The sequence below is a fragment of the Streptomyces deccanensis genome, from assembly GCF_022385335.1.
Taxonomy (GTDB): domain Bacteria; phylum Actinomycetota; class Actinomycetes; order Streptomycetales; family Streptomycetaceae; genus Streptomyces; species Streptomyces deccanensis.
In genome coordinates this window covers 2,800,262-2,857,932 of sequence record NZ_CP092431.1, presented here as the reverse complement: position 1 = coordinate 2,857,932, position 57,671 = coordinate 2,800,262, and the positions used below count along the sequence as shown (strand labels likewise).

Annotated in this window: 51 protein-coding genes and 1 riboswitch (2 of these 52 running past the window's edge); of the genes, 32 read left to right on the top strand and 19 right to left on the bottom strand. The window is 71.3% G+C overall.

Annotation, left to right across the window (positions count from 1 at the left end; all coding sequences use genetic code 11):
- Positions 1-599: the 3' portion of a hypothetical protein gene (locus L3078_RS12750; RefSeq protein WP_239753556.1), read on the top strand. Its footprint begins 169 nt before the window's first position; only the last 599 of its 768 coding nucleotides appear in the window; the start codon falls outside the window, past its left edge; it ends in the stop codon at positions 597-599.
- Here the strand turns inward: L3078_RS12750 and L3078_RS12745 are convergent.
- Positions 503-1,255 carry a hypothetical protein gene (locus L3078_RS12745; protein WP_239753555.1) on the bottom strand — a complete coding sequence of 251 codons (753 nt, stop codon included), beginning with the start codon at positions 1,253-1,255 and terminating at the stop codon, positions 503-505. The two genes, L3078_RS12750 and L3078_RS12745, sit on opposite strands and share 97 nt — an antisense overlap.
- Before the next feature lie 250 nt (positions 1,256-1,505).
- A complete protein-coding gene (gene cobT / locus L3078_RS12740; protein WP_239753554.1) occupies positions 1,506-2,612 on the bottom strand; it encodes a nicotinate-nucleotide--dimethylbenzimidazole phosphoribosyltransferase in 1,107 nt (368 codons plus the stop codon).
- Between the two features lie 163 nt (positions 2,613-2,775).
- On the opposite strand from cobT, the gene L3078_RS12735 reads away from it, so the two are divergent.
- Positions 2,776-3,648, top strand: coding sequence for a class I SAM-dependent methyltransferase (locus L3078_RS12735; protein ID WP_239753553.1), 873 nt, complete (start codon positions 2,776-2,778; stop codon positions 3,646-3,648).
- Here L3078_RS12735 and L3078_RS12730 read toward each other — a convergent pair.
- Positions 3,637-4,839 carry a bifunctional adenosylcobinamide kinase/adenosylcobinamide-phosphate guanylyltransferase gene (locus tag L3078_RS12730; RefSeq protein WP_239753552.1) on the bottom strand — a complete coding sequence of 401 codons (1,203 nt, stop codon included), beginning with the start codon at positions 4,837-4,839 and terminating at the stop codon, positions 3,637-3,639. The genes L3078_RS12735 and L3078_RS12730 overlap by 12 nt on opposite strands.
- A 124-nt stretch (positions 4,840-4,963) precedes the next feature.
- On the opposite strand from L3078_RS12730, the gene L3078_RS12725 reads away from it, so the two are divergent.
- On the top strand, positions 4,964-5,167 hold the full coding sequence (locus tag L3078_RS12725; protein ID WP_239753551.1) for a hypothetical protein: 204 nt from the start codon (positions 4,964-4,966) through the stop codon (positions 5,165-5,167).
- 289 nt (positions 5,168-5,456) lie between these two features.
- On the opposite strand, the gene L3078_RS12720 is transcribed toward L3078_RS12725, so the two are convergent.
- Both L3078_RS12720 and L3078_RS12715 read right to left on the bottom strand, forming a co-directional pair.
- Positions 5,457-6,092: a class I SAM-dependent methyltransferase gene (locus L3078_RS12720; protein WP_391806706.1), complete on the bottom strand. Its 636-nt coding sequence runs from the start codon at positions 6,090-6,092 to the stop codon at positions 5,457-5,459.
- Between the two features lie 158 nt (positions 6,093-6,250).
- Positions 6,251-6,880: a DUF3043 domain-containing protein gene (locus L3078_RS12715; protein WP_239753550.1), complete on the bottom strand. Its 630-nt coding sequence runs from the start codon at positions 6,878-6,880 to the stop codon at positions 6,251-6,253.
- 364 nt (positions 6,881-7,244) lie between these two features.
- Between L3078_RS12715 and L3078_RS12710 the strand changes: the two genes are divergently transcribed.
- The 6 genes from L3078_RS12710 to L3078_RS12685 all read left to right on the top strand — a co-directional run bounded on the left by L3078_RS12710 (position 7,245) and on the right by L3078_RS12685 (position 16,480).
- Positions 7,245-8,045: a PspA/IM30 family protein gene (locus L3078_RS12710; protein WP_060884980.1), complete on the top strand. Its 801-nt coding sequence runs from the start codon at positions 7,245-7,247 to the stop codon at positions 8,043-8,045.
- 35 nt (positions 8,046-8,080) lie between these two features.
- Positions 8,081-8,359, top strand: a complete 279-nt coding sequence (pspAA, locus tag L3078_RS12705; protein WP_239753549.1) for a PspA-associated protein PspAA — start codon at positions 8,081-8,083, stop codon at positions 8,357-8,359.
- A 289-nt stretch (positions 8,360-8,648) separates the two neighbouring features.
- Positions 8,649-9,881 (top strand): sensor histidine kinase, encoded by a 1,233-nt coding sequence (locus tag L3078_RS12700; RefSeq protein WP_239753548.1) that lies wholly within the window; start codon positions 8,649-8,651, stop codon positions 9,879-9,881.
- Between the two features lie 57 nt (positions 9,882-9,938).
- Positions 9,939-10,628, top strand: coding sequence for a response regulator (locus tag L3078_RS12695; protein ID WP_239753547.1), 690 nt, complete (start codon positions 9,939-9,941; stop codon positions 10,626-10,628).
- A gap of 214 nt (positions 10,629-10,842) precedes the next feature.
- Positions 10,843-13,977 (top strand): efflux RND transporter permease subunit, encoded by a 3,135-nt coding sequence (locus tag L3078_RS12690; protein WP_239753546.1) that lies wholly within the window; start codon positions 10,843-10,845, stop codon positions 13,975-13,977.
- 130 nt (positions 13,978-14,107) lie between these two features.
- Entirely contained in the window at positions 14,108-16,480 is a 2,373-nt protein-coding gene (locus L3078_RS12685) for a protein kinase domain-containing protein (protein WP_239753545.1), read from the top strand.
- A gap of 22 nt (positions 16,481-16,502) precedes the next feature.
- Here L3078_RS12685 and nadA read toward each other — a convergent pair whose 3' ends face one another.
- Positions 16,503-17,687: a quinolinate synthase NadA gene (gene nadA, locus L3078_RS12680; RefSeq protein ID WP_239753544.1), complete on the bottom strand. Its 1,185-nt coding sequence runs from the start codon at positions 17,685-17,687 to the stop codon at positions 16,503-16,505.
- 296 nt (positions 17,688-17,983) lie between these two features.
- Between nadA and L3078_RS12675 the strand changes: the two genes are divergently transcribed.
- Positions 17,984-18,340 (top strand): HesB/IscA family protein, encoded by a 357-nt coding sequence (locus L3078_RS12675; protein WP_059080740.1) that lies wholly within the window; start codon positions 17,984-17,986, stop codon positions 18,338-18,340.
- A gap of 123 nt (positions 18,341-18,463) precedes the next feature.
- On the opposite strand, the gene L3078_RS12670 is transcribed toward L3078_RS12675, so the two are convergent.
- Together L3078_RS12670 and L3078_RS12665 are read right to left on the bottom strand one after the other, a co-directional pair.
- Positions 18,464-20,269: a hypothetical protein gene (locus L3078_RS12670; RefSeq protein ID WP_239753543.1), complete on the bottom strand. Its 1,806-nt coding sequence runs from the start codon at positions 20,267-20,269 to the stop codon at positions 18,464-18,466.
- 84 nt (positions 20,270-20,353) lie between these two features.
- Positions 20,354-20,563, bottom strand: coding sequence for a hypothetical protein (locus L3078_RS12665; protein WP_239753542.1), 210 nt, complete (start codon positions 20,561-20,563; stop codon positions 20,354-20,356).
- Positions 20,564-20,697: 134 nt separating this feature from the next.
- Between L3078_RS12665 and L3078_RS12660 the strand changes: the two genes are divergently transcribed.
- Positions 20,698-21,672, top strand: a complete 975-nt coding sequence (locus L3078_RS12660; protein WP_239753541.1) for a carbohydrate kinase family protein — start codon at positions 20,698-20,700, stop codon at positions 21,670-21,672.
- 116 nt (positions 21,673-21,788) lie between these two features.
- Here the strand turns inward: L3078_RS12660 and L3078_RS12655 are convergent, their stop codons facing one another.
- Entirely contained in the window at positions 21,789-23,171 is a 1,383-nt protein-coding gene (locus tag L3078_RS12655; protein ID WP_239753540.1) for a cysteine desulfurase/sulfurtransferase TusA family protein, read from the bottom strand.
- 303 nt (positions 23,172-23,474) lie between these two features.
- Between L3078_RS12655 and ctaC the strand changes: the two genes are divergently transcribed.
- The 4 genes from ctaC (at position 23,475) to L3078_RS12635 (ending at position 27,956) form a co-directional block, all read left to right on the top strand.
- Positions 23,475-24,434 (top strand): aa3-type cytochrome oxidase subunit II, encoded by a 960-nt coding sequence (gene ctaC / locus L3078_RS12650; protein WP_239753539.1) that lies wholly within the window; start codon positions 23,475-23,477, stop codon positions 24,432-24,434.
- Positions 24,431-26,170 (top strand): aa3-type cytochrome oxidase subunit I, encoded by a 1,740-nt coding sequence (ctaD, locus tag L3078_RS12645; RefSeq protein ID WP_239753538.1) that lies wholly within the window; start codon positions 24,431-24,433, stop codon positions 26,168-26,170. Before ctaC ends, ctaD begins: the two co-directional genes overlap by 4 nt.
- On the top strand, positions 26,167-26,565 hold the full coding sequence (locus tag L3078_RS12640; RefSeq protein WP_033528182.1) for a cytochrome c oxidase subunit 4: 399 nt from the start codon (positions 26,167-26,169) through the stop codon (positions 26,563-26,565). Before ctaD ends, L3078_RS12640 begins: the two co-directional genes overlap by 4 nt.
- A 143-nt stretch (positions 26,566-26,708) precedes the next feature.
- On the top strand, positions 26,709-27,956 hold the full coding sequence (locus L3078_RS12635; protein WP_239753537.1) for a L,D-transpeptidase: 1,248 nt from the start codon (positions 26,709-26,711) through the stop codon (positions 27,954-27,956).
- Between the two features lie 7 nt (positions 27,957-27,963).
- Here L3078_RS12635 and L3078_RS12630 read toward each other — a convergent pair whose 3' ends face one another.
- The gene (locus L3078_RS12630) at positions 27,964-28,365 is read right to left on the bottom strand and encodes a response regulator (RefSeq protein ID WP_239753536.1); all 402 of its coding nucleotides are present in this window, start codon (positions 28,363-28,365) and stop codon (positions 27,964-27,966) included.
- 144 nt (positions 28,366-28,509) lie between these two features.
- On the opposite strand from L3078_RS12630, the gene ctaE reads away from it, so the two are divergent.
- From ctaE to L3078_RS12600, 6 genes are all read left to right on the top strand, one after another.
- Positions 28,510-29,130, top strand: coding sequence for an aa3-type cytochrome oxidase subunit III (ctaE, locus tag L3078_RS12625; protein ID WP_033528179.1), 621 nt, complete (start codon positions 28,510-28,512; stop codon positions 29,128-29,130).
- A gap of 97 nt (positions 29,131-29,227) precedes the next feature.
- A complete protein-coding gene (gene qcrC / locus L3078_RS12620) occupies positions 29,228-30,037 on the top strand; it encodes a cytochrome bc1 complex diheme cytochrome c subunit (RefSeq protein WP_239753535.1) in 810 nt (269 codons plus the stop codon).
- Positions 30,034-31,089 (top strand): cytochrome bc1 complex Rieske iron-sulfur subunit, encoded by a 1,056-nt coding sequence (qcrA, locus tag L3078_RS12615; protein WP_239753534.1) that lies wholly within the window; start codon positions 30,034-30,036, stop codon positions 31,087-31,089. The genes qcrC and qcrA overlap by 4 nt, the downstream gene beginning before the upstream one ends.
- On the top strand, positions 31,086-32,726 hold the full coding sequence (gene qcrB, locus L3078_RS12610; protein WP_239753533.1) for a cytochrome bc1 complex cytochrome b subunit: 1,641 nt from the start codon (positions 31,086-31,088) through the stop codon (positions 32,724-32,726). Before qcrA ends, qcrB begins: the two co-directional genes overlap by 4 nt.
- 127 nt (positions 32,727-32,853) lie before the next feature.
- Complete coding sequence (gene trpD / locus L3078_RS12605; RefSeq protein WP_239753532.1) at positions 32,854-33,918, top strand: anthranilate phosphoribosyltransferase; 1,065 nt, start codon at positions 32,854-32,856, stop codon at positions 33,916-33,918.
- Positions 33,919-34,233: 315 nt separating this feature from the next.
- A riboswitch (SAM riboswitch) is annotated at positions 34,234-34,349 on the top strand.
- 127 nt (positions 34,350-34,476) lie between these two features.
- On the top strand, positions 34,477-35,838 hold the full coding sequence (locus L3078_RS12600; RefSeq protein WP_239753531.1) for an aminotransferase class V-fold PLP-dependent enzyme: 1,362 nt from the start codon (positions 34,477-34,479) through the stop codon (positions 35,836-35,838).
- Here the strand turns inward: L3078_RS12600 and L3078_RS12595 are convergent.
- The 7 genes from L3078_RS12595 to L3078_RS12565 form a co-directional block, all read right to left on the bottom strand.
- Positions 35,799-37,043: a glycerate kinase family protein gene (locus tag L3078_RS12595; protein ID WP_239753530.1), complete on the bottom strand. Its 1,245-nt coding sequence runs from the start codon at positions 37,041-37,043 to the stop codon at positions 35,799-35,801. The two genes, L3078_RS12600 and L3078_RS12595, sit on opposite strands and share 40 nt — an antisense overlap.
- Before the next feature lie 24 nt (positions 37,044-37,067).
- Positions 37,068-38,483 (bottom strand): SLC13 family permease, encoded by a 1,416-nt coding sequence (locus L3078_RS12590; protein WP_239753529.1) that lies wholly within the window; start codon positions 38,481-38,483, stop codon positions 37,068-37,070.
- Positions 38,484-38,620: 137 nt separating this feature from the next.
- Positions 38,621-39,295 carry a response regulator transcription factor gene (locus L3078_RS12585; protein WP_239753528.1) on the bottom strand — a complete coding sequence of 225 codons (675 nt, stop codon included), beginning with the start codon at positions 39,293-39,295 and terminating at the stop codon, positions 38,621-38,623.
- 28 nt (positions 39,296-39,323) lie between these two features.
- A complete protein-coding gene (locus L3078_RS12580) occupies positions 39,324-40,760 on the bottom strand; it encodes a sensor histidine kinase (RefSeq protein ID WP_239753527.1) in 1,437 nt (478 codons plus the stop codon).
- A complete protein-coding gene (locus tag L3078_RS12575) occupies positions 40,747-41,040 on the bottom strand; it encodes a small secreted hydrophilic protein (protein WP_239753526.1) in 294 nt (97 codons plus the stop codon). Before L3078_RS12575 ends, L3078_RS12580 begins: the two co-directional genes overlap by 14 nt.
- 104 nt (positions 41,041-41,144) lie before the next feature.
- Positions 41,145-41,426, bottom strand: coding sequence for an Lrp/AsnC family transcriptional regulator (locus tag L3078_RS12570; RefSeq protein ID WP_033528170.1), 282 nt, complete (start codon positions 41,424-41,426; stop codon positions 41,145-41,147).
- The gene (locus L3078_RS12565) at positions 41,423-42,178 is read right to left on the bottom strand and encodes a rhomboid family intramembrane serine protease (protein WP_239753525.1); all 756 of its coding nucleotides are present in this window, start codon (positions 42,176-42,178) and stop codon (positions 41,423-41,425) included. Before L3078_RS12565 ends, L3078_RS12570 begins: the two co-directional genes overlap by 4 nt.
- Positions 42,179-42,376: 198 nt before the next feature.
- On the opposite strand from L3078_RS12565, the gene L3078_RS12560 reads away from it, so the two are divergent.
- From L3078_RS12560 to L3078_RS12540, 5 genes are all read left to right on the top strand, one after another.
- Positions 42,377-42,616 carry a hypothetical protein gene (locus L3078_RS12560; RefSeq protein ID WP_033528168.1) on the top strand — a complete coding sequence of 80 codons (240 nt, stop codon included), beginning with the start codon at positions 42,377-42,379 and terminating at the stop codon, positions 42,614-42,616.
- A 34-nt stretch (positions 42,617-42,650) separates the two neighbouring features.
- A complete protein-coding gene (locus tag L3078_RS12555; protein ID WP_239753524.1) occupies positions 42,651-43,994 on the top strand; it encodes an NYN domain-containing protein in 1,344 nt (447 codons plus the stop codon).
- Between the two features lie 259 nt (positions 43,995-44,253).
- Positions 44,254-45,288: a C40 family peptidase gene (locus tag L3078_RS12550; protein WP_239753523.1), complete on the top strand. Its 1,035-nt coding sequence runs from the start codon at positions 44,254-44,256 to the stop codon at positions 45,286-45,288.
- 310 nt (positions 45,289-45,598) lie between these two features.
- Positions 45,599-46,633 (top strand): C40 family peptidase, encoded by a 1,035-nt coding sequence (locus tag L3078_RS12545; RefSeq protein WP_239753522.1) that lies wholly within the window; start codon positions 45,599-45,601, stop codon positions 46,631-46,633.
- Positions 46,634-46,688: 55 nt separating this feature from the next.
- Positions 46,689-47,960 (top strand): Cif family virulence factor, encoded by a 1,272-nt coding sequence (locus tag L3078_RS12540; RefSeq protein WP_420864053.1) that lies wholly within the window; start codon positions 46,689-46,691, stop codon positions 47,958-47,960.
- 122 nt (positions 47,961-48,082) lie between these two features.
- Here the strand turns inward: L3078_RS12540 and L3078_RS12535 are convergent, their stop codons facing one another.
- The gene (locus L3078_RS12535; protein ID WP_239760290.1) at positions 48,083-49,303 is read right to left on the bottom strand and encodes a glycosyltransferase 87 family protein; all 1,221 of its coding nucleotides are present in this window, start codon (positions 49,301-49,303) and stop codon (positions 48,083-48,085) included.
- A 155-nt stretch (positions 49,304-49,458) separates the two neighbouring features.
- On the opposite strand from L3078_RS12535, the gene L3078_RS12530 reads away from it, so the two are divergent.
- Entirely contained in the window at positions 49,459-50,601 is a 1,143-nt protein-coding gene (locus L3078_RS12530) for a glycosyltransferase family 4 protein (protein ID WP_239753521.1), read from the top strand.
- Positions 50,602-50,759: 158 nt separating this feature from the next.
- Positions 50,760-52,382 (top strand): GMC oxidoreductase, encoded by a 1,623-nt coding sequence (locus L3078_RS12525; protein ID WP_468161980.1) that lies wholly within the window; start codon positions 50,760-50,762, stop codon positions 52,380-52,382.
- Between the two features lie 31 nt (positions 52,383-52,413).
- Here L3078_RS12525 and L3078_RS12520 read toward each other — a convergent pair whose 3' ends face one another.
- Positions 52,414-54,210 (bottom strand): AMP-dependent synthetase/ligase, encoded by a 1,797-nt coding sequence (locus tag L3078_RS12520; protein WP_239753519.1) that lies wholly within the window; start codon positions 54,208-54,210, stop codon positions 52,414-52,416.
- Between the two features lie 356 nt (positions 54,211-54,566).
- On the opposite strand from L3078_RS12520, the gene L3078_RS12515 reads away from it, so the two are divergent.
- From L3078_RS12515 to L3078_RS12500, 4 genes are all read left to right on the top strand, one after another.
- Positions 54,567-55,322, top strand: coding sequence for a metallophosphoesterase family protein (locus tag L3078_RS12515; RefSeq protein WP_239760289.1), 756 nt, complete (start codon positions 54,567-54,569; stop codon positions 55,320-55,322).
- 107 nt (positions 55,323-55,429) lie between these two features.
- Positions 55,430-55,870: an SRPBCC family protein gene (locus tag L3078_RS12510; RefSeq protein WP_239753518.1), complete on the top strand. Its 441-nt coding sequence runs from the start codon at positions 55,430-55,432 to the stop codon at positions 55,868-55,870.
- 307 nt (positions 55,871-56,177) lie between these two features.
- Positions 56,178-57,356, top strand: coding sequence for an ArsA family ATPase (locus L3078_RS12505; protein ID WP_239753517.1), 1,179 nt, complete (start codon positions 56,178-56,180; stop codon positions 57,354-57,356).
- Positions 57,357-57,413: 57 nt separating this feature from the next.
- On the top strand, positions 57,414-57,671 hold the beginning of the coding sequence (locus tag L3078_RS12500; protein WP_239753516.1) for a DUF5304 domain-containing protein. The gene runs 282 nt beyond the window's last position; only the first 258 of its 540 coding nucleotides appear in the window; it begins with the start codon at positions 57,414-57,416; its stop codon lies beyond the right edge, outside the window.

Below are 57,671 nucleotides of genomic sequence, written 5' to 3'. Positions count from 1 at the left end.
ACCACGTCGTCCCCGGTGTCGTGCTCACCGTCGCGGGGGGCTTCGGCGCGGTGGCCAGTGACGGGCACGGCTTCGGCGCGCTGATCTCCGCCGTGCTCTTCGGCATGGGCGCGGGTCTGGTGCTGGACGAGTTCGCGCTGATCCTGCACCTCGACGACGTGTACTGGAGCGAGGCCGGCCGCAAGAGCGTCGAGATGGTCGTGCTGACGGCCGCCCTGGTGGGGCTGATGCTGGTCGGCTTCCTGCCCTTCGGCGTCAACGACCTCGACGAGGAGGAACTCCAGGACCGGGGAGCCGTCCTGGTCACCATGGGGACGAACTTCCTCATCGCCCTGGTCGCCCTCGCCAAGGGCAAGGCCCGCACCGCGATCTTCGGCGTGATCATCCCGGTCGTCGCCGTCGTCGGCGCCATCAGGCTGGCCCGGCCCACCTCCGCCTGGGCCCGCCGCTTCTACCGCCGCAGACCGCGCGCCCGCGCCCGGGCCTGGAAGCGTTCCTACCGTCACGACCGCCGCTGGGCGGGCCCCAGTCGGCGCCTCCAGGACTGGATCGGCGGCACGCCCGACCCGACCCCGGGCGCGACCCCGGAGCGCCACTGACGTACGGCCGTCGCCGCGCACACCACCAGCACCGCCGCGATGGCCGCCAGATGCTCCTTGCCCGCGAGGTTCTCCTTCACCAGCACCTCGACGACCATCGCCACGACCACCGCGCACGCCGTGACGTACGCCCGGTACCGCCATCCGACGTACACGGCGAGCCCGACCACGGCCGCCGACGGCCCGGTGTCCACGACCCGCGCGTCCGACGCGGGCAGCCCCAGGAGCGGGACGTCCGGGCCGAGCGCGACGCCCACACGCGCGTACAGCGTGCCGGCCAGGGTGGCCAGGTACGCGATCGCCAGGGTCCGCCGCCGGCCCAGGCAGATCTCCGCGGTGCCGAACACGATCAGGATCTGCGCCAGCGCGCCCCACACCGGCAGGTCCAGCGCCGGCACGAAGAGGGAGAGCGGAGTCCGCGCCAACGCCGTCCAGAACGGGTCCTCCGCCCGTACGGCACCGGCGTGCTCGACGAACCGGTAGCCCCAGGACTGGTGGTGCACGACGTGGACGACGGCCGCGAGACAGACGGCGGCGACGGTCATCGGCACGGCCCTCAGCCGACGGCGCACAAGGGGTGGCCGCACGGTGGCGTACAGCAGCCCCCACTCGGCGCGGGCCCATCGGAGTGCCCTGCCCGTCTGCGTCCGGTCCATCCCCACGCCGTGCTCCGTGCGACCTCGATACGTGCGGTGAGCCCACCGCCACGTCCGAAGACCGCCCGAGGGGGAAGGAAGTTGAGCGCCGCCCGAGTGATCCCGATTACTCCGGGTTCGGCGTCGGATGCGGGTGGGTGGGGGCGATGAAAAGCACGGGGCGCAGCCCCTGCTTTTCAGGGGCGCGGGGAACTGCGCGAGAAGCCCCACGCACCCGCACCCGACAACGCGCCCCCCCGGCCCCCGAACCCTAGGTCGCGTCGTAGTCCTCCCCGGCGTGGTTCTCGGCCGACTTCTCCGGCGCGGCCGCGCCTTCCCCCTCGGGGAGCTCCGCCGCCAACGCCGCCGCGGCCCGCACCAGCGGCAATGCCAGCAGCGCGCCCGCCCCTTCGCCCACCTTCACCCCATGGTCGAGCAGCGGTTCGATCGCCATCCGGTCCAGCGCCTTGGCCTGCGCCGGCTCCCCGCTGCCCTGCCCGGCCAGCCACCAGTCCGGCGCCCGGAACGCGACCCGCTGGGCGACCAGCGCAGACGCCGCCGACACCACACCGTCGAGGATCACCGGCGTCTTCCGCACCGCGCTCTGCAGCAGGAACCCGGTCATGGCGGCGAGGTCCGCCCCACCCACGGTCGCCAGCAACTGCAACTGGTCCCCGAGCACCGGCCGGGCCCGCCGCAGGGCGTCCCGTACGGCCGCGCACTTGCGCATCCACGCCAGGTCGTCAATCGCCCGCCCGCCCCGCCCGGTCACCACGGACGCGTCGGTCCCGCAGAGCGCGGCGACCAGGACCGCCGCCGCCGTGGTCCCCCCGACACTCACATCACCGAGGACGACGAGGTCGGTCCCGGAGTCCGCCTCCTCGTCCGCGAGGGCGACGCCCACCCGGAACGCCTCCTCCGCCTCCTCGGCCGTCAACGCGTCCTCGACGTCGATACGGCCGGACCCGCGCCGCACCCGATGCCGTACGACCTCGGCGGGCAACGCCTCCGGGTCGCAGTCGAGCGCGAGGTCCACCACCCGGACGGGGACACCGAGCTGCCGGGCCAGCACCGCCACCGGGCTGCTGCCGTCCAGAACGCCCCGCACCAACTGGTCCGCGGTGCCCGCGGCCCGTGCGGAGACACCGAGTTCGGCGATCCCGTGGTCACCCGCGAACAGCAGCGCCCGGGGCCGTTCGATCGGCCGCACCGGCACGGCCGACTGCGCCGCCGCCAGCCACTCACCCAGTTCGTCGAGGCGGCCCAGCGCCCCGGGCGGCACGATCTGCCTCTCCCGCCGCGCCTCGGCGTCGCGGCGCACCCCGCCGTCGGGGCGCTCGATCAGATCGGTGAAGTCGTCGAGATTAAGCGAGCTCATTCGCCGAACAGTACCGGCAGGGATCGAACACGACGGCGCCACACCATGACCCCGCGACGCACGTACGTCCCACCGCGCCACCGGCACGTCATTGCACCGACGACCAGGCTCACGTACGTACCTTTTTGGGGCGAATGTCCCTACGTCGCCCCCAGGAGCCGCCATGTCCCCCACCTCGCGGCCGGAGCCCGGTCCCCTCGCGCCGGGAGTCGACCCCTTCCACGAACCGCGCCGGGACGACTGTCCGTGGTGCGGCTCGCGGCAATTGCGTACGCGGGTGCGCGCGCCGGAGGGGAGGCGGCGCACGCCGGGCACGTTCGTGGTGGACGAATGCCGGGACTGCGCGCACGCCTTCCAGAACCCGCGGCCCACGGCGGACGGGCTGCTGCTCCGGTACCACCGGCACGCCGTCGAGGACGACCCCGGCGCGGACCCCGTCGGGAGACGGCGCCGCCGGCATCTGCGGGGCGCCGCCCGAGTGCTGCTGCCGTACCCCGAACCGGAGAGCTGGCTCGACGTCGGCACCGGACACGGCCACTTCCCGGAGGCCGCGCGCGAGATTCACCCGTACACCTCCTTCGACGGCCTCGACCCGACCCCGCGCGTCGACCGGGCCTGGGAGGCCGGGCGCGTGGAGGAGGCGTACCGGGGCCTGCTCACCGACCCCGAGATCACCGCGCGGCTGCGTGCCCGCTACGACGTGGTGAGCATGTTCCACCACCTCGAACACACCGCGGACCCCCGCGAGGAGTTGCGTGCCGCCCGCGCCGTCCTGCGTCCCGGGGGCCATCTGCTCCTCGAAGTCCCGGACCCGGCACGCCCGTTCGGCGCGCTGCCCGGCAGGAACCGACGCCTGTGGAAGCCGCACGACCGTCCCCGCCCGCTGCACCTCGTGCCGCTGCGCAACCTGCTCGCCGAACTGCGCTCGCTGGGCTTCGAGATCCTCACGGCCCGCCCGTGCACCCCTCTCCCGCCCCGCGCACACCGCATCCTCGCGCGCCGCACCGCACCACCGACCGCCCCCTCAACCCCGTAGTGCCAGAGCCTGCCCCGCCACCACCAACAGCACGTGCTCGCACTCGTTCGCGAAGGCCGCGTTCAGACGGCCGAGTTCATCGCGGTAGCGGCGCCCGGAGGCGGTGGCGGGGACGATGCCGGAGCCGACCTCGTTGGAGACGGCGACCAGCGTGCGGCGCGTGTGCCGTACGGCGTCGGTGAGTTCGGTGACACGCGCCCGGAGCGCGCGCTCCCCGCCCCCGGCCCACTCCGCGTCGTCCCACGCCCCCACCGCGTCCATGGCGTCCGTCAACCACAGCGAGAGACAGTCGATGAGGAGCGGCGCCCCGTCGTCGTCCTTCAGCAGCGGGACGAGGTCGCAGGTCTCGACGGTGCGCCACGACCCCGGCCGCCGCTCACGGTGGGCGGCGACCCGCTCGGCCCACTCCCCGTCGCCGCCCCGCAGCCCCCCGGTCGCCACGTACAGGACGTCCGGGAACGCCTCCAGCCGCCGCTCGGCCTCCACCGACTTGCCCGACCGCGCCCCGCCGAGCACCAGCGTGCGGCGCGGTACGTCGGGGACGTCCTCGTAGGCGCCGACCGCCAGCGTCGTCCCGTCCGGCACGGTGCGCGCGCCCGCCGCCGCGAGCCGCCGCGGCAACTCGCCGTCCGGCGGCACGTCGTGGTCGATGTGCACGGCCACGACATCGGTCGTCGGGCCGACGGCCCCCGCCGCGCGCAGCCGGGCCAGCGCGTCGGGCCGCCCCAGCACATCGAGGAGGACCATGTCGTACGGCTCCGACCGCTCCTCCACACCGGCGGGGGCGCCCCCCGGCGGCAGATACAGCAGCCGCTGGCCGCCCGGACCGGTCACCGCGTACCCGGTGCCGGGCGCGTCCAGGGCCTGCGCCCGCACCCGGTGCCCGGTCAGCAGCGTCAGCTCCCGACCGTCCGGCACCCGCACCGGCTGCGGCAACCCCGCCGGCACCTCCACGGCGGGTCCGTCGTGCGGGTGCGACAGCAGTACCTGCCGCACCCCGGTGAGCGTGCGCCCGGCGCGCGCGGCGGCGAGGGCGGCGCCCGGCGTGAGGTCGAGCAGGAGTGCGCCGTCCACAAGGAGCGCGGTCGCCCCGCGCGCGGCGGGGCCGAGCGCGGTCGCGCACGCCGCGCACGGACAGTCGGGGCGGGGAAGCCCCGCGGGGGCGCCGGTGCCGAGCAAAGTCAGTTCCACAGCATCGATTTTCCCGCGTCGCGATGAACACCCGCAGGTCTTGCGCGTCCGACTAGGCTCAGGGGGGAACCGGATCTTGCTCGGCGCCGTGTGCGGTGCCGGGCCGGTACTTACGGAGGCTCACATGGCGGCATGGACGTGGCGTTTCGAGAAGGCCGACGGGACGGAGGTCCAGCCCGCGGTCCAGCCCGAGGAGTTCACGACCCAGGGGGATGCCGAGTCGTGGATCGGCGAACACTGGAAAGCGCTTCTGGAGGGCGGGGCCGACCAGGTTCGCCTCTTCGAGGACGCGACGGAGATCTACGGCCCGATGAGCCTGCACGCGTAGCGCTCCGCGACGGGGCGGGGCCTCTACTCGGGGCTCCGCCCCGATCTCCGCGGAAGAGCTCGGGGTTCGGGGTTCGTCGGCGGGTGCGGGTGAGTGGGGCTTCTCGCGCAGTTCCCCGCGCCCCTAAAAGCTCCAGGCCCTGCGGGCCTGGAAAAGCTGGGGCGCAGCCCCGCTTTTCCAGGGGCGCGGGGAACTGCGCGACCAGCCCCCACCGAAGGGACGCTTGGGGGTCAAAGGGGCGCAGCCCCTTGAGGATGGGACGGGTAGGGGCGGCGGGGGCGAGAAAGACTCAGCCGCGCACACCACACAGGTGCAACAACGCCGCCACCTGCCGATAGGGATCCGTCCGCCCAGCCCGCTCCTCCGCCGCGAGCAACACCTCAAGATCCCCCACCCCCTCCGGCACCCCCGCGTCATCCGCCGCCAGATCCGTGAACACCCGCACCCCGTACCACGCGTGCAACGGCGCCCCGATCCCCGCGAGCGCATCCGTCAGCACGTCCAGCCGATCCGCCCGCACATCCAGCCCGAGCCGATTCCGGTACGCGGTGGTGTCGAACGCGGCCAGCGCCCCGGCCCAGTCCCCGGCGAGCCCCGCCCGCATCGCTAGCGCGTCACCGTTGCGCACGAGCAGCGACAGCAGCCCGCCCGGCGCCAGCATCCGCGCCAGCCCGGCCAGCAGGGCGTCGGGCTCCTCGACGTACATCAGGACCCCGTGACAGAGCACCACGTCGAAACTGCCCGGCAGGAAGTGCACCCCGGTGTCCCGGCCGTCACCCTCGACGATCCGCATCCGCCCGCGAATGCCCTCGGGCTCGGCGGCGACCGCCTCCCGGGCCACGGCGATCAGCTTCGACTCGCGCTCGATCCCGGTCACCGCGTGCCCGGCCCGGGCCAGCCGCAGCGCCTGCGTGCCCTGCCCCATGCCCACGTCGAGCACCCGGAGCCGCTGCCCCACGGGGAAGCGTCCGGCTATCTGCTCGTCGACCTGGCGGGAGACCAGCTCCTGTCGTACGACCTCACGCAGGGTGCCCAGTCGGTCCAGCCATGCCTGCGCGGCACCTTCGGAGAAAGGGGTCGTGCTCAGGGCCGCTCTCCGCGCTTGACCTGCGGCTTCGGCAGCCGGAGGCGACGCATCTGGAGCGTGCGCATCAGGGCGTAGGCCACGGCGCCCTTCTTGTTGGCGTCGGGGAAGCGCTCGCGCAGCTGCTTCTTCAGACGGATGCCCAGGCTGATCGAGTCGACCACGATCAGCACGATCACGAAGAGCCACAGCAGGAGTGCGATGTTCTGCAGCGAGGGCACCTGCATAAAGCTCAGCGCGAGGATGATCACGGCCAGCGGCAGGAAGAACTCCGCGATGTGGAACCGCGAGTCCACGTAGTCACGGGCGAACCTGCGGACCGGACCCTTGTCCCGCGCCGGCAGATACCGCTCGTCACCGGTGGCCAGCGCCTGGCGCTGCTTCTCCATCGCGGCACGGCGCTCGTCGCGGGAACGCTTGGCGGCCTCCTTGCGCGTCGTCGGCGTATTGGCGACGCTTCGGCGCTGCCCCTGGGCCACACTCCGCTTCGGAGTGGGGCGCCCCTTGGGGGCCTGCGGATCACGGGTCTGCTGGGAGGCGGTCACCGGGGCCTTGTCGGCGACCGATTCCTTCTCGCTCTTGGCGCGGCTACGGAACACAAAACCCAAGGGTACGGGGTGTCGGGGCATGGACCCCAGCCCAGTGGGGAACGATCCGGCAACACCCGGCGTCCGTACTGGAGACAGAGCTGGGGCGACAGCGGACGGGGAGACCCGTCAAGCCGGAGAAGGCCGTAGTGGGCCGAAGAAGTCAGGAAGAAGGGGGAGCGCGGTGACGTCTCGTCCGTAGCGGAGCCGAGGTGTTCGGGGGAGCGGCCCGTACGCGACCCCGGGGGACACCTACTCCCTACGCCGGAGCGGAGCCGTACACAGTCGTCCTTGGGGATGACCGCATCCGTCCCCGAACAGTGCGGTAATGGATGCAGGGCCCGTACTGTGGGTTCTGTCGCAGACCTGTGAGCTGGAGTCCGTCAGAAGGGGGCGCGCGAAGCCCATGAGCGGTGTCATGAAGCGTATGGGGATGATCTTCCGCGCGAAGGCGAACAAGGCCCTTGACCGGGCCGAGGACCCGCGCGAAACCCTCGATTACTCGTATCAGAAGCAGCTGGAGCTGCTCCAGAAAGTGCGACGGGGCGTGGCCGACGTGGCCACCTCCCGCAAGCGCCTGGAGCTTCAGCTCAACCAGCTCCAGTCCCAGTCCTCGAAGCTGGAGGACCAGGGCCGCAAGGCGCTCGCGCTCGGCCGCGAGGACCTGGCCCGCGAGGCCCTCTCCCGCCGTGCCGCGCTCCAGCAGCAGGTGACGGACCTGGAGACGCAGCACTCCACCCTCCAGGGCGAGGAGGAGAAGCTCACCCTCGCCGCGCAGCGCCTGCAGGCCAAGGTCGACGCCTTCCGTACGAAGAAGGAGACGATCAAGGCCACGTACACCGCCGCCCAGGCCCAGACCAGGATCGGCGAGGCGTTCTCCGGCATCTCCGAGGAGATGGGCGACGTCGGTCTCGCCATCCAGCGCGCCGAGGACAAGACCGCCCAGCTCCAGGCCCGCGCCGGCGCCATCGACGAACTGCTGGCCTCCGGTGCCCTCGACGACCCGTCCGGGATGCACAAGGACGACATCCAGGCCGAGCTGGACCGCCTCTCCGGCGGTACGGACGTCGAGCTGGAGCTCCAGCGCATGAAGGCGGAGCTGGCGGGCGGCCCGTCCGCGCAGCAGCAGGCCATCGAGGGCGGCACCGGCCAGTCGGCGCCGCAGCAGCAGTCCCAGCGCCAGGACACCCCGCGCTTCGACAAGTAGCCGAGCAGGCGTCTCTCGTCCCCGAGGAGGGCGACATGATCGTACGGATCATGGGGGAGGGGCAGGTGAGGCTGGACGACGTCCACTTCGCCGAACTGAACAAGCTGGACGACGTCCTCCTGGCGGAAATGGAGGTCGGCGACGGCCCTGGCTTCCGCCACACCCTCCACGCCCTCCTGGACAAGGTCCGCGAACTGGGCACCCCCCTGCCCGACGACTCCCTGGAACCCTCCGAACTCATCCTCCCGTCACCGGACGCGACGCTGCAGGAGGTCAAACAGATGCTGAACGACGACGGCCTGATCCCAGGCTGACGGCAGCTGAATCGCCCTGAAAAGGGCCGCAGGCCCCTTTTCAGGGGCGCGGGGAACTGCGCGAGAAGCCCCCACCGGACGGACGCTGGGGGTCAAAGGGGCGCAGCCCCTTGAGGATGGGACGGGTAGGGGCGGCGGGGGCGACAAAGACCCTGCCCACCCCCGAAGGCACCCCCACCCCCGAAGGCACCCCCACCCCCGAAGGCACCCCCACCCCCGAAGGCCCCCACCCCCGAAGGCCCCCACCACCCGTTCCGCCCCCGCCACCCGCCCCGTACCGTAAACAGTCGTGAGCACCCTCCACCGGGCCAGGACCTGGCTGACCGCGCACCCCCTCGCGCTGGACGCCACCCTCGCCCTCGGCGTCCTCGTCGCCATGGTCGCCGGCTCCTTCGTCGACCCCCACGCCGCCCACGGCGACAAATGGGGCGCCCGCACCCCCGACGCCCTCAGCGTCGCGCTGATGGTCCCGGCCGCCGCCGTCCTCGTCGCCCGCCGCCGCGCCCCCATGGCCGTGCTGGCAGCGACCTGCGCCCTCACCGTCGCCGAACTGGTCACCGGCGACCCGCGCGCGCCCGTCGCGATGTCCGCCGTCATCGCCCTCTACACGGTCGCCTCCACCACCGACCGCCCCACCACCTGGCGCGTCGGCCTGCTCACGATGACCGTGCTGACGGGCACGGCCATGCTCGCCGGCCCGCTCCCCTGGTACGCCCAGGAGAACATCGGCATCTTCGCCTGGACCGGCATGGCCGCCACGGCCGGCGACGCGGTCCGCAGTCGCCGTGCCTTCGTGGACGCCATCAGGGAGCGCGCCGAACGGGCGGAGCGGACGCGTGAGGAGGAGGCCCGCCGCCGGGTCGCCGAGGAACGCCTGCGCATCGCCCGTGACCTGCACGACGTCGTCGCCCACCACATCGCCCTCGTCAACGTGCAGGCCGGGGTCGCCGCGCACGTCATGGACAAGCGGCCCGACCAGGCCAAGGAGGCCCTCGCCCACGTCCGCGAGGCCAGCCGCTCCGCGCTGGGCGAACTGCGCGCCACGGTCGGTCTGCTGCGCCAGTCCGGCGACCCCGAGGCGCCCACCGAACCGGCCCCGGGCCTGGTCCGGCTCGACGAACTCGTCGGCACCTTCCACAGCGCGGGCCTCGCGGCCGAGGTGGTCCGCGCCGACGAGGGCGTGAGCCTCCCGGCCGCCGTCGATCTCGTCGCGTACCGCGTCATCCAGGAAGCCCTCACCAATGTGCACAAGCACGCGGGTGAGGCGGCGAAGGCCGAGGTCAGCGTCGTACGCGTCGGCCCGAACGTGGAGATCACCGTCCTCGACAACGGCACCGGACAGCCGGCGACGCGCGACGAGGACGAGGCGGGCGGCGGGCACGGTCTCCTCGGTATGCGCGAACGCGTCGCCGCGCTCGGCGGCACCCTCACCACCGGCCCCCGCTACGGCGGCGGCTTCCGGGTCCATGCGATCCTGCCGCTCAAGACCCGAACCGACGCCGCGGAGACCGTACGACCGTGAGCCGCACGGTCGACGCGGCGGCCGTACGACCACGACCAGTGCCCCGGGGGACCCCGTATGACGATCCGTGTCCTGCTCGCCGACGACCAGGCGCTGCTGCGCAGCGCGTTCCGGGTGCTCGTCGACTCGGAGCCGGACATGGAGGTGGTGGGGGAGGCCTCGGACGGGGCGGAGGCGGTGCGGCTCGCGAAGGAGGAGCGGGCGGACGTCGTGCTGATGGACATCCGGATGCCCGGCACGGACGGACTGGCCGCCACCCGCATGATCAGCGCCGACCCGGCGCTCGCCCAGGTCCGCGTCGTCATCCTCACCACCTTCGAGGTCGACGACTACGTCGTGCAGTCGCTGCGGGCCGGTGCCTCCGGCTTCCTCGGCAAGGGCTCCGAGCCGGACGAACTGCTGAACGCGATCCGGGTCGCCGCGGGCGGGGAGGCGCTGCTGTCGCCCACCGCCACCAAGGGCCTGATCGCCCGCTTCCTCGCCCAGCCGGACGACTCGGCCGACGGCGAGGGCGGAGCCGCCGCCCGCTCCAAGCGGCTCGCCGCCCTGACCGGCCGCGAGCGGGAGGTGCTCGTCCAGGTCGCCGGCGGGCTCTCCAACGACGAGATCGCCGAGCGGCTGGAGGTGAGCCCGCTGACCGTGAAGACCCACGTCAACCGGGCCATGGCGAAGCTCGGCGCCCGTGACCGGGCCCAGCTGGTGGTCTTCGCGTACGAGTCGGGCCTGGTACGACCGAGGGTGGACTGAGAGCCGTCGGGGACTACTCCACTCGGAGTATGCGCGGCATAAGGAAATGGCCCTGGGGAGCGAGGGAACAGGGGCCCCTGATGGCCCAGGGTATGAGGTGAGCGCTCACATCCGCTTCACACGGGCGACATGGGGGATCCACGCCGACAGCGGCGGCCGCATGTGGCATGGGCGTTCGTCACCCGCTCACGCCACAGAAGAGAGACCCTGACCCATGTCCTGGCTGTCCCGGTTCAGCCTCGCACAGCGGGCCCTCGTCGGTCTGATGTCGATCATCGCGCTCGTCTTCGGGGCGATCGCGATACCCCAGCTCAAACAGCAGCTGCTGCCCACCATCGAACTGCCCATGGTGTCCGTGCTCGCGCCCTACCAGGGCGCCTCCCCGGACGTCGTCGAGAAGCAGGTCGTCGAGCCCATCGAGGACAGCCTCGAAGGCGTCGACGGCATCACGGGTGTCACCTCCACCGCCAGCGAGGGCAACGCCCTGATCATGGCGTCCTTCGACTACGGCCCCGGCACCGACCAGCTCGTCGCCGACGTCCAGCAGGCCGTCAACCGGGTCCGGGCGCAGCTGCCGGACGACGTGGACCCGCAGGTGATCGCGGGCTCGACGGACGACATGCCGACCGTCGTCCTCGCCGTCTCCGCGGACCGGGACCAGCAGGCCCTCGCGGACCAGCTCGACCGGACCGTCGTGCCCACGCTGGAGGGCATCGACGGCGTCGGCCAGGTCACCGTCGACGGCGTACGGGACGTCCAGGTCACCGTCACCCCCGACGACGCGAAGCTCGCGAAGGCGGGCCTGACCACGATGGCCCTCTCGCAGGCGCTGCAGGCTGGCGGCGTCACGATCCCGGCGGGCTCCTTCGACGAGGACGGCGCCAACCGCACCGTCCAGGTCGGCGGCGGCTACACCTCGCTGGAGCAGATCGAGAACCTGATGGTGCGCGGCGAGGGCGCCAAGAAGCCCGTACGGCTCGCCGATGTCGCCGCAGTCGAGGAGGAGCAGGCGAGGGCCGACTCCCTCACCCGCACCAACGGTGAGCCGAGCCTCGCGGTCAACGTCACCATGGACCGCAACGGCAGCGCGGTCGCCATCTCCGACGCCGTCGAGGACAAGCTGGCGGACATGCGCCGCGACCTGGGCTCCGGCGCCACCGTCACCGTGGTCAGCGACCAGGGCCCGGCGGTCGCCAAGTCCATCGACGGCCTGACCACCGAGGGCGCCCTCGGCCTGGTCTTCGCCGTCCTGGTCATCCTGGTCTTCCTGGCGTCGATCCGCTCCACCCTCGTCACCGCGGTCTCCATCCCGCTGTCGGTGGTCCTGGCGCTGATCGTGCTGTGGACCCGTGACCTCTCCCTCAACATGCTCACCCTCGGCGCGCTGACCATCGCCATCGGCCGGGTCGTCGACGACTCGATCGTGGTGCTGGAGAACATCAAGCGCCACCTCGGCTACGGCGAGGAGCGCGAGGAGGCCATCCTCAAGGCGGTCCGCGAGGTCGCCGGCGCGGTCACCTCCTCCACCCTGACGACCGTCGCGGTCTTCCTCCCGATCGGCCTCACCGGCGGCATGGTCGGCGAGCTGTTCGGCAGCTTCTCGCTGACCGTGACGGCGGCCCTGCTGGCCTCCCTCGTGGTCTCGCTGACCGTGGTCCCGGTGCTGTCGTACTGGTTCCTGCGCGCCCCGAAGGGCACCCCCGAGGACGCCGACGAGGCGCGCCGCAAGGCCGAGGAGAAGGAGGCGAAGAGCCGTCTCCAGCGCTTCTACGTCCCCGTCCTGCGCTTCGCCACCCGCCGCCGGCTGACCAGCCTGGTCATCGCCGCCGTCGTCCTGATCGGCACGTTCGGCATGGCCCCGCTGCTGAAGACCAACTTCTTCGACCCCGGTGACCAGGAAGTCCTCAGCCTCAAGCAGGAGTTGAAGCCCGGCACCAGCCTCGCGGCGACCGACGAGCAGACGAAGAAGGTCGAGAAGCTGCTCGCCGACACCGAGGGCGTCAAGGACTACCAGGTCACCGTCGGCTCCTCCGGCTTCATGGCCGCGTTCGGCGGGGGCACCGACACCAACCAGGCCTCGTACAGCGTCATGCTGGACGACTCGGCCGACGCCGCCGGTGTCCAGGAGACGATCGAGAAGGGCCTCGCCGGGCTCTCCGGCATCGGTACGACGACCGTCGCGGTCGGCGACGCCTTCGGCAGCCAGGACCTCAGCGTGGTCGTGAAGGCCGCCGACGCCGACGTCCTGCGCAAGGCCGCGGAGCAGGTCCGTGACGCGGTCTCCACGATGGACAACGTCACCGACGTCACCAGCGACCTGTCCCAGAGCGTGCCCCGCATCTCGGTGCGGGCCACCGACAAGGCGGCCGCGGCCGGCTTCGACGAGCAGACCCTCGGCGCGGCCGTCACCCAGGCCGTGCGCGGTACGACCAGCGGCCGGGCGATCCTCGACGACACCGAGCGGGACGTCGTCATCAAGTCGGCGAAGCCCGCCGAGACCATCGAGGAGCTGCGGAAGCTGCCGCTGGGCGCGGTGAAGCTGGGCGACATCGCGGACGTCGAGCTGGTGGACGGCCCGGTCTCCATGACCCGGATCGACGGCCAGCGGGCCGCGACGATCACGGCGAAGCCCAAGGGCGACAACACCGGCGCGGTCAGCGCCGACCTCACCGCCAAGCTGGACGCCCTGAAGCTCCCCGAGGGCGCCACCGCCTCCATCGGCGGTGTCTCCGAGGACCAGGACGAGGCCTTCGCCTCCCTCGGCCTCGCGATGCTCGCGGCGATCGCGATCGTCTTCATGCTGCTGGTCGCGACCTTCCGGTCCCTGGTCCAGCCGCTGATCCTGCTGGTCTCCATCCCGTTCGCGGCCACCGGCGCGATCGGTCTGCTGATCATCACCGGCACGCCCATGGGTGTCCCCGCGATGATCGGCATGCTGATGCTGATCGGCATCGTGGTGACCAACGCGATCGTGCTGATCGACCTGATCAACCAGTACCGCCGCCAGGGCTACGGCACCGTCGAGGCGGTCATCGAGGGCGGCCGGCACCGGCTCCGCCCGATCCTGATGACGGCACTGGCGACGATCTTCGCGCTGCTGCCCATGGCCCTCGGCATCACCGGCGAGGGCGGCTTCATCGCCCAGCCGCTGGCCGTGGTCGTCATCGGCGGTCTGATCACGTCGACGCTGCTGACGCTCCTGCTGGTCCCGACCCTCTACACGATGATCGAGATCCGCAAGGAGCGCCGGGCGAAGAAGAAGGCCCTGAAGCGGGCGGGCACCCCGTCCGGGCCGACGAAGCCGGGGTCCGGCTCGGAGGCGGAGGAGCCGGAGCCCGCCGGGGTCTGACACCCCCGAGGACCGGCGCGGCCGGGTCGTGGAACCGAGAGGTTCCGTGACCCGGCCGCTGTGCGTCGCCTTACGTATCCTGTGCCTCGAACTGCTTGTCGGGCTGTTTGTCGGGGGGAGGGACCAGGGCGTGCCGCTGCGCAGCGACGACCCGAGATCGGTCGGCGGGTACAAGGTGGTCGACCGGCTCGGCACCGGCGGCATGGGCGTCGTCTACCGCGCGAGATCCCGCTCCGGCCGCGAGGTCGCCGTGAAGGTGGTGCACGCCCAGTACGCCCAGGACGCCGTCTTCCGCAGCCGGTTCCGCCAGGAGATCGACGCCGTCCGCAGGGTCAGCGGCGCCTTCACCGCGGCGGTCGTGGACGCCGACCCGGAGGCGGAGCGCCCCTGGATGGCGACCCAGTACGTGCCCGGCCGCTCGCTCGCCCAGCGGATCCGCGACCAGGGTCCGCTCCTGCTCACCGAGCTGCGCCCCCTGGCCCTGGGGCTGGTGGAGGCGCTGCGGGAGATCCACCGGGCCGGTGTGGTGCACCGGGACCTCAAGCCGGCCAACGTCCTGATCGCGGACGACGGCCCCCGCGTCATCGACTTCGGCATCTCCCGCGCGGCGGAGAACCTCGCCCTGACCGAGACCGGCCAGATGATCGGCACCCCGCCGTTCATGTCCCCGGAACAGCTCACCGACGCCCGCACGGCGGGCCCCGCCTCGGACGTGTTCTCGCTGGGCACCCTGCTGGTGTACGCCCTCACCGGGCGGGGCCCCTTCGACGCGGACAGCCCCTATCTGACGGCCTACCGGGTGATCCACGACGAACCCGTGCTGGACGGGGTGGACGCGCCGCTGCGCACGGTACTGGGGCGCTGCCTGGCCAAGGACGCCGCCGACCGCCCCGGACTCGACGAACTGGCGCAGGAGTTGGAGACCGCCCTGCCGGAACCGGAGCCCGGGGCCCTGCCACCGGCACCCCGGCGCGAGGAGGCCGCGACCGCCACCACGGAAGTTCACCTGGACACCGGTCCGGGGGAGGAGATCCTCCTGGGCACCGGGCCGGGCGAGGAGATCCGCGTGGGCACCGGGCCGGACGCGGAGGTCCGCCTGGGGCCCGGGCCGGGCGAGGAGATCCGGCTGGGGGCGGGGTCGGGTACGGATCCGGGTCCGCGGCCCGCCCGCCGACGTCGTCTCCGGCCCCTGCTCGCCGCGACCGGCACCGTCGGCGCGCTGGTCCTCGGGCTGACCGCCTATCTGCTGGGGCCGGGCGACGCGGACACGACCGACACGGCGGCCCCCGCGCCGACCGCGACCTCCCGCTGGAAAGCACCGCCCACCGGCTGGAAGCCCTGGCAGACGACGCTGTTCGCGACGGCGGCGGCGGGCACACGCCGGGCGCTGCCCGCGAAGGACGGCAACAACGGCGGCGACCCCTCCTGTCAGGTGCACGGGAAGGACGTCTACTGCGGGGGCGCGGGGGTCCTCCCGGTCCGCGTCGACGGCCGTACCGGCAGGACGGTCTGGCGTGCGGGCATCGCGCCGACGACCACCGAGCGGGACCAGTACTACGCCGGTGTCCTCGGTGTCCGGGACGGCACCGTCCTCGTGCAGCAGACCGTCTTCAGCGGCGAACCCGTGGTGGACCCCATCGATCTCATCGCCCTCGACGCGGACACCGGTGAGCGGCTGTGGACCCGCCGGGTGGGCAGCACCGACTTCGCCCCGGCCGTGACCGGCGACCTCGTCCTCACCGCCGAGCCCGACGGCGAGACCGTCACGGCCCGTTCACCGCGCACGGGCGCCGAGCGCTGGTCCCTGCCGATGCCCGCCGGCCACCACTGCGTGTTCACCACGGCCGGAGCGGGCACGTACGCGCACTGCCGACCGGTGACCCGGGACGCCAAGGCGGCGAACGAGGAGTCCCGGGTCCTGGTCGTGGACCGCGCCGACGGCTCGGTCAGGACCGTGAAGGTGCCGCTGGAGAGCGCCCTCCTCGGCGTGAAGCAGGGAGATCTGGTCCTCGTCAGGGAGGACACCGAGCACACCGACGCGGCCCCCGGCAGCGACCCGGCGTACGACTCGATCCTGCTCGTGGACCTGGAGACCGGGACCCGGGTGATGACGCCGCCGGGCGAGCACGGGCGGGGCCGGGCGGCCCTGATGGGCGGTGTGCTGGTGTTCACCCGGTCCGACGGCCAGGTGACCGCCGTGTCACCGCACACGGGCGAACTGCTGTGGCGGAGCAGGACCAGCCTGGAACGGCCGGACGCGCCCGGGTACGACGCCGCGACGGACACGTTCTACCTGGCCAGCGCCACCGGCAGGGTCGCGGCGCTCGACCGGCTCAAGGGCACCCTGCTGTGGGAGACGCTGCCCCGGACCACGCCGACCTGGTCCATGCAGGGCGCTTCCTGGGTGGCACCCCACGACGGAGCGCTGGTCGCGGCCGCCCCCGACGGCACCCTCTTCTCCCTCGACCCCGCCCACCCCGACCGGGAACCCGTGTCGGGGTGAGCGGGACGAAGCGGTACGGGGGTTACGGCAGCGCCAGCATCCGCTCCAGCGCCAGCTTCGCGAACGCCTCGGTCTCCTTGTCGACCTCGATGCGGTTGACGAGGGTGCCCTCCGCGAGGGACTCCAGGGTCCACACCAGGTGGGGCAGGTCGATGCGGTTCATCGTCGAGCAGAAGCAGACCGTGCGGTCGAGGAACACGATCTCCTTGCCCTCGGGAGCGAAACGGTTCGCCAGTCGCCGGACGAGGTTCAGCTCGGTGCCGATGGCCCACTTGGAACCGGCGGGCGCGGCCTCCAGCGCCTTGATGATGTACTCGGTCGACCCGACGTAGTCCGCCGCCGCCACGACCTCGTGCTTGCACTCGGGGTGGACCAGCACGTTGACGCCCGGGATCCGCTCCCGTACGTCGTTCACGGACTGCAGGCTGAAGCGGCCGTGCACCGAGCAGTGGCCGCGCCACAGGATCATCTTGGCCGCCCGCAGCTGTTCGACGGTCAGGCCGCCGTTCGGCTTGTGCGGGTTGTAGAGGACACAGTCGTCGAGCGACATGCCCATGTCCCGTACGGCGGTGTTGCGCCCGAGGTGCTGGTCCGGCAGGAAGAGGACCTTCTCGCCCTGCTCGAAGGCCCAGTCCAGGGCCCGCTTCGCGTTCGACGAGGTGCAGATCGTGCCGCCGTGCTTGCCGGTGAAGGCCTTGATGTCGGCGGAGGAGTTCATGTACGAGACGGGCACGACCTGCTCGGCTATGCCGGCCTCGGTCAGCACGTCCCAGCACTCGGCGACCTGCTCGGCGGTGGCCATGTCGGCCATCGAGCACCCGGCGGCCAGGTCCGGCAGGACGACCTTCTGGTCGTCACCGGTGAGGATGTCCGCCGACTCGGCCATGAAGTGCACACCGCAGAACACGATGTACTCGGCCTCGGGGCGGGCCGCCGCGTCGCGGGCCAGCTTGAAGGAGTCGCCCGTGACGTCCGCGAACTGGATGACCTCGTCGCGCTGGTAGTGGTGGCCGAGCACGAAGACCTTGTCCCCGAGCTTCTCCTTGGCCGCGCGGGCGCGCTCCACGAGATCGGGGTCGGACGGGGAGGGGAGGTCACCCGGGCACTCGACACCCCGCTCGCTCCTCGGGTCGGCCTCGCGGCCGAGCAGCAGCAGGGCGAGGGGCGTCGGCTGTACGTCGAGCTCCTGGGTCTGGGCGGTGGTCACGACACGCACCCTTTCTGTTCTGCGGCTCGCCGCCCGGGGGAGGGTCGGCGGGACATTCGGGCTATCCTTTTCGTCGAATTGACGCTATCTATCATAACCGCTTCACGTCACGTTGACGATGCCCATAGCGTCGATGTGACATGAATCCCGGCGCGGAGTTCGGGACGGGTTCCACCGGCCATGTGCGAGCATGAAGAGAGACGCGCACGAAATTCCGCGCGGCCCGGAATGAATCCGGGGCCCCGGCGGTTGCAATCGTCGGCAAGCAGTCTCCGTACAACCCGGGAGAGATGTAGATGTCCGTATCGGACGAGACCGGCACCGTCACCGACGGCATCATCGTGACCGACGCCGCCGCGGCCAAGGTCAAGGCCCTGCTCGACCAGGAAGGCCGTGACGACCTGGCGCTGCGCGTCGCCGTTCAGCCCGGCGGCTGCTCCGGCCTGCGCTACCAGCTCTTCTTCGACGAGCGCTCGCTCGACGGCGACGTGGAGAAGGACTTCGACGGTGTGAAGGTCGTCACCGACCGCATGAGCGCCCCGTATCTCGGCGGTGCCACCATCGACTTCGTCGACACCATCGAGAAGCAGGGCTTCACCATCGACAACCCGAACGCGACGGGTTCCTGCGCCTGCGGCGACTCCTTCAGCTGAGCCCCGCCCGCGCGGTGGCGCCACGCGCGCCAGTGGTACGACGAAGGCGGCGACCCCCGCGGAGGGGGTCGCCGCCTTCGTCGTACCACTGGCGTCCTCGTACCGGGACGGCTGCCGGGGCCGCTACCGGGGCTCCATCTCCCCGATCCCGCCCTCCGGGATCGTCGCGCCGTCCGAGCCGACCACCTTCCGGTCGCCCAGCGGCTCGTCCAGCGACACCGTCCGCTCCACCACCTTGGCGATCATGATGCAGACCTTGCCCTCCCTCGGGGCCTCGGTCACGGTGACCTTCACCTCGCCCGGCTCCTCGCTCACCGAGGCCGCGTAGTCGCTGCACACGCCGCCCCAGAAGGACACGGTCAGCTCGTCGCCGTCGACGGTGTAGCCCTGCACCTTCACCTTGTGCGCGGACGAGCCGGTCGGCGGTGTGTCACCCGGCTCGCCGGGCCGCTCGGTCGGCTCCGAACGGGCCTCGGGAGCGGCCAGGAACGCCGGGTCGACCGCCGGATGCGTCACCGTGTAGCTGTCCCCGGCCCCCGCCGGCCGCACCTCGAACATCCACGACGGCAACAGCGCCGGGCGGCCGTCCACCGCGTGCGACGCGAGCCCGAACACCGCGCTCTCCACGGTGACCGGCTCCGGCTTCGGCAGCGCGGTCGTCCGCTCGCACGGCGTCTCGTCCGCCACGACCGTCCCGCTCTCCCCGGCCGCCCCGTTCTCGCCCGCCAGCGGTACGGGACCGGTGCAGCCGCCGATGCCGCCGCGCTCGGCGCCGACGCCCTGGCCCGAGCCGTTCATCAGCTCCAGCGCCCGTTCCGCGTCGACGACGGGATACGTGTCGCTCTTCACCGGCGACTTCAGGTTGCCGCTGCCGCCGACCACCTGGCCGTCGGCGCCGACCTGGACACCGGTCGACCAGCCGTACGTGGGCAGTCCACCCACCTCGGGATCGGCGTTCACCACGCGTACGGCGCCCATGAGCTGACCGGCGTCGATCTTGGCGTCGTCCTGCCCGACGGCCTTGAGGACGGGCGCCGCCGCCTTCCTGGCGACCGCCTCGCTCACCGGGTCCCCGCCCTCGGCGGTGCCCGACGTGCAGACGTCGACCTTCCGGCAGTTGTCGGTACCCGGCGTGTACCGGTTGAACGTCCAGGTCCCGGGCGCCTGCTTGTTCACCCGCAGCACCGGCCCCGAACCGTCCCCGGCCGCGCCCACCCGCCAGGCCTCGCCCTCGGCGGTCGGTACGCCCTCCACCCCGAGGGCCTTCGCCAGGCGCGTGACCTCCGCGGCCGTCACCTCGCCCTTGACCGTGTGGACCGCGGCGGAGCCGGGACCCTCGGGCAGATCACCGTCCGCGCGGTAGGTCACCCCGCTGGGGTCGGGTTCACCGGGCGCGATGCCGTTCGAACCACCGCCGCCATACCCGTCGAGCGCGAGCGGCGGGGGAGTGCCGTCACCTCCGGGCGAGCCGGACCCACCGCCGGCACCACCGGACGAGGTCGACGCGAGAAGCGCCCCGCCCCCGCCGACCACCAACACGGCGGCGACCACGGAAGCCACGACCAGCCGCGACCGCGAACGCCCAGGGCGCGCGGCGGGGACGCTCCGCGGGGAGGGGGAGGGGGAAAGATCGGAAGCGACAGCCGGAGCCGAATCGGGTGCCGAATCTGTTTCGGCAGCGGCAACGGCAGCCGGAGCGGGGGCCGAATCCGGATCGGCAGGCTCCCCCGCCTTCTCCGGCTCCTCCACCTCTTCGGCCTCCTCGGCGCTCCCGGCCTCCGCCGCGCCCTCGGCCTTCCCGGCGCGCTCGGCCGTCCCCGTCGCGTCGGTCTCGGGGGCCTCGTCCCCGGCGACCCCGAGTCCCTCCGTGGCGTCGGGCTCCGGGCCCTCGGCCGGGTTCTCGGGGGTGTCGGGTCGTTCGGAGTTCACCGCATCGCTCCTTCGGCAGGTCGTACGCCGCCTCCCCTATACGGGGGACAGCGATGGGACGCGGCGGAGGAGCCGACGGTTCCCTCAGTCGCCGTACTCCGGCATCGCGTCCACCAGCCGAGCGGACGTCACCGGCACCGTCACCCCGTGGATGAGCGAAGGAGACACCGGAGCCGTAATGACCTTCGCGGGGGCCGCCCAGTGCGGAACCATGCGGGCGCAGTCGCCACGCAGCGCCGCGAGGCCGCCGTCCGGGTCGAACGGGACGGTGCCGTGGATCTTGGTGTTCGTCATAACGGCACCGTACGCACCGGAAACCCCACGAAGAAAGACCTACTATCGGGTAGTTTCGCCTGCTTCAGCGCACGCGGACGACCCGGTAGCGTGAACTGTCAATCCCCCTCCCTCCGCAGGAGTGTGTCCTCGCCGTGCGTATCGCAGTCTCCGGCTCCATCGCCACCGACCATCTGATGACCTTCCCGGGCCGCTTCGCCGACCAACTCGTCGCGGACCAACTGCACACGGTCTCCCTCTCCTTCCTCGTCGACCAGCTCGACGTACGCCGAGGCGGTGTCGGCGCCAACATCGCGTTCGGCATGGGACAGCTCGGCACGCGGCCGATCCTGGTCGGCGCGGCCGGCGCCGACTTCGACGAGTACCGCGCGTGGCTCGACCGCCACGGGGTGGACACCTCCTCCGTGCGCATCTCCGAGACGCTGCACACGGCCCGCTTCGTCTGCACCACGGACGCCGACCACAACCAGATCGGCTCCTTCTACACCGGCGCGATGAGCGAGGCCCGCCTCATCGAGCTGAAGACCGTCGCCGACCGGGTCGGCGGCCTCGACCTCGTCCTCATCGGCGCGGACGACCCGGAGGCGATGCTCCGCCACACCGAGGAGTGCCGCTCCCGGAACATCCCGTTCGCCGCGGACTTCTCCCAGCAGATCGCCCGCATGGACGGCGACGAGATCCGGATACTGCTGGACGGCGCCACGTACCTGTTCTCCAACGAGTACGAGAAGGGCCTCATCGAGTCCAAGACCGGCTGGTCGGACGCGGAGATCCTCGCGAAGGTGGGCCACCGGGTGACCACGCTCGGCGCGCGCGGTGTCCGGGTCGAGCGGGCCGGTGAGGACCCCATCGAGGTCGGCTGCCCCGAGGAGGAGCGCAAGGCCGAGCCCACGGGTGTCGGCGACGCGTTCCGCGCGGGCTTCCTGTCGGGGCTGGCCTGGGGCGTCTCGCTGGAGCGGGCGGCGCAGGTCGGCTGCATGCTCGCCACGCTCGTGATCGAGACGGTGGGGACGCAGGAGTACCAGCTGCGGCGGGCCCACTTCATGGACCGGTTCGAGAAGGCGTACGGGGACGAGGCGGCGGCGGAAGTGAAGAAGCACCTGGGCTGAGGGGGCCTTGCGACTACGGGGGTGCCGCGGCCGGCGCGTTGTCGGCCGCGGGTCCGTCGTGGCTGGTCGCGCGGTTCCCCACGCCCCTTTTGGGCCTGCGGCCCTCAAGCGGCCCGCTAACTCACCCGGCGCACCACATACGCCGACCCCCGCTCCACCCGTTCCTCCCCCACGTACTCCTGGCCCCGCATCTCGCACCACGCCGGGATGTCCAGGCGGGCCGCCTCGTCGTCGGAGAGGACGCGGACGGTGCCGCCGACCGGGACGTCCCCGATCACCTTGGCCAGCTCGATGACGGGGATCGGGCACCGCTTGCCGAGGGCGTCCACGACGAGGGCGTCCCGCTGTACGGCCGTCACGGCGGCGGTCACCGGCGCCCCCAGCTTCTCCCGCACCGCCGCGACCGCCCCCGGCAGCACCGACAGGAACCGCTCGACGTCCTCGGCCGCCGCCCCCGGCGGTAGTGACACCCGGACGTTCCCCTCGCTCAGCACCCCCATGGCCCGCAGCACATGGCTGGGCGTCAGCGTGCTGCTCGTACAGGAGGACCCGGAGGAGACGGAGAAACCCTCGCGGTCCAGCTCGTGCAGCAATGTCTCCCCGTCGACATAGAGACAGGAGAAGGTGACCACGCCGGGCAGCCGGCTCTCCGGGTCGCCCACCACCTCCACGTCCGGCACCAGCGCCGGCACCCGCGCCCGGATCCGCTCCGTCAACTCCCGCAGCCGTACGGCCTCCTCGGCGGCCTCCGCCCGTACGGCCCGCAGCGAGGCGGCGGCCGCCACGATCGCCGGGATGTTCTCGAAGCCGGCCGCCCGCCCCGACTCCCGCTCGTCGGCGGGCCCTTGCGCCGCGAACCGCACCCCCTTGCGGACGACGAGCAGTCCGACCCCGGACGGCCCGCCCCATTTGTGGGCGCTGCCGGTCAACACCGACCAGTCCCCGTTCACCCGCCCCCAGCCGAGCGACTGCGCCGCGTCCACCAGCAGCGGCACGCCCGCCGCCCGGCACACCTCCGCGACCTCGGCCACCGGCTGCTCGGTGCCCACCTCGTGGTTGGCGGACTGGAGGCAGGCGAGCGCGGTGTCCGGCCGCAGCGCCTCGGCGTAGGAGGACACGGCGACCGACCCCGCACGGTCCACCGCCACCCGGGTGACCGTCCCGCCGTCGGCCTCGTGCACCTCCGCCGCGTGCAGCACCGAAGAGTGTTCGACGGACGACACGATCAGGTGGCGCCCCACCCGCCGCCGCCCGGCCAGCACCCCCGCGACCCCGGCGTGCACGGCCCGCGTCCCCGACGAGGTGAAGACCAGCTCGTCCACCCGGCACCCGACCGCCTCGGCGGCGGCCTCCCGGGCCGCGTCGAGCAACAGCCGGGCCCGCCGCCCCTCCCGGTACAACCGCGCGGGATCGGCCCACCCCTCGTCCAGCGAAGCCATCAGCGCCTGCCGCGCGACGGGATGAAGGGGAGCGGAGGATGCAGAGTCGAAGTAGCCCACAGGTCAACGCTAAAGCCTCGGGCCGACAACAAAGGGGCGCGGGGAACTGCGCGAACGGCCACAACGTGCGCGCACCCGCCAAATCACCCGAACCCCCGAGCTATTAGGCGCACCCGGCACCCCGAGTAGCCGCTACAAGTGACCCCCGGCGAGTTGGGCCCCCCTCCCCGCGCGACCCCAAAACGCGTCCAGTAGGGTTTGGTCCGCATAAACATCCAAACCCCTGCCCGTCGCAGGGCGGCGACCGACCAGCGAGAAGGCCGCAGCCATACCGCGCGGGCGAGACTCTCGGGAAGGCGCTACGTGAGTCCCAACGGCTCCGACCGCTCGCCGCGGCGCCCGATGCGGCGGAAGCTGCTGCAGGCAATGACCGCAGGCCTGGTCCTGGCGACCGCCACCGGTTGCACATGGGAGGACTTCCCCCGCCTGGGTATGCCCACCCCGACCACGGAAGAGGCTCCGCGGATCCTCTCCCTGTGGCAGGGGTCGTGGGCGGCCGCGCTCGCCACGGGCGTGCTGGTGTGGGGCCTGATCCTGTGGAGTGCTTTCTTCCACCGGCGCAGCCGCACCAAGGTCGAAGTTCCCCCACAGACCCGGTACAACATGCCCATCGAGGCGCTGTACACGGTCGTCCCGCTGATCATCGTCTCGGTGCTCTTCTACTTCACCGCTCGCGACGAGTCGAAGCTGCTCGACACGTCGAAGAAGCCCGACCTCACGGTCAACGTGGTCGGCTTCCAGTGGAGCTGGTGCTTCAACTACATCGAGAACGTCGACGGCTCCACGGGCGACGCGAAGACCGACGAGAACCTGGCCGCGATTCCGACCAAGTGGAAGAAGCAGTTCCCGGACAACGCGGGCGGCGTGTACACCTGCGGCATCCCCGGTGACAAGAACCCGCAGACCGGCAACCCCGGCCCGACCCTCTGGCTGCCGGAAGGCAAGACGGTCCGCTTCGTCCTCACCTCGCGTGACGTCATCCACTCCTTCTGGGTGGTGCCGTTCCTGATGAAGCAGGACGTCATCCCGGGCCACACCAACGTGTTCCAGGTGACGCCCAACCAGGAGGGCACCTTCCTCGGCAAGTGCGCCGAACTGTGCGGCGTCGACCACTCCCGGATGCTCTTCAACGTGAAGGTCGTCTCCCAGGAGCGGTACGAGCAGCACCTCAAGGAGCTGGCCGAGAAGGGCCAGACGGGGTACGTCCCGGCGGGCATCGAGCAGACGCAGCACGAGAAGGACCACGAGGTGAACCAGCTGTGAGCATCACCAACGAACCTCAAGGTGCTGCAGCCGCCGAGGGCTCGTACGAGGACGAGCTGCCGGTACGGCGCAAGCAACCCGGCAACGTCGTGGTGAAGTGGCTGACGACCACCGACCACAAGACGATCGGCACGCTCTACCTGGTCACGTCGTTCGCGTTCTTCTGCATCGGCGGCGTCATGGCGCTCTTCATGCGCGCCGAGCTCGCCCGCCCGGGTACGCAGATCATGTCGAACGAGCAGTTCAACCAGGCGTTCACGATGCACGGCACGATCATGCTGCTGATGTTCGCGACGCCGCTGTTCGCCGGATTCGCCAACTGGATCATGCCGCTGCAGATCGGCGCGCCCGACGTGGCGTTCCCGCGGCTGAACATGTTCGCGTACTGGCTGTACCTCTTCGGCTCGCTCATCGCGGTCGGTGGCTTCCTCACCCCGCAGGGTGCGGCCGACTTCGGCTGGTTCGCCTACAGCCCGCTGTCGGACGCCGTCCGCAGCCCGGGCGTCGGCGCCGACATGTGGATCATGGGTCTGGCCTTCTCCGGCTTCGGCACGATCCTCGGCTCGGTCAACTTCATCACCACGATCATCTGCATGCGCGCGCCCGGCATGACGATGTTCCGCATGCCGATCTTCACCTGGAACGTGCTGCTGACCGGTGTCCTGGTCCTGCTCGCCTTCCCGGTCCTCGCGGCCGCGCTGTTCGCCCTGGAGGCGGACCGCAAGTTCGGTGCCCATGTCTTCGACGCGGCCAACGGCGGCGCGTTGCTCTGGCAACACCTCTTCTGGTTCTTCGGCCATCCAGAGGTGTACATCATCGCCCTGCCGTTCTTCGGCATCATCTCCGAGGTCATCCCGGTCTTCTCCCGCAAGCCGATGTTCGGCTACATGGGCCTGATCGGCGCGACCATCGCGATCGCCGGCCTCTCGGTGACGGTGTGGGCGCACCACATGTACGTCACCGGCGGTGTGCTCCTGCCGTTCTTCTCCTTCATGACGTTCCTCATCGCCGTACCGACGGGCGTGAAGTTCTTCAACTGGATCGGAACGATGTGGAAGGGCTCGCTGTCCTTCGAGACGCCGATGCTGTGGGCCACCGGCTTCCTGATCACCTTCACCTTCGGTGGTCTGACCGGTGTCATCCTGGCCTCGCCCCCGATGGACTTCCACGTCTCCGACTCGTACTTCGTGGTGGCGCACTTCCACTACGTCGTCTTCGGCACCGTGGTGTTCGCGATGTTCTCCGGCTTCCACTTCTGGTGGCCGAAGATGACGGGCAAGATGCTCGACGAGCGCCTCGGCAAGATCACCTTCTGGACGCTGTTCATCGGCTTCCACGGCACCTTCCTCGTCCAGCACTGGCTGGGCGCCGAGGGCATGCCGCGCCGGTACGCGGACTACCTCGCGGCCGACGGGTTCACCGCGCTGAACACGATCTCCACGATCGCCTCGTTCGTGCTCGGTCTGTCGATCCTGCCGTTCCTCTACAACGTGTGGAAGACCGCCAAGTACGGCAAGCCCGTCGGCGTCGACGACCCGTGGGGCTACGGCCGCTCCCTGGAGTGGGCGACCTCCTGCCCGCCGCCGCGGCACAACTTCCTCACCCTGCCGCGGATCCGCAGTGAATCCCCGGCGTTCGACCTGCACCACCCGGAGATCGCCGCGCTCGAACAGCTCGCGCACGGCGGCCCGGCGGCCAACGAGCTGGCGACCAGCGGCAAGGAGGCCGGCAAGTGAAGGTCCAAGGCAAGATGTTCATCTGGCTGAGCGTCTTCGTCCTCGCCATGGCGATCGTCTACGGCGTGTGGTCGAAGGAGCCGGCCGGCACCACGGCGCTCTTCCTGGCCTTCGGCCTGTGCATCATGGTCGGCTACTACCTGGCCTTCACGGCCCGGCGGGTCGACGTGGGCGCGCAGGACGACAAGGAGGCCGACGTCGCGGACGACGCCGGTGAGCTGGGCTTCTTCAGCCCGCACAGCTGGCAGCCCCTCGCCCTCGGCGTGGGTGGCGCGCTCGCCTTCATGGGCGTCGTCTTCGGCTGGTGGCTGCTGTACTTCTCCACCCCGATCATCCTGATCGGCCTGTGGGGCTGGGTCTTCGAGTACTACCGCGGCGAGAACCAGAACCAGTAGCGAGCGCCAGTAGCACGCGCCACGCGCACGGAAGCCCGGACACTCCGACAGGAGGTCCGGGCTTCCCCCTTTCGCCACACCGCACGTAGCCCACACGGCTCACCCGACGCGCCGCACCCGACGGCCGTTCCTACGTTGAACCCATGAGCACCTCACCCCGTAACCGCATAGTCGTCGGCTGCACGCTGCTGGTGGTCTCCATGGGAGTGGGCGTCGCCGCCTGCGGTTCCGGTGGCCACCCCCTCTCCGGCACGCCCTACGACGCGGCCGACCACGTCTCCTTCAACACCCCCACCGGCGACGGCGAGAAGGCCGACCCGGACAAGCCGCTGGAAGTCACCGCCGAGGACGACGGACGCATCACCGACGTCACCGCCGTGGACGCCGCAGGACGCTACGTGGCGGGCGAACTCTCCGCCGACGGGGGTCGCTGGCGCTCCACCTCACCGCTCGCAGCCAACGCCCGCTACACGGTCCATGTGAGCACCGAGGACGAGGACGGAGCGCCCGGCCGCGAGACCGTCGCCTTCGACACCGGCCGCCCGCTCACCAAGAAGCGCCTGAACGTCACCTTCGGACCGAAGGAGGGCAGGTACGGCGTCGGCCAGCCCGTCACCGCCGAGCTCAGCCGACCGGTCAAGGACAAGGCCGCCCGGTCCGTCGTCGAACGGGCGCTCAAGGTGGACTCCACCCCCGCCGCGGAGGGCGCCTGGCACTGGGTGGACGACAAGAAGCTGCACTACCGGCCCAAGGAGTACTGGCCCGCCGAGGCCACCATCCGGGTGCACAGCAACCTGGAGGGCCTGAAGATAGGCGACCGGCTCTGGGGAGGGAAGGCCGAGCCCATCGAGCTGACCACCGGCGCGAAGATAGTCGCCGTCACGGACGCGGCCGCGCACCAGATGACCGTCTACAAGAACGACGAGGTCATCAAGCAGATACCGGTGACCACCGGCATGCCCGGCTACGACACCCGCAACGGGGTCAAAGTGGTGCTGGCCAAGGAAGGTACCGTTCGCATGACCAGCGCCAGCATAGGTGCGTCCGACTTCTACGACCTGACCGTGCACCACTCCGTCAGGGTCACCAACAGCGGCGAGTACGTCCACGCCGCCCCCTGGTCCACCGGCTCCCAGGGGTACGCCAACGTCAGCCACGGCTGCACCGGCATGAGCATGGCCAACGCCCAGTGGTTCTACGACACCATCAACGAGGGCGACATCGTCGAGGTCGTCAACTCGGCCGGCGACACCATGGCCCCCTTCGGCAACGGCTACGGCGACTGGAACCTCGACTGGAAGAACTGGCGCGAGGGCAGCGCCCTGGTCGGCGGCACGAAGGAAGTCCCCGGGCCCCAGGTACAGGCTCGCCTGAGGCCGGAGTCCGTGTAGACGGGATCTAGGCGCTCAGCGCCTGCCTGCTGCGGAGCAGGGAGGCCAACGCCGCCGCGAACTCCACCGGCTCCACCGGCAGGGTCACCGCCGCGTCCGCCCGGCTCCATGTCGCGAGCCAGGCGTCCTGCGGCCGCCCGATCAGCACCAGCGCGGGCGGGCACTCGAAGATCTCGTCCTTGATCTGCCGGCACACCCCCATGCCCCCCATGGGCACGGCCTCGCCGTCGAGGACGCAGACGTCGATCCCGCCCTTGTCCAGCTCCTTGATCACGGCGGCGGGGGTCGCGCACTCCACGAACTCCACCTGCGGAACGTCCGGTGCCGGACGGCGCCCCGTCGCCAGCCGAACTTGTTCGCGGGTGTTGGAGTCGTCGCTGTAGACCAGCACCGTGGCGGTCGGCTGCATTGTTCCTCCGTGACGTCAGCGTCTTAAGGACAGGCCCGATGCGCGGATGCTACTCCCTCGAACACCACGTCAGCACCGGTACGGAAGGGAGCAACACTCCGAACGGCACCCCCCGGAGTGAGGGCGGGATAAGCGACCGACATAATGTCGGTCGTGGCGACAGCAACGACAGTAGAAACCGGGCACGCGCACCCGTCGGTCAACCGGCCGAACCTCACCAGCGTCGGAACCATCATCTGGTTGAGTTCCGAGCTGATGTTCTTCGCGGCCCTCTTCGCGATGTACTTCACCCTGCGATCGGTGACCGGTCCGGAGTTCTGGTCGGAGAAGGCCGACACCCTGAACTTCCCGTTCTCGGCGACGAACACCACGATCCTGGTGCTCTCCTCCCTCACCTGCCAGCTCGGCGTGTTCGCCGCCGAGCGCGGGGACGTGAAGAAGCTCCGGATGTGGTTCATCGTCACGTTCGTGATGGGTGCGATCTTCATCGGCGGTCAGGTCTTCGAGTACACCGAGCTGGTCAAGCACGAGGGCCTGTCGCTCTCGTCAGACCCGTACGGCTCGGTCTTCTACCTGACCACCGGCTTCCACGGCCTGCACGTGACGGGCGGTCTCATCGCCTTCCTGCTGGTCCTCGGACGCACCTACGCGGCCAAGAGGTTCACCCACGAGCAGGCGACCGCGGCCATCGTCGTGTCCTACTACTGGCACTTCGTCGATGTCGTCTGGATCGGCCTCTTCGCCACGATCTACATGATCAAGTAGATCGGGCGGCCGAGCCGGGCGGATGCGCGCCTGTCTCGCACCGCGAACGACCTTTCCAGTAGCACCGACGCAGAAGATCCTGACACCGGGGTAATCCGTGAAAAAGCTCTCCGCACGACGACGCCATCCGCTGGCGGCGCTCGTCGTCCTAACCATCGCGCTGGCGGCCTGCGCGGGGCTGTACACCGCCTTCGCGCCCGCGGACAAGGCGGTGGCCGAAGAAACCGCGCAGACCCTCACCATCGAGGAGGGCAAGAAGCTCTACGCCGTCGGCTGCGCGAGTTGCCACGGCACCGGCGGTCAGGGCACCTCCGACGGTCCGTCCCTGGTGGGTGTGGGCGCGGCGGCCGTCGACTTCCAGGTCGGCACCGGCCGTATGCCGGCCCAGCAGCCGGGCGCGCAGGTCCCGAAGAAGCCGGTCGTCTATTCGCAGGCCGAGATCGACCAGCTCGCGGCGTACATCTCCTCCCTGGGCGCCGGCCCGGAGATCCCGACCGAGAACGAGTACAACCCCGAGGGCGCGGACATCGCCGAGGGCGGCGAGCTGTTCCGCACCAACTGCGCTCAGTGCCACAACTTCACCGGCAAGGGTGGTGCGCTGTCCGAGGGCAAGTACGCGCCGTCCCTTGAGGGTGTCGACCCGAAGCACATCTACGAGGCCATGCAGACGGGCCCGCAGAACATGCCGTCCTTCCCCGACACCACGCTGTCGGAGGAGAACAAGAAGGACATCATCGCGTACCTCGACGCGGTCAACAGCGACGACACCGTGGAGCCCGGTGGCCTCAGCCTCGGCGGGCTCGGCCCGGTCAGCGAAGGCCTCTTCGGCTGGGTGTTCGGGCTCGGCGCGCTGATCGCCGTCGCCGTCTGGGTCGCCGCTCGGACCGCAAAGGCCAAGAAGTCATGAGTAGCCAAGAGATTCCAGAAGAGAACCTGCCCACCGAGCAGGACGCGCACGGCGCGGTGAAGGTCGCGGACGAGGAGAACCCCTTCGCGGACCCCGGCCTGCCGCCCCACGAGCACCGGATCCAGGACATCGACGAGCGGGCCGCCAAGCGGTCCGAGCGCACGGTCGCCCTGCTGTTCACGGTGTCGATGCTGGCCACCGTCGCCTTCATCGCCTCGTACCTGGTGATCGACGTCGACAAGTCGATCTACGTCTGGCCGATCGGCCACATCAGCGCGCTGAACTTCGCGCTGGGCATGACGCTGGGCCTGTCGCTGTTCTGCATCGGCGCCGGCGCGGTCCACTGGGCCCGCACGCTGATGTCGGACGTGGAGGTCGCCGACGAGCGTCACCCGATCGAGGCCTCGCCCGAGGTCAAGGCGAAGGTCCTGGCCGACTTCAAGCAGGGTGCCAAGGAGTCCGCGCTCGGTCGCCGCAAGCTGATCCGCACCACGATGTTCGGCGCGCTGACCCTGTTCCCGCTCTCCGGTGTCTTCCTGCTCGGCGGCCTCGGCCCCGCGCCCGGCACCAAGCTGCGGCACACCACCTGGGCCAAGGGCAAGAAGCTCGTCAACATGAACACCATGGAGCCGCTGCGCCCCTCGGACGTCGCGGTCGGGTCGCTGACCTTCGCCATGCCGGACGGCCTGGACGAGCACCAGCACGACTTCCAGAAGAACATCGCCAAGGACGCCCTGATGATCGTCCGGATCCAGCCGGACGACATCAAGGACAAGCGCGAGCTGGAGTGGTCCCACGAGGGCATCGTGGCGTTCTCGAAGATCTGCACCCACGTCGGTTGCCCGATCTCCCTGTACGAGCAGCAGACGCATCACGTGCTCTGCCCCTGTCACCAGTCCACCTTCGACCTCGCCGACGGCGGCCGGGTCATCTTCGGCCCCGCGGGTCACGCCCTTCCGCAGCTGAGGATCACCGTCGGCGAAGACGGCTACCTCCAAGCGGTCGGCGACTTCGAAGAGCCCGTCGGTCCTGCCTTCTGGGAGCGCGGATGAGCACTGCAACCACCACCGGTTCGCGCGACAAGCGCGAGAAGGCACCGTCCGGCGAGCGCGTCGCCGACTGGGCCGACGGCCGGCTCGGGATCTACTCCCTGGCCAAGGCCAACATGCGCAAGATCTTCCCCGACCACTGGTCGTTCATGCTGGGTGAGATCTGCCTGTACAGCTTCATCATCATCATCCTCACGGGTGTGTACCTGACGCTGTTCTTCCACCCGTCGATGAACGAGGTGGAGTACCACGGCAGCTACGTCCCGCTGCAGGGCCAGCTGATGTCCGAGGCGTTCAACTCGACCATGCACATCTCCTTCGAGGTGCGCGGTGGTCTGCTGATCCGGCAGATCCACCACTGGGCCGCGTTGGTCTTCCTCGCCGGCATGTTCGTGCACATGATGCGCGTGTTCTTCACCGGCGCGTTCCGCAAGCCGCGTGAGGTCAACTGGCTGTTCGGCTTCCTGCTGTTCGTCCTCGGCATGTTCACCGGCTTCACCGGTTACTCGCTCCCGGACGACCTGCTCTCCGGCACCGGTGTCCGCTTCATGGAGGGCGCGGTCCTGTCCGTGCCGATCGTCGGCACGTACCTGTCGTTCTTCCTCTTCGGCGGGGAGTTCCCGGGCGGCGACTTCGTGGCCCGCTTCTACTCGGTCCACATCCTGCTGCTGCCGGGCATCATGCTCGGCCTGATGGTGGCCCACCTGATCCTGGTCTTCTACCACAAGCACACCCAGTACGCGGGCCCCGGCAAGACGAACAACAACGTCGTCGGCATGCCGCTGCTCCCCGTGTACATGGCGAAGGCCGGCGGCTTCTTCTTCCTGGTCTTCGGTGTCATCGCGATCATCTCGGCGATCGCCACGATCAACCCGATCTGGACCATGGGCCCCTACCGGCCCGACCAGGTCTCCACCGGCGCGCAGCCCGACTGGTACATGGGCTTCTCCGAGGGTCTGATCCGTGTCATGCCGGGCTGGGAGATCAACTTCTGGGGTCACACGCTCGTCCTGGGTGTGTTCATCCCGCTGGTGATCTTCCCGCTGGTCCTGGTCGCGATCGCGGTCTACCCGTTCATCGAGTCCTGGGTCACCGGCGACAAGCGCGAGCACCACATCCTGGACCGCCCGCGCAACGCCCCGACCCGTACGGCCTTCGGTGTCGCGTGGATCACCTGGTACATGGTCCTGCTGATCGGTGGTGGAAACGACCTCTGGGCGACCCACTTCCACCTGTCGATCAACGCCATCACCTGGTTCGTCCGGATCGCGTTCTTCGTGGCCCCGGTCCTCGCGTTCATCGTCACCAAGCGCATCTGCCTCGGCCTGCAGCGCCGGGACAAGGACAAGATCCTGCACGGTCGCGAGACCGGCATCATCAAGCGCCTGCCGCACGGTGAGTTCATCGAGGTCCACGAGCCGCTCAGCCAGGAGCAGCTGCACACGCTCACGGCGCACGAGCAGTACAAGCCGGCCGAGATCGGCCCCGCGGTCGACGAGAACGGTGTCGCCCGCAAGGTGTCGCGCCTGGAGAAGGTCCGCGTCAAGCTGAGCAAGGGCTACTACGGCGAGGACAGCCAGATCGCCAAGCCCACCGTCGAGGAGTACAAGGAGATCACGAGCGGCCACGGCCACCACTGATCGCTTTGCTTCGCCACACCACGGTCGAAGGGCCCCCGTCCGATCTTCGGACGGGGGCCCTTCGCCGTGCTCCGACCTGGATAGGGTGGGGTTCTGTTCTTCTCTGCTACGACACCCAGGAGCGGCTATGAGCGCTGTGACCCCCGCTGGAGGCGACACCGCGGCGGGCCGTTCCTGGCCCGCCGTGCTGAACGCGCTGCTGTCCGGGCAGGACCAGGACGCCGGCGCCACCTTCTGGGCGATGGACCAGATCATGCGCGGCGAGGCGACGGACGCGCAGATCGCCGGGTTCGTGGTGGCCCTGCGGGCCAAGGGGGAGACCGTCGAGGAGATCACCGGTCTCGTCGAGGCACTGTACGAGCACGCCAAGGTGATCGAGGTGTCCGGGAAGACCGTCGACATCGTCGGCACCGGCGGGGACGGCGCCAAGACGGTCAACATCTCCACGATGTCGTCGATCGTCGTCGCCGGCACCGGCGCGAAGGTCGTCAAGCACGGCAACCGGGCCGCGTCGTCGGCGTCCGGGGCGTCCGACGTGCTGGAGAAGCTCGGCGTCAATCTGGAGCTGACGCCGCAGCGGGTGGCCGAGGTCGCCGAGGAGGCCGGGATCACCTTCTGCTTCGCGGTGAAGTTCCATCCGGCGCTGCGCCATGTGGCGGCCGCGCGTGGGCAGTTGGGCATCAGGACCGTCTTCAACGCGCTCGGGCCGCTGGCCAACCCGGCGAAGGTGCGGGCCCAGGCGGTCGGTGTGGCCGACCCCCGGATGGCGCCGATCATGGCCGGTGTCTTCGCCGAGCGCGGGAACTCCTCCCTGGTCTTCCGCGGTGACGACGGGCTGGACGAGCTGACCACCACGGCGACCTCGCGGGTGTGGGTCGTGCGGGACGGCAAGGTGACCGAAGAGAGCTTCGACCCGCGTGACGTGGGCTTGGAGCTGGTGCCGGTGGAGGCGTTGCGGGGGGCAGACGCGTCCTACAACGCGGATGTCGCGCGGCGACTGCTGGCCGGGGAGACCGGTCCCGTACGGGACGCGGTGCTGCTCAACTCGGCGGCGGCGCTGGTGGCGCTGGAGCCGACGTCCGCGCCGCTGGCGGAGCAGTTGCGGGGTGGAATGGCCAAGGCCGCGGAGTCGATCGATTCCGGGGCGGCGCGTGGGGTTCTCGAGCGGTGGGTCGCTGCGACGAATCGGTAGGTCGTCGGGTGGGCGCGGGTGCGTTGTCGGGTGCGGGTTCGGTGGGGCTTCTCGCGCAGTTCCCCGCGCCCCTAGAAGCCCAGGCCCTGCGGGCCTGAAAGACCGGGCCCTGCGGGCCTGAAAGGCGAGGGGGCTGCGGGATGATAAGCGAGGGGCGCAGCCCCTGCTTTTCAGGGGCGCGGGGAACTGCGCGATCAGCCCCCACCGGACCCGCACCCGCCGACGAAACACGCACCCCCAACCCCTCACGCGCCCCATCCCGCGATCCGGACACGAGTTGCGGCGCGGCGATCACTTCACGTACGTTCTGGTTCAGGTCATGAGTGACAGTCCATAGCCCCGGCTGGCTGTCCGGCAACCCTCCTTCCGTGGCGGGGTGCCCCGGGTGAAGACCGGGCCGTAGGCAGCGAGGTCTACGGCAAGCGCGGCTTCGAGGGAGTCTTCCGTGAGCAAGCGAATGCGATAGGGCCGCCGAGCCCCGCCTCCGCGCACCCCTTTCTCTTCTTTTCCTTCCTCCGCATGCCTTCTTTCCGCATGCCTCCTCACGGGAGTCCCCCCATGTCTGTCTCCACCCTTGCCGCCGCCCAGTCCGTTTGTGCCCCTCTGCCCGTTCTGGGCCGGGATGTCACCGTCCCGCTCGTCACCGGCGGCGAGGTCACCTACGCCGCACTCGACTACGCGGCCAGCGCCCCCGCGCTGCAGCGGGTGTGGGACGACGTGGCGGCGTACGCGCCCTACTACGGCAGCGTCCACCGAGGCGCCGGCTACCTCTCCCAGCTGTCGACCGACCTCTTCGAGAACGCCCGCAGGACCGTCGCGGAGTTCCTCGACTGCCGGGCCGAGGACCAGGTCGTGTTCACCCGGTCCACCACCGACTCGCTGAACCTCCTGGCCGCCGCCCTCCCCGCCGACTGCCAGGTCTTCGTCTTCGAGACCGAGCACCACGCCTCGCTGCTGCCCTGGCGCGACGCGCGGGTGACGTACCTGGACGCTCCCCGGACGCCGGAGCAGGCCGTCACCACGCTGGAGACCGCGCTCGCGGGACGCGACCCGCACGGGCCCGCGCTGGTCTGCGTCACCGGCGCCTCCAACGTCACCGGCGAGATCTGGCCGGTGCGTGAGCTGGCCGCCGCCGCGCACGCGCACGGCGCTCGGATCGTCCTCGACGCCGCCCAGCTGGCGCCTCACCACCCGCTGTCCGTACAGGAGTTGGACGTCGACTGGGTCGCGTTCTCCGGCCACAAGCTGTACGCGCCCTTCGGCTCGGGCGTCCTGGCCGGCCGCGCCGACTGGCTCGCCACGGCCGAGCCGTACCTCGCCGGCGGCGGTGCCTCCCGCAAGGTGACTCGGCGCACCGACGGCGGCATCGACGTCGAGTGGCACGAGACCGCCGCCCGGCACGAGGCCGGTTCGCCCAACGTCATCGGCGCCTACTCCATCGCCTCCGCCTGCAAGGCCCTCACCGAGGCGGGGTTCGACACGCTGGTCGCCCGGGAGCGGCACCTGATCGACACCGTGCGCGCCGGGCTCGCCGAGGTGCCCGAGGTGCGGATCCTCTCGCTCTTCGGGGACGACGCCCCGCGCGTCGGTGTCATCTCCTTCGTCGTCGAGGGCTGGAACAGCTCCCACTTCGCTGCCGCGCTCTCCGCCGAGTACGGCATCGGCCTACGCGACGGCCTGTTCTGCGCCCACCCCCTCGTCCGCACCCTCCTCGGCAGCGACCCGCAGACGCAGGGCGAGTGCGGCGCCCCCGAGGCCGCGCCCGGCGAGCGGTCCCTCAACGCGATCCGGGTGAGCTTCGGCGCGGGCACCCCCGACGAGCACGTGGAGCGGTTCGTCGGCGCGGTCAAGGAGCTCGTACGGGACGGCGCGAAGTGGAACTACCGCACGGAGGACGGGCGTTGTGTCCCGGCCGTGTGATCGACGCGGGGTGACCCCGATGTGCCTCTGCTGTCGGCCGTCACCCGTGCGCCCAGCACGATCATCCTGAGGGCCCGTTCCGTGGCGTCCGTGAGGAGTTCGCTCGCGCGGACCATGGCCTCGGCGAGGGCCATCGGCGCGGGCAGGATGCCGGTGTACGCGTCCACGCCGGGCACCTCGTGCGCGCCCTCGCCGAGGGTGCCCGCGAGGGCGAGGACCGGGCGGGCGTGCAGCTTGGCGCGGCGGGCCACCTCGGCGGGGACCTTGCCGCGCGGTGTCTGGTGGTCGAGGGCGCCCTCGGCGGTGATGACCAGGTCGGCGCGGGCGAGCCGGGCGTCGAGGTCCAGGTGGCCCAGCAGCACCTCGAAGCGGGGGAGCAACCGGGCGCCCAGGGCGGCGAGTCCGGCCCCGAGACCACCGGAGGCGCCGGTGCCGGGGCCGTGCCGGAGGTCGATGCCGGCCGGGCTGCCGGGCAGGTCCCGGGTGAGGACGTACGCCCAGTTCTCCAGGGCCGAGGACAACTCCTCGACCTGTGCCGGTGTGGCCCCCTTCTGCGGGCCGAAGACCCTGGCGACTCCCCGTTCACCGCACAGCACGTTGAACGGGTTGCAGGCGACGAGCAGCTCCACGCCCGCGAGGCGGGGGTCGAGCCCGGTCGGGTCGAGCCGGTGCAGACGCCGCAACTCCCGTCCTCCTGGCGGTAGTTCGGCGCCGTCCGCGTCCAGGAGTCGTGCGCCCAGCGCCTGGAGGGCGCCGGCCCCGCCGTCCGACGTACCGGAGTCGCCGCAGCCGACCAGGATCCGCCGGGCGCCCCTGTCGAGCGCGGCACGGATCAGCTCGCCGACGCCGTACGTGGTCGTCGCGCCGGGGTCGCGCAGCGCGGGCGGGACGAGGGAGAGGCCCGCGACGGCGGCCATCTCCACCACGGCCGTCCCCGTGGTCGCCGGGTCGTGGGAACCGATCAGGGCGAAGTGGGTCTCGACCGGTTCGCCGACCGGGCCCGTGGCGTGCAGGGGGACCAGACGGCCCCCGGTGGCGGCGGCCAGCGCGGCGGCCGTGCCCTCGCCGCCGTCCACCAGGGGGATGAGGTCCACCTCCGCGTCGGGCAGCACCCGGCGGACACCTTCCGCGATGGCCTCGGCGGCGGCCTCGGCGGACAGGGACTCCTTGAAGCCACTGGGGGCCACGGCTACTCGGTTCAACATGTTCTCAGGGCTCCTCGGGAGTGGTTACGGGACGAGCGGGACGCCCACCAGCGGCCACACGGCGACCGCGAAGAGCACGACCAGGGCGGCGGTCAGCGGCGCCAGGACGGCGGAGAGGCGGAGCAGGTCACGAGGGGTGTAGGTGGGTGTGCCGGGGAGGTCGGCGAAGAGGGCGACCGGCTTCGCGGAGGCCGGGAGGGTGTGGCAGAAGCCGGCCGCGGCGGTGGAGGCGAGCGCGGCGGCGACCGGGTTGACCCCGGCCCCCACGGCCGCCGCGACCACCAGCGGGACCAGCACCGACGATCGTGCCGACCGCGACTGCAGCACCAGATGGGCGGCCGTGCTCAGCACCACGACCACGACCAGGAAGAGCGGCGGTGCGAGCCCCGGGGGCAGCCCCGAGACCAGCCACTTCGCCGCTCCCGAGTCGCTGAGCGCGATGCCCATCGCCATCGTCGCGGCCATGAAGAGCAGCATCGACCAGGGCACGGTCCGCAGCGCGTCCTTCAGCCGTACGGTGCCGAGGGCCGGGGAGGACGCGACGACCGCCCCGATCAGCGCGACCACGGCCGGGGACACCCGGTGCAGCGGCTCGCTGCACCACAGGACCACGACCGTGGCCAGCAGCAGGGCACAGCGCGACTCGGCGGGGGACCAGGGGCCCGTCACCGGCTGCTCGCTGTGCCGCTGGATCTCCTCCGCCGTGATCCGCACGGGGCCGCGGCGGTCCTCGCGTCGGGTCGTCGTCAACAGGACTGCCTCGGCCGCGAGATGGGACGACACGATCGCCAGCGGCAGGCCCAGCAGCAGCCACTCGGTGAAACCGATCCGGTCGCCCGTCGCCTCCCACAGCACCGACACGGTGATCAGATGCGCTCCCGCACCGATCAGGGTCGCCACCGCGGACAGCAGAATCACGGTCGGAAACAACAGCGCGAGCATCACGACCAGTCGTCTCCGGTCGGCCAGCGCCTTGGCGAGGGCCAGGAACACGGGCAGCGCGAGTGCGGCGCGACCCGAGGTGGCGGGCACGGCGAACGCGGTCACGACGAGCGCCGCCGTCGTCAGGTGCGTCAGCTGCCGTACGGTGCGCGCGCCGCTGACGAGGAAGGCCGCGGCCCTTCCCGCGAGGCCCGTCCGGGTCACCGCCGCGGCCAGGACGAACGCGCAGATCAGCAGCCATACGGTGTCGTCGCCGAGGGTGCGGAAGAGGGTGTCGTCGCTGATGACCCCGGTGACGGTGAGGGCGAGCCCGGCGCCCAGGGCTATGTAGGTGTCGTCGATGGGGGTGCCGATCCAGGCGGCCGTCGCCAGTGCGAACACCGCGAGGGTGAGGCGGGCGTCTCCGCCCAGGCCCGGGAAGTTGCCGGGGACGACGAGTAGGGCGCAGAGGGAGAGGGCTACGCAGAGGGTGGTGGCCAGGCGGAGGTTCAGGGTCACATAGGAAGGGTTCAGCCTGGCGGTGAGTCCTTGATGAGCCGTATATGAAGGAAGCTTCACGTCGTTATTCGGCCGCGGGTCTGTGGGGCTTCTCGCGCCCACGCGGCGGAGCCGCATATCGACACAGCCCCGCGCCCCTATCGGGGCGCGGCTGTCGGCAGCCGGTAGCCCATGCCCCTCACCGTCTCCAACTGCCCTGCCCCGAGCTTCTTGCGCAGTGCCCGCACGTACACGTCCACGATGTTCGAACCCGGGTCGAAGTCGTAGCCCCACACGTGGGACAGGATCTGCTCCCGGGACAGGACCTGGCCGGGGTTGCGCAGGAACAGCTCCAGGAGGACGAACTCCCGTGCGGTCAGGTCCACCAGGCGGTCCCCGGCCCTCGCCCGCCGGGTCCGCAGGTCCAGGGTCAGTTCGCCGCTGCGCAGCATCGTCACCTCGGGCGTCCGTGCCGCCGTGCGCAGCCGGAGCCGGACCCGGGCGAGCAGTTCCTCGAAGCGGAACGGCTTGGTCATCCAGTCGTCGGCGCCGCCCTCCAGGCCGGCCACGGTGTCGCGTACGGAGTCGCGGGCGGTCAGCACGATCACCGGGACGGTCACCCGGGCCTCGCGCAGTTCGCGCAGGACGGTGAAGCCGTCGCGGCCGGGGAGCCCGATGTCGAGGACGATCAGGTCGAAGCCGCCGGTGAGGGCGTACTCGTAGGCCGTGTCGCCGTCGCCGACCACGGTCGTGGTGAAGCCGCCCGCGCGCAGGCCCTTCTCCACGAACGAGGCGATGCGTTCCTCGTCCTCGACGATGAGGATGCGGTTCACGGGAGAGCCCCTTCGGTGTCCGTCGGTTTCATGCGCGAGCCTCCTCCAGGGTCAGCACGAAGGTCGCGCCGCCGCCCTCGGTCGGGTGCAGCCGGACCCGGCCGCCGTGGGCCTCGGCGATCGCGCGGACGATCGACAGACCGAGTCCGGCGCCGGAGCCGCGGGCGCCGCGCCGGGCCGTGCCCCGCCGGAACCGCTCGAAGATCACCTCGGTGTCCTGCGGCTGCACCCCGGGCCCCGAGTCGACGACGTACAGCTCGATCGTCGCGCCCTCGGCGCGGGAGCCGACGCGGATGGTCTGGCCGGCGGTGGTGTGCTGCACGGCGTTCTGGGCGAGCTGGACCATCGCCTGGGTGATCCGCTGGGGGTCCAACTCGGCCTCGCGGTCGGCCACTTCGGCGAGCTGCCAGTCGCGGTCGCCGAGGGTGCGGGCCTTGACGTAGACGTCGGCGGTGAGTTCGGCGAGCTGGACCGGTTCGGGGCTGACGAAGTCGGGCCGTTCGGCCTTGGCGAGCAGGAGCAGGTCCTCGACGATGCGGCTCATCCGGTCCAGTTCGTCGGTGACCAGGCGGACCGTCTCCTCGCGCTCGGCGGGATCGTCGCCCATCAGCTCCAGATGGCCGCGCACGATGGTGATGGGGGTGCGCAGCTCGTGGCCCGCGTCGTCGACGAACTCCCGCTGTGCGGCGAACGCCCGCTCCAGCCGGTCGAGCATCGCGTTGAAGGTCTCGGCGAGCGCGGCCACGTCGTCCCGGCCGTGCACCGGGATGCGTCGGGTGAGGTCCTGCTCGGTGAGCTGGGCGGCCGCGGACCGCACCAGCCGTACGGGTTTCAGGATCCGGCCCGCGACCACCCAGGCGATACCGGTCGTCATCAGCAGGGCGACCCCGGAGATGGCGAGGAGCACCCGGAACACCTCGTCGGCGCGGGCCTTCTCGCCCGCCGGGTGGAAGGCGACCACGAACGCCGCGTCCGGCGCGGCCCCGTACCGGGCCACCTCCACCTTCGCCCAGCGGATCTCCCCGGCGGCCCGTTCCAGGGTGCCGGAGGAGCCGGGCGAGTCGAAGATTCTCCGCTGGGCGTCGGCGTCCTTGTACAGCGGCAGCGCGACGGCGATCTCCCGCTGCTGTCGGAGAAATCGGGGGGATCCACCGGGCCGGCCGACGAGCCCGATCAGTTCCTCGTCGGCGTCGGCGTTCTGGCGTTGCAGGAAGACGGTCAGCAGCCGTGCCGGTTCGGTGAAGGGCCGCCCGGTCTCCGGATCGACGCCCTCCTCCTGGAGGTTGGTGAACTCCCCGGCCTCCTGCGCCAGCAGGTCGTTGACGCGCTGGTCCACGTCCCGCAGGAGGATCGACCGCGTGGTCGTCGCCACCGAGGCGAGCGCCACGGTCATCACGAGCAGCAGCCACAGCAGGATCCGGACCCGGGCCGAGACCCGCCCGCGGGGTCGGTCAGCCGTCGTCACCGGGGCCGTCGTCGGCGTCGTCCCGGCCGTCCTGCTCGGAGGCGTCGTCATCGTCGTCACTCGCGGAACTGTCGGTCACCGGAGGCCGCGACACGACCTCGTCACTGGGCGTCGCCTCGGGCCGCGTGGGTGTGGGACTCGGCGACCCGCTCTCCAGCTCCACCTTCGGCGGCACCTTCGGCGCCTCGGGACTGTCGGTCAGGGCGAAACTGGTCGCGGCGATCCCGAGCGGAATCGCCACGACGGCGGCGAGAGCCGCGATCCGGCGGGAGAAGACCATGGGGACGATCCTGCGCAGGAGACCCGCCGACGCGGATGAGGGCGAGATGAGGATTTCTTCATCCAGGGCCCCTCAGCAGGGCCCTGGGGCGGCCCGTGGGGTGCTCAGCCGTCCAGTCCGATGGCGAACGCCGCCTCCAGGTCGTGCTGCGAGTACGTCCGGAACGCCACATGCGTGTCCGTGCCCAGCACGCCGGGGATCTTGCTGATGGAGCCGGGGATCACATCGGCCAGGTCGTCGTGGGCCTTCACCCGGACCATGGCGACCAGATCGTAGGTACCGGTCACCGAGAACACCTCGCTCACGGATTCGAGTGCGGCGATCGACTCCGCGATCTCCGGAATCCGGTCCACGCTGGTCTTGATGAGCACGATCGCGGTGATCACGGCTGTTTCTCTCCCTCGGGGGCCGGAGCGGGGACGTCCGACGGAACATCCACGGGCGCTTTCACTCTAGCCCCACGCCCGTAACGCCCCCACGCGTAGACGAACCCCAGTCCGAACCCCACCAGATGCGCGAGATAGGCGACGCCCGGCCCCGAGGTCTGCCGCCCCGCGGCCAGCCACTGCAGGCTCACCCAGAACGGCAGGGTCACCCACGCGGGGAACCGCAACGGAAGAAAGAAGAGGAAGGGCAGCAGGCTCGTCACCCGCGCCCGGGGGAACAGGAAGAGGAACGCGCCGAGGACCGCGGAGATCGCCCCCGACGCGCCGACCAGCGACTGCGGCGACCCGGCGTGCGCCGCCGCGTACGCCACCAGCGCGACATAGCCGCAGCCGACGTAGAAGAGGGCGAACTCCACATGGCCCATGCGTTCCTCGGCCATCGCCCCGAAGACGAAGAGGAAGAGCATGTTGCCGAGCAGATGCAGCCAGCTGCCGTGGACGAAGAGCGCCGTGAGGGGGGTGAGCGCCGCGCGCGGGGTGCCGTGGAACAGCTCGACCGGGACGACGCCCCAGCGCCGGAAGTACGCCCGCTGCGCGGCCATCAGCTCGTCACCCGCGCCGTACACGGGGTTGAGGCCCGCCGCCGGTCCGATCAGGAAGATCGCACAGCAGACGGCGATCAGCCCGTACGTCACCGGCGCCGACTCGTTTCGTACGGCCCGGGCGGCCGAGGTGCTCCACTTGCCGATCATGAACAGAGCATGACGTAACGGGACCCACCCGCACAGACCGCCTCGCCGCCGACGGCGGTCGGCCCCGCCCGCGCGGGCAATCCGCGCCGCCACCGAAGGCGAACAGGCGTCCAGGACCGGTCAGGCCGTAGGGTTACGAGCCACACGCACCGGGACGCCGGTGCTTCGCGGAGACTGGAAGAAGGAAGAGCAGCCACGATGACGGTTCCCCTGCCGACGGACACCACCCGCTGGCGCTGCACGCTCTGTGGCAACCTCACGCGGTTCGACGTGACCCGCTCGTCGAAGGTCGTCGAGTACGTTCACCTCGACCTCGCCGGGAAGCCCGAGGTCGAGGAGCGCAACGTGGTCAGTGAGACCATCGAGTCGGTCCGTTGCCGCTGGTGCAACGCCGTGGACCAGGTGGAACTCGTGGACAGGCCCGGCGCCGGCTCCTGAGGGAGCGGGCACCGCACAGACAGTGGGGTGACGGATGGTGGAGAGCTCTAGCGGGGGGCCGGGCGACGGCGCCGCTGAGGTGCTCGACCGTCCGCTGCCCGAGGGCGTCCGCAAGCGCGTCGTGCAGATCGTCTCCGACGGCTTCGGCGGGCTGACGGTCGCCGAACTGCCCGCCCAGCTGAGGCAGTACGCCCGGTTCGCCCCGAACCGGCGGGTGAAGTTCGCCGGGAACGCGATGGCCGCCGCCGTGGAGAGCGACACGCTCTTCAGACAGCGGATCGGGGAGCGGTTCCGCGAGGCCCACCCGGAGCTGGCCGGCGCCCTCGACACGGGCGCGCCGCCCCCGGCCGCGGATCCGCTGGACGTGGCGGCCGCGGCCTACGTCCTGCGTCCCACGGGGTGGGTGAAGCTGGTCGCCGCCGCGGGCGAGGAGGCCCTGCGCGCGGACGCCGAGCGCGCCGACGAGGAGAGCCGGGCCGAGCTGGAGCGGCTGCGCGAGCAGCTCGCCGAGGCCCGCGGCCACACCAAGACCGAGACGGAACGGCTGCGCGCGGAGCTGGAAGCGGCCAAGAAGGACGCCGACTCCCTGCACCGCAAGCTCCGGGCCGCCCTCAGCGACGTCAAGCGCGGCGAGGCCGCCCTGCGCAAGCTGCACGCCGAGATGGAGACCCTGCGCGCCGAGAGCCACGCCCAGGTGTCCGCCGCCGAGAGCGAGACCCGGCGGCTCAAGGCCCGCCTCGGCGAGGCGGAGGCCGCCCTGGAGGCCACCCGGCGGGCCGCCCGCGAGGGCCGCAGCGTCGAGGACATGCGGGTACGGCTGCTCCTCGACACCGTGCTGGACGCGGCCCAGGGCCTCAGACGGGAGCTGGCGCTGCCGCCGGTCTCCGTGCGGCCCGCCGAGACCGTCGACGCGGTCGAGCCGGGCCGGATGACCCCGAAGGACATCGCCGCCCGCGCGCTGTCGGAGAACGACCCGGCGATCCTGGACCAGTTGCTGGCGCTGCCGCAGGCGCATCTCGTCGTCGACGGCTACAACGTCACCAAGACCGGCTATCCGCAGATGCCGCTCGAGAAGCAGCGCCTCCGGCTCCTGGGCCAGCTCTCGCAGCTCGCCGCGCAGACCGGCGCCGAGGTGACCTGTGTCTTCGACGGGGCGGAGCTGGCCGCGCCGGTGCTGCTCGCGCCGCCGCGCGGGGTGCGGGTGCTGTTCTCCAAACCGGGTGTCACCGCCGACGAGTTGATCCGCCAGCTGGTGCGCGCCGAACCTCCCGGCCGGCCGGTCATCGTCGTCTCCACCGACCGTGAGGTGGCCGACGGGATCGCCAAGGCGGGGGCCCGCCCGGTCGCCTCGGCCGTGCTCCTCAAGCGCCTTTCCTGACACTTCGACCCCGTGCGCACCAAGGGCAACGTACAGGCGCTATGCCCGAATTGACCGAAGTGTTGCGCAACGTAGCGTCAACCGAGCGCTACCGCATGTGTGTTGAGTGTAAATTGTGCGCCCTGGGACGGGATTTTTCCTGTGGGGGATTTGAAGTGATCACCATTGGGTCACTAGGGTCTGGGCTCAAACCTCTGAACGGGTGATCGTCGCCGGAGTCCCCGCCGGTCGGTCGCTCACAAGAAGGAGTTCACCTACCGTGGCGTCCCACCGTCGACCGAAGCAGCCGAGCCGTGCGCGCGTGACCCTGCTCAGCTCCGCCGCCGCCGCTGCCGTGGCCCTGACCTCGCAGGCCGCCAACGCCGCGCCCGGCGAGAAGCCGAGCAAGGACGACGTCCAGGCCAAGGTCCACAAGCTCTACGAGGACGCCGGGCGTGCCACCGACAAGCTCAACGGGGCCGAGGAGAAGCAGGAGAAGCTCGAGAAAGAGATCTCCACGATCCAGGACAACGTCGCCAAGGGCCAGGAGGAGCTCAACGAGCTCCGTGAGGGCATAGGCCTGGCGGCCAGCGCCCAGTACCGCTCGGGTGGCATCGACTCCTCGATCCAGCTCTTCCTCTCCGCCGACCCGGACGACTACCTGGACAAGGCCGCCACGCTCGACCAGCTGACCAGCCAGCAGGTCGAGGCGCTCGAGAAGATCCAGGCGAAGCAGCGCACGCTCGCGCAGCAGCGCCAGGAGGCCACCGAGAAGCTGGAGGACCTCGCGGACACCCGCGAGACCCTGGCCGACAAGAAGAAGGAAGTCCAGAGCAAGCTGGCCGCCGCGCAGAAGCTCCTCAACACCCTGACGGCCGAGGAGAAGGCCGCCCTGGACAAGCAGGAGACCCGTGCCAGCCGCGACGCCGGGGAGCGCGTCGAGCTCGGCAACGAGGTGCCCGCCTCCAGCTGGGGCGCAGCCGCCCTCGCAGCCGCCGACACCCAGGTCGGCAAGCCCTATGCCTCCGGTGGCGTCGGCCCCAACTCCTACGACTGCTCCGGGCTGACCCAGTGGGCCTACGCCCAGGCCGGTGTCTCGATCAGCCGCACCACGTACACCCAGCAGAACGACGGTACGAAGATCGGCCGCAGCGAACTCAAGCCGGGCGACCTGGTCTTCTTCAACGACCTCGGTCACGTCGGCCTCTACGCCGGCAACGGCATGGTCCTGCACGCCCCTTACCCGACCAAGTTCGTCCGTTACGAGTCGATGAGCACCATCGGTTCCTTCCAGTTCGGTGTCCGCGTCGCCTGACGCCCGACCCGCTCGAAACAGGGCCGACCGTCACCCAGTGTGACGGTCGGCCCTGTTTTCTTTCAAGATCAGGACACAGGGCCGCCCGAACGGGGGAATTCCCGCACCTCGTGCTGACCCCTTCACCCGCTGGTGACCTGGGTCCCAGGCCGGACGTCACGCTCTGTGGCCGCCGAGGTCTTTGGCTGGGACACGGTCGCGCGGCTACTGTCGGCCGCGCTTCCCTCACCCGCCGTGAGCGCACCCCTCCCCGGGGCGTCCTCCGGCCCGGGGAGTGCCCTGTCCACCGTCGAAGGGAGTGCGGCTTCCCGTGGTGTCCCACAGTCGCCTTGTACCGTCCGGGTTCGACCGGGGCGCGGCCGCCGCCCTCGGTGTGCTGTCCGCCGCTGCCGCCGCCCTCGGCGCCATCCCCGTCCAGCAGGCCGCCGCCGCGCCGCACGACAACACCCGCGCCGAGGTGGACCGGTTGTACGAGGAGGCCGAGAAAGCCACCGAGGCGTACAACAAGGCCGACGAGCGCGCCGACGAGTTGCGCGAGCAGGTCGGCACCGCACAGGACTCGATCGCCCGGCAGCAGGACCGCATCAACACCATGCGGGAGTCCCTGGGTTCGCTCGCCGGCGCCCAGTACCGCTCCGGCGCCCTCGACCCGTCGATCGCCCTGCTGTTCTCGGAGAACCCCGACGACTACCTCGACCGGGCGTCCGCCCTGGACCGCATCAGCGCCCAGCAGGCGGGCGAACTCCACGACCTCCAGCAGGCCATGCGCGACCTGAACCAGAACCGAGCGGAGGCCGGCGCCAAGCTGACCGAGCTGGAGAAGAGCCGCAAGGCCGTCGCCCGGCACAAGCGCACCGTCGAGGGCAAGCTCGCGGCCGCCCGGCAGCTGCTCAACTCCCTCCCGGACGAGGAGCGCGCCGCGTACGACCGCGCCTCCCGCTCCACCGCCCCGGGCGGCCGTACCGACATGCCCGAACCCTCCGGCGCCGTCGCCCCCAACGGCCGCGCGGCCGCCGCCGTCGCCGCGGCCCGCTCCGCCCTCGGCAAGCCGTACATCTGGGGCTCCACCGGCCCCGACGGCTTCGACTGCTCCGGTCTCATGGTCTGGTCGTACGGGCAGGCCGGCGTCGGACTGCCCCGTACCTCGCAGGCCCAGCGGTACGCCGGCACCCAGGTCCCGCTCTCCCAGGCCCAGCCCGGCGACCTGGTCACCTACCGGCCCGACGCCAGCCACGTCGGCATGTACGTCGGCAACGGACAAGTCATCCACGCCCCTTACCCGGGCGCCCCGGTCCGCTACGACCCCGTCGGCATGATGCCGATCGCCTCGGTCACCCGCCCCTGACCGTCCTCGGCTCCCGGCCGCCGCAGGAGGGCCGGGTCACCGTACGATCGGGAACGTGGCTGGTCGAAGGCGCACGACGCGTTCCCGGTCCGGGTCGGGGGTCCGGCGCGGGCTCCCGGGACGCGCGGGCGTCCCCTGCGGCCTCGCCCTCGCCCTGACCCTCCTCGCCGGCTGCGGCGCCGACACGGCCCCCGACGCCGCCCGCGCCGACGTCCTGCGGATGCTCGACCGGCGGGCCACGGCGGTCCTGGAACGGGACGGGGCGGCCTACCGCGCCACCGAGGCGCGGACCTCCTTCGTCGCCGGTCAACTGGCCACCGGGGCGGCCGAGTTCGCCAACCTCCGCGGTCTGCCGCTGTCCTCCTGGTCGTACGACCTCAACTCCTTCGACCGCTCCGGCGACCGCGCCACCGCCGAGGCGGCCCTGCGCTACCGGATCCGTGGCTACGACACGGCGCCCGTCACCGCCGTACGGACCCTGACCCTCGTGCGGGACGACGACGGGGCGTGGCGGGTCGCCGCCGACGAGCCCTCGACGAAGGGCACCGAACAGCTCTGGGAGCAGGGGCGGATCGTCGCGGTGCGGGGGGAGCGGAGCCTCGTGCTCGGGGTCGGGCGGTCCGCGGACGCCCTGCGGGCGTACGCGGCGCTGGCGGACCGGGCCGTGCCCGCCGTGACGGAGGCGTGGGGCGAGGACTGGGCGCGGCGGGTCGTGGTCGTCGTACCGGAGTCGCTGGAGCAGATGGCGGGGCTGCTGGGGGCGCCCGCGTCCGGGTACCGGGGGATAGCGGCGGTCACCACCGGGGAGGCGGGGGGCTCGGCGCGGGCGCCGGCGGACCGGATCGTGGTCAACCCCGACGCGTACGCCGTCCTCGGCGACTTCGGCAAGCAGGTCGTCCTCACCCACGAGACGACCCACGTCGCGACACGTGCGCACACCAACGCCGCGACCCCGCTGTGGCTCTCCGAGGGCTACGCGGACTGGGTCGGCTACCGGGGCACCGGCCGCGCGGCGCGTGAGGTGGCCCCCGAGCTGCGGCGGGCGGTGGCGGAGGGGCGGCTCCCGGCGGCGCTCCCCGCCGACGCGGACTTCGGCTTCGCCGACGACTCCGGGGAGCTGGCGCGGGCCTACGAGGCCGGGTGGCTGGCGTGCCGTCTGATCGCCGATCGCTGGGGTGAGGTGCGGCTGGGCGAGTTCTACCGGGCGGTGGGGGCGCACGGGGAGCGGGAGGGGGCGGTGGAGGGGGCGTTGGAGGAGGTGCTGGGGACGACGGTGGAGGAGTTCACGGGGGAGTGGAGGGAGTACGTACGGGGTCAGCTGGGGTGAGGGTGGGGGAGGGCGGGGCGCGTTGTCGTCTGCGGCCCGGTGGGGCTTCTCGCGCAGTTCCCCGCGCCCCTGAAAGACCAGGCCCTGCGGGCCTGAAAAGCACGGGGCGCAGCCCCTGCTTCTCAGAAACCCAGCGGCTCCTTCGCCCGCTCGGCCGGCCCCGGGAGCCGGTCCCGTACCACCACCGTCTCCCGCCACAGCTCGACCGCCGCGAGGAGCGCCGCCAGAACCAGCAGGCCGTTGCGGACGAAGAGGAGCGTGACGCCCAGCCAGTCGCTCGCCACGACATGGCCGAACCAGATCGGGAACTCCAGGACGGTCACGCAGCACGCCACCAGGACCATGACCGCCGGCAACCCCATCCGGCTCGCCCGGAAGCAGAGACAGACGGCGGCCAGCCCCACCAGCCACACCATGTACTGCGGGCTGATCACCCGACTCGTGGCCGTGAACATCAGCACCCCCACGAACGCCGCGTCCGCGAGCGTGTGCGGAGCGAACCGCCGCGCCCGCAGCCGCCACAGCAGCAGCCACGCGAAGGCCACCCCGCTGAGCGCGAGCGCCGCGTGGCTGACGGCGCCGACGTACGGGCCGAGGAACTCCACCGAGCCGTAGTTGAGCAGCACCTCCCCGTCCCAGCCGAACTGCCGGGCCACATGGAACACGAGCGCTCCCAGCGACTCCACCTCGGTGCCCCGGTCGCGCTGGAAGGTCAGGAAGGCGAAGGCGCCCGGCATGGCCAGGGCGAAGCCCGCCGCCAGCACCAGCCCGGTGCCCGCCGCCCAGGCCCACGCGGCGCGCCGGCGCGCGCCCAGGAGCAGCAGGGCCGGCCACACCTTCAGCAGGGCCGCGAAGGCCGTCAGCGCCCCCATGGCGCGCGGATGGCGGCTGCCCGCCAGGAGGGCCGCGACCGCCACGGCCGTCACCATCACGTCGTAGCGGGCGTAGGCGGTCGGGCCGAGCAGCGGGAGGCCCACCACCCACACCCGGGCGCCGCGCCAGGTCCGACCGGGACGCGTGCCCGCGTGGAGGAGCAGGGCGAGGACGACCAGGTCGGCGAGGAGGGCGAGGACGAAGAACGCCGACGCGTAGTCCAGGAAGGGCAGCAGCGCGGGGGAGAGGATCGCGAGGGCCGCGGCGGGCGGGTACTGCCAGGTGACGTCGTGCAGGGGATACGTTCCCCCACGCAGCGTCCCGTACCAGCCGTGGTAGATCACCGAGACGTCGCCGGTGACGTCCGGCCCCGGGAACACGAACACCTTGAAGACGAACAGCAGCAGGAGCAGCCGGGTCGCGCCCCAGAGGGCGAGCAGCCCGCACGGGAGCCGTCGAGAGCCCGTCATGTCCGTCTGAGCCACGTGAGTCCCTGTCCGTCCGCGCTGGTCCGTGTCGGTGAGCAACATGATCCCCCGTCGGGCTGTGAGGCCGCCGTGAAGCGTGGCCGGGTGGATGTGCCTGGCGGCGGCGGTCCCGCGCCCGTTCGGTAGGGTCGGCGGCGATGCACAAGACCCTGATCGTGACCAACGACTTCCCGCCCCGGCCCGGCGGCATCCAGGCGTTCCTGCACAACATGGCGCTGCGGCTGGACCCCGAGCGCCTGGTCGTCTACGCGTCGACGTGGAAGCGGAGCCGGGAGGGCGTGGAGGCGACCGCCGCCTTCGACGCCGAGCAGCCCTTCACCGTCGTCCGCGACCGGACGACCATGCTGCTGCCGACGCCCGCCGTCACCCGCCGCGCGGTCTCGCTGCTGCGCGAGCACGGCTGTACGTCGGTCTGGTTCGGCGCGGCGGCCCCGCTCGGCCTGATGGCCCCCGCGCTGCGCCGGGCGGGCGCGGAGCGGCTGGTGGCCACCACGCACGGCCACGAGGCGGGCTGGGCGCAGTTGCCCGCCGCCCGGCAGCTGCTGCGGCGGATCGGCGAGGGCACGGACACGATCACCTACCTGGGCGAGTACACCCGCTCCCGGATCGCCGCGGCCCTCACCCCGGAGGCGGCCGGGCGGATGGTCCAACTGCCGCCCGGCGTCGACGAGAAGACGTTCCACCCGGGCTCCGGCGGCGCCGAGGTCCGCGCCCGGCTGGGGCTCACCGACCGGCCGGTCGTCGTCTGCGTCTCGCGGCTCGTGCCGCGCAAGGGACAGGACACGCTGATCCGGGCGATGCCCGGGATCCTCGCGGCGGAGCCGGAGGCGGTGCTCCTGATCGTCGGCGGCGGCCCGTACGAGAAGGAGCTGCGCCGGCTCGCCCACGAGACCGGGGTGGCCGGGTCCGTCCGGTTCACCGGCGCCGTCCCCTGGTCCGAGCTGCCCGCCCACTACGGCGCCGGCGACGTCTTCGCCATGCCGTGCCGCACCCGCCGAGGCGGCCTGGACGTCGAGGGCCTCGGAATCGTCTACCTGGAGGCCTCCGCCACCGGCCTGCCCGTCGTCGCGGGCGACTCCGGCGGCGCCCCCGACGCCGTCCTCGACGGCGAGACCGGCTGGGTCGTCCGGGGCGGCTCCCCCACGGAGGCCGCGGAACGCATCACCACCCTCCTCGGCGACCCGGAGCTACGGGAACGCATGGGACAGCGGGGCCGCGAGTGGGTGGAGGAGAAATGGCGCTGGGACCTGTTGGCAGAAACTTTGAAAACGTTGCTGTAGCCCCGTGAGGGGCGCGGGGAACTGCGCGACCAGCCACAAGACGACCGGTAGTCGCCTTCCGGGAGCACCCGGCACCCCGGTAGGCGCCACCCGGCACGGCGGAGCCCCTAGCCGGAGCCGAAAAATCCGCACATGCTGCGCACATGACAGCAAAACTGATGCAGCGTCAGCTGACGAGACGTCACATCCTTGGTATGGCCGCCCTTCAGACGGCGGCCGGCCTCGGCCTCACCCGCATCGGCCTCCAGTCCGCCCACGCGGCCGAGCCCGACGCCGTCGACAACGCCCCGGCGATCGTCATCGGCTCCGGCTACGGCGCCGCCGTCGCCGCCCTCCGGCTCGGCCAGGCCGGCATCCGCACCCTCGTCCTGGAGATGGGCAAGGCGTGGACCACCCCAGGCGCCGACGGCAAGATCTTCTGCTCGACCCGGGAGCCGGACGAGCGCTCCATGTGGTTCAAGACCCGGACCGAGGCCCCGCTCGCCACGTTCCTCTGGCTGGACGTCGTCAACAGGGACATCAGCCCCTACCCCGGCGTACTGGACCGGGTCCGCTACGCCAACATGTCGGTCTTCCTCGGCCGAGGCGTCGGCGGCGGCTCCCTGGTCAACGGCAGCATGGCCGTCACCCCGCTCCGGTCGTACTTCGCCGAGCAGTTCCCGACCGTCGACACCGCCGAGATGTACGCCACGTACTTCCCGCGCGCCCGCGCCATGCTCGGCGTCAACACCATCGACCCCGCGTGGTTCGAGTCCACCGAGTGGTACCGCTTCAGCCGGATCTCCCGGGCCCACGCCGAGAAGACCGGCCTGCGGACCACCTTCGTGCCCAGCGTCTACGACTTCGACCACATGCGGCGCGAGGCCGCCGGCACGGCCACGAAGTCGGCCCTCGCCGGTGAGGTCATCTACGGCAACAACCACGGCAAGAAGAGCCTCGACAAGACGTACCTGGCCGCCGCCCTCGGCACGGGCAACGTCACCATCCACACCCTGGAACGGGCCAGGGGCATCCGCAGGCTGAGCGACGGCACGTACGTCGTCACCGTCGACCGCGTCGACGGCACGGGCACGGTCGTCGAGACCAAGGAGTACGGCTGCACCTACCTGTTCCTCGGCGCCGGCAGCGTCGGCACCACCGAACTCCTCGTCCGCGCGCGGGCGAAGGGCACCCTCCCCGCCCTGGACGCCAGCGTCGGCGCCGGCTGGGGCCCCAACGGCAATGTGATGCTCGGCCGGGCCAACCACCTGTGGGACACGGTGGGGGCCAACCAGTCGACCATGCCGGTCATGGGCATCGACGACTGGGCCAACACCGCCAACCCCGTCTTCGCCGAGATCGCCCCCCTGCCCACCGGCCTCGAACACTGGGTCAGCCTCTACCTGGCGATCACCAAGAACACCGAGCGCGCCTCCTTCACCTACGACGCCGCCGGTGACTCGGCGAAGCTCGGCTGGAGCGCCGCCCAGAGCGCGGTCTCGTCCTCCATGGCCAAGAAGCTCTTCGACCGGATCAACTCCGCCAACTCCACGATGTACCGCTACGACCTGTTCGGCTCGTCCAACAAGGTGTTCGCCGACGACTTCACGTACCACCCGCTGGGTGGCTGTGTGCTGGGGAAGGCGACCGACGGCTACGGACGGGTGAAGGGGTACTCGAAGCTGTACGTCACCGACGGCTCGCTGGTGCCGGGCTCGATCGGGGTGAACCCGTTCGTCACGATCACCGCGCTCGCGGAACGCACGATGGCGCGGGTCCTGGTGGAGGACACCGCGCCATGAGCCGACCGGCCCGTACGGCCGGTATGGGTTGCTACTTCTGGTAGATCGCCTCGATCTCGTCCGCGTAGTCCTTCGCCACCACGTTGCGCTTGAGCTTCAGGGACGGCGTCAGGTGGCCCGACTCCTCCGTGAACTGGGAGGACAGAATGCGGAACTTCCGCACCGATTCCGCCTTCGACACCGCGGCGTTGCCGTCGTCGATCGCGGCCTGAACGGCCGCGTTCAGATCGGCGTCCGCGCTCAGCGACGCCGCGGTGGAACCCGTCGGCTTGCCGTGCTCGGCGGCCCAACGGCCCAGGAACTCCTCGTCGATGGTGACCAGCGCGCCGACGAACGGCCGCCCGTCACCCACCACCATGCACTCCGCGACCAGCGCGTGGGCGCGGATACGGTCCTCGATCACGGCCGGGGCGACGTTCTTGCCGCCCGCGGTGACGATGATCTCCTTCTTGCGGCCCGTGATGCTGAGATAGCCGTCCTCGTCGAGGGTGCCGATGTCGCCGGTGTGGAACCAGCCGTCGGCCAGCGCCTCCTCGGTCGCGCCCGGGTTGTTCCAGTACTCCTTGAACAGGTGCTCGCCGTGCAGCAGCACCTCCCCGTCGTCCGCGATCCGGATGACGGACCCCGGCAGCGGCTGTCCGACCGTACCGATCTTCTGCCGGTCCCAGGGGTTGAACGCGGTCGCGGCGCAGGACTCGGTGAGGCCGTAGCCCTCCAGGACCGTGAAACCGATGCCCCGGAAGAAGTGGCCGAGGCGCTCGCCCAGCGGGGCGCCGCCCGAGATCGCGTACTCGCCCTTGCCGCCGAGCACCGCGCGCAGCTTGCTGTAGACGAGCCTGTCGAACACCTTGTGCTTGATCTTCAGGCCGAGGGCCGGGCCCGAGGCGGTGTCCAGCGCCTTGCTGTACGCGATCGCCGTGTCCGCGGCCTTGTCGAAGATCTTGCCCTTGCCGTCCGCCTGCGCCTTGGCCCGCGCCGAGTTGTAGACCTTCTCGAACACCCGCGGCACACCGAGGATCAGCGTCGGCCGGAAGGAGGCCAGCTCGTCGGTGAGGTTCTTGATGTCCGGTACGGTGCCCAGCTTGATCGGCGCCATCATCGGCGCGACCTGCACGAGCCGCCCGAAGACGTGCGCGAGGGGGAGGAAGAGCAGGACCGAGCACTCGCCCGTGCGGAACAGGGGCCGCAGCCGCTCCACCACGTTCCCGCACTCGGCGAAGAAGCTGCGGTGGGTGAGCACGCAGCCCTTCGGGCGGCCGGTGGTGCCGGAGGTGTAGACGATGGTCGCCGGATCGTCGGCCTTCGCCATCGAACTGCGCTCGTCGACGGCCGCGTCGGTGACGTCCTGGCCGAGGCGGCCCAGCTCCTCCACCCCGCCGCCCTCGATCTGCCAGACGTGCTTCAGCGCCGGCAGCGAGTCGCGCACCGACTCGACGGCGGCCGAGTGCCCGTCCAGCTCCACGATCATGGCGGTCGCGCCCGAGTCGGCGAGGATCCACTGCACCTGCTCCGGCGAGCTGGTCTCGTACACCGGCACGGTGACCGCGCCGGCCGTCCAGATCGCGAAGTCCAGCAGGGTCCACTCGTACCGGGTACGCGACATCAGCCCGACCCGGTCACCGGGCTGGACCCCGGCGGCGATCAGCCCCTTCGCGGCCGTCCGTACCTCGGCGAGGAACTGGACGGCGTTCACGTCCTGCCAGGCGCCGCCCACCTTGCGGGCGATGACGGCGACATCGGGATGCTGCGCGGCGTTTCTGCGGACGATGTCGGTCAGATTGCCGTCCGTCGGGACCTCGTACAAAGCCGGAAGGCTGAACTCGCGCAAGACTGCTGCTCCTCATAGGGCGCCGGCGCCACGACTCTGTGTTGCTGCGACGGTGCGGTCCAAGGCTGGGGCGAGCGCTCAGGTCCCCTGTGGATCCTTTGGCCTTACTGGTTGAAAACCTGAGCACAACTGGACTGCCCGGACGTTACCCGTCGGTATGGCCTCTCCGCGAGGGGGGTCCGGTGAGATGTTCTCCGCGTCACACATGGGGGCTCTCCCCGGGAAGAATAATCCCCTCACTTGCTGACTGGCCAGTAACCGCACGTGCGACCGGCTCTGTTCACGTATGCCGCACACGCCTACGCTTGATCGTCATGGCACGCACACCGGACGGTAACGGCAGAACGCGCATCCACGTGGTCAGCGACGTGCACGGCAACGCGCACGACCTGGCCAGAGCGGGTGAGGGCGCCGACGCCCTGGTGTGCCTGGGCGACCTGGTCCTCTTCCTCGACTACGCCGACCACTCCCGCGGCATCTTCCCCGACCTCTTCGGCGCCGAGAACGCCACCCGGCTCGTCGAACTGCGTACCGCCCGGCGGTTCGAGGAGGCCCGCGAACTCGGGGCCCGCCTCTGGGCGGGCGTGGGCGAGGACCGCTCCACCGTGATCGAGAAGGCCGTCCGCAAGCAGTACGCCGAGCTGTTCGCGGCCTTTCCCACACCGACGTACGCCACCTACGGCAATGTCGATATGCCACGCCTGTGGCCGGAGTACGCGGGACCGGGGACGACCGTCCTCGACGGCGAACGGGTGGAGATCGGCGGCCGGGTCTTCGGTTTCGTGGGCGGCGGGCTCGTCACGCCCATGCGGACGCCCTACGAGATCAGCGACGAGGAGTACGCGGCCAAGATCGAGGCGGTGGGGGAGGTCGACGTGCTCTGCACGCACATCCCCCCGGAAGTGCCCGAACTGGTCTACGACACGGTGGCCCGCCGATTCGAGCGCGGCAGCCGGGCGTTGCTGGAGGCGATCCGGAAGACCCGGCCCCGGTACTCGCTGTTCGGCCATGTCCACCAGCCGTTGGCGCGGCGGATGCGGATCGGGGCGACGGAGTGTGTGAATGTGGGGCACTTCGCGGGGAGCGGGAAGCCGTGGGCGCTGGAGTGGTGAACGCCGGGTGGGGTGACGAGGCTTCGGCGGGCGCGCGGTAGCCTTCACGCTGCACATACGTGCGCACCCACCTCCCTCACCGGAACGTCTCTGGAGGAGCCACGGCGATGGCGGAATTCACGAGTTCGAGCATCACGATCGAGGCTGCGGCGGCCGACGTCATGGGAGTGATCGCCGACTTCGCCCGCTACCCGGACTGGACGGGTGAGGTGAAGGAGGCGGAGGTCCTCCGGACGGACGCGCAGGGGCGGGCCGAGCAGGTCCGACTGGTCATGGACGCGGGCGCGATCAAGGACGACCAGACGCTGGGGTACACCTGGACCGGGGCGAACGAGGTCTCGTGGACGCTGGTCAAGTCCCAGATGCTCCGCTCCCTGGACGGGTCCTACATCCTCAAGCCGGTGAGTGACTCGGTGACCGAGGTGACGTACCAGCTGACCGTCGACGTCAAGATCCCCATGCTCGGGATGATCAAGCGCAAGGCGGAGAAGGTCATCATCGATCGGGCGCTGGCGGGGCTGAAGAAGCGGGTGGAGTCGGGGGCGTAGGTTTTTTGCCCACCCGCCCACCCGACTCGCGGTGGTGGTGGAGGGTGCCGTCGGGCGCGTGACAGCTCGGGGGGTCGGGATGCTGGGCGGCTGCGGGTTCGTCGTGGCTGATCGCGCAGTTCCCCGCGCCCCTGAGAAGTCGGGCTTCGCCCTCTTTCCCCCGGCCCCCTGCGGGCAGTCGTGCCGCCGGGGCGATGGGGGAGGGTGGGCGCAGGCGGTGCCCTGTCAGCGCCGGTAAGCGCCTCCCACCCCCGGCCCAACCCGCGGCGGCGCCGGGGTGCCCCCCGCTGAGTTACCGTTCACCCCCATGCGCACCATCCTGATCACCGGGCAAGGCGGCAGCGGCCGTACGACGGTCGCCGCGGCCACGGCGTTGGACGCGGCCCGGGCGGGCATGCGGACGCTCGTGCTGAGCGCCGACCGCACGGACGGGCTGGGCGCGGCCCTCGCCACGGCCACGGGACCCGAGCCCGTGCGGGTGGCACCGAACCTCACCGCCTGGCGCCCCGACGCCGCGGCCGGCTTCCGCGAGGACCTCGTCGCGTTCCAGGAGCGCGCCGCCTCCGTCCTCGACCTGCTCGGCGCGGGACGGCTGGACGCCGAGGAACTCACGCCCCTGCCCGGCGCCGAGGAACTCGCCCTGCTGCGGGCGCTGCGTGACGCCGCGCTGTCGGAGGCGTACGACCTCCTCGTCGTCGACCTGCCCCCCGCGCCGCAGGCCCTCGCCCTGCTCGGCCTCCCCGAGGAACTGCGGCGCTACCTGCGCCGACTGCTCCCGCCGGAGCGGCAGGCGGCCCGCGCGCTGCGCCCGGTCCTCGGACGGCTCGCCGGGGTGCCGATGCCTGCCGAGTGGCTCTACGAGACGGCCGCCCGCTGGGACGTCGAGCTGGCCGCCGTCGCCGCGATCGTCGAGGACCCCGGGACCAGCGTGCGCCTGGTCGCCGAGCCCGGCCCGGCCGGCGCCGACCACATCCGCCTCGCGCGCGTCGGACTCGCCCTGCGGGCCCTCCCCGTCGACCTGCTGATCGCCAACCGCGTCCTGCCCCAGGGCGTCCACGACACCTGGCTCGCCGGCCTCGTCGCCCAGCAGCGCAAGGCGCTGGAGGAGTGGGAGGAGCAGGGCGAGGGCCGGCCCGTACGGGGTGTCGGCCACCTCGGACACGACCCCCGCGGCCTCGACGACCTCACCGCCCTCGGCGTCCCCGGTACGGGTGACGCTCCCGCACGCGTCGTCTGGCCCGTCACCGACAACCTCGCGGACGAGGGCGTGCTCGTGTGGCACATCCCGCTGCCCGGCGCGATACGGGACGAGCTGGATCTCATCCGGCGCGGCGACGAGTTGGTCGTCACGGCCGGCCAGTTCCGCCGTATCGTTCCGCTGCCGTCGGCGCTGCGCCGGTGCACGGTCGACGGCGCGGCCCTGCGCGAGGGCTCCCTGAGGATCCGATTCGCGCCGGACCCGCAGTTGTGGCCCCGGACCCGGTGAACCGCATACGCCCGTTCGGGTAACGTCGAAGGTACGAACCGTAGGCAGGAGCCCGCCATGAGCGAAGAGCGCCCCCCGTCCGACGCCGCGCGCGAGGACGCGGCCGCGCGCAGGGACGCGGCCGAGGAGGCGCGGACGGCCGAGCAGGGACGCGAGAGCGACCGTGCGCGCGCCACCGACGCCGACGCCTGGGCGACGGCGTGCGAGGAGGACCTGATCGCGGAGAAGGCCCGCCGCCGCGCCCGCTACGGGCCGCCCCCCGGCTCGGCCGCCGAGGAACTGCGCAAGCTGGTCGACACCGTCGCGGACAAGCTG

Coding starts and splice junctions, on each gene's coding strand:
- L3078_RS12745 (WP_239753555.1), bottom strand. CDS start 1,255: ATGGACCGGACGCAGACGGGCAGGGCACTCCGATGGGCCCGCGCCGAG.
- cobT (WP_239753554.1), bottom strand. CDS start 2,612: ATGAGCTCGCTTAATCTCGACGACTTCACCGATCTGATCGAGCGCCCC.
- L3078_RS12735 (WP_239753553.1), top strand. CDS start 2,776: ATGTCCCCCACCTCGCGGCCGGAGCCCGGTCCCCTCGCGCCGGGAGTC.
- L3078_RS12725 (WP_239753551.1), top strand. CDS start 4,964: ATGGCGGCATGGACGTGGCGTTTCGAGAAGGCCGACGGGACGGAGGTC.
- L3078_RS12720 (WP_391806706.1), bottom strand. CDS start 6,092: ATGGGGCAGGGCACGCAGGCGCTGCGGCTGGCCCGGGCCGGGCACGCG.
- L3078_RS12715 (WP_239753550.1), bottom strand. CDS start 6,880: ATGCCCCGACACCCCGTACCCTTGGGTTTTGTGTTCCGTAGCCGCGCC.
- L3078_RS12710 (WP_060884980.1), top strand. CDS start 7,245: ATGAGCGGTGTCATGAAGCGTATGGGGATGATCTTCCGCGCGAAGGCG.
- pspAA (WP_239753549.1), top strand. CDS start 8,081: ATGATCGTACGGATCATGGGGGAGGGGCAGGTGAGGCTGGACGACGTC.
- L3078_RS12695 (WP_239753547.1), top strand. CDS start 9,939: ATGACGATCCGTGTCCTGCTCGCCGACGACCAGGCGCTGCTGCGCAGC.
- L3078_RS12690 (WP_239753546.1), top strand. CDS start 10,843: ATGTCCTGGCTGTCCCGGTTCAGCCTCGCACAGCGGGCCCTCGTCGGT.
- L3078_RS12675 (WP_059080740.1), top strand. CDS start 17,984: ATGTCCGTATCGGACGAGACCGGCACCGTCACCGACGGCATCATCGTG.
- L3078_RS12665 (WP_239753542.1), bottom strand. CDS start 20,563: ATGACGAACACCAAGATCCACGGCACCGTCCCGTTCGACCCGGACGGC.
- L3078_RS12635 (WP_239753537.1), top strand. CDS start 26,709: ATGAGCACCTCACCCCGTAACCGCATAGTCGTCGGCTGCACGCTGCTG.
- L3078_RS12630 (WP_239753536.1), bottom strand. CDS start 28,365: ATGCAGCCGACCGCCACGGTGCTGGTCTACAGCGACGACTCCAACACC.
- ctaE (WP_033528179.1), top strand. CDS start 28,510: ATGTCGGTCGTGGCGACAGCAACGACAGTAGAAACCGGGCACGCGCAC.
- qcrA (WP_239753534.1), top strand. CDS start 30,034: ATGAGTAGCCAAGAGATTCCAGAAGAGAACCTGCCCACCGAGCAGGAC.
- qcrB (WP_239753533.1), top strand. CDS start 31,086: ATGAGCACTGCAACCACCACCGGTTCGCGCGACAAGCGCGAGAAGGCA.
- trpD (WP_239753532.1), top strand. CDS start 32,854: ATGAGCGCTGTGACCCCCGCTGGAGGCGACACCGCGGCGGGCCGTTCC.
- L3078_RS12600 (WP_239753531.1), top strand. CDS start 34,477: ATGTCTGTCTCCACCCTTGCCGCCGCCCAGTCCGTTTGTGCCCCTCTG.
- L3078_RS12595 (WP_239753530.1), bottom strand. CDS start 37,043: ATGTTGAACCGAGTAGCCGTGGCCCCCAGTGGCTTCAAGGAGTCCCTG.
- L3078_RS12575 (WP_239753526.1), bottom strand. CDS start 41,040: ATGGTCTTCTCCCGCCGGATCGCGGCTCTCGCCGCCGTCGTGGCGATT.
- L3078_RS12565 (WP_239753525.1), bottom strand. CDS start 42,178: ATGATCGGCAAGTGGAGCACCTCGGCCGCCCGGGCCGTACGAAACGAG.
- L3078_RS12560 (WP_033528168.1), top strand. CDS start 42,377: ATGACGGTTCCCCTGCCGACGGACACCACCCGCTGGCGCTGCACGCTC.
- L3078_RS12555 (WP_239753524.1), top strand. CDS start 42,651: ATGGTGGAGAGCTCTAGCGGGGGGCCGGGCGACGGCGCCGCTGAGGTG.
- L3078_RS12535 (WP_239760290.1), bottom strand. CDS start 49,303: ATGACGGGCTCTCGACGGCTCCCGTGCGGGCTGCTCGCCCTCTGGGGC.
- L3078_RS12530 (WP_239753521.1), top strand. CDS start 49,459: ATGCACAAGACCCTGATCGTGACCAACGACTTCCCGCCCCGGCCCGGC.
- L3078_RS12525 (WP_468161980.1), top strand. CDS start 50,760: ATGCAGCGTCAGCTGACGAGACGTCACATCCTTGGTATGGCCGCCCTT.
- L3078_RS12510 (WP_239753518.1), top strand. CDS start 55,430: ATGGCGGAATTCACGAGTTCGAGCATCACGATCGAGGCTGCGGCGGCC.
- L3078_RS12505 (WP_239753517.1), top strand. CDS start 56,178: ATGCGCACCATCCTGATCACCGGGCAAGGCGGCAGCGGCCGTACGACG.